At 52.8% G+C, this 57,671-nt stretch carries 59 protein-coding genes, 1 tRNA gene and 1 riboswitch (2 of these 61 running past the window's edge); of the genes, 21 read left to right on the forward strand and 39 right to left on the reverse strand.

The annotated features are described in order from the left end of the window. The 6 genes in view from ubiB to tatC are tightly spaced (at most 53 nt apart) and all read left to right on the forward strand, a layout consistent with a single transcriptional unit that may run on beyond the window. A protein-coding gene (gene ubiB, locus Q8A57_RS01455; RefSeq protein WP_305169146.1) for a ubiquinone biosynthesis regulatory protein kinase UbiB crosses the window boundary here: on the forward strand, positions 1-903 show its 3' portion. Its footprint begins 708 nt before the window's first position; 903 of the gene's 1,611 nt are visible here — the last part of the coding sequence; its start codon lies off the left edge, out of view; it ends in the stop codon at positions 901-903. 53 nt (positions 904-956) lie between these two features. Beyond that, the gene (hisI, locus tag Q8A57_RS01460) at positions 957-1,340 is read left to right on the forward strand and encodes a phosphoribosyl-AMP cyclohydrolase (RefSeq protein ID WP_305169147.1); all 384 of its coding nucleotides are present in this window, start codon (positions 957-959) and stop codon (positions 1,338-1,340) included. Next, positions 1,337-1,663, forward strand: coding sequence for a phosphoribosyl-ATP diphosphatase (locus tag Q8A57_RS01465; protein WP_305169148.1), 327 nt, complete (start codon positions 1,337-1,339; stop codon positions 1,661-1,663). Before hisI ends, Q8A57_RS01465 begins: the two co-directional genes overlap by 4 nt. 26 nt (positions 1,664-1,689) lie before the next feature. Then, entirely contained in the window at positions 1,690-1,905 is a 216-nt protein-coding gene (locus Q8A57_RS01470) for a Sec-independent protein translocase subunit TatA (protein WP_305169149.1), read from the forward strand. A 47-nt stretch (positions 1,906-1,952) separates the two neighbouring features. Continuing rightward, entirely contained in the window at positions 1,953-2,297 is a 345-nt protein-coding gene (gene tatB / locus Q8A57_RS01475; protein WP_305169150.1) for a Sec-independent protein translocase protein TatB, read from the forward strand. Next, on the forward strand, positions 2,294-3,091 hold the full coding sequence (tatC, locus tag Q8A57_RS01480; protein ID WP_305169151.1) for a twin-arginine translocase subunit TatC: 798 nt from the start codon (positions 2,294-2,296) through the stop codon (positions 3,089-3,091). Before tatB ends, tatC begins: the two co-directional genes overlap by 4 nt. 49 nt (positions 3,092-3,140) lie before the next feature. On the opposite strand, the gene Q8A57_RS01485 is transcribed toward tatC, so the two are convergent. The 5 genes from Q8A57_RS01485 to hemN all read right to left on the reverse strand — a co-directional run bounded on the left by Q8A57_RS01485 (position 3,141) and on the right by hemN (position 8,456). Then, complete coding sequence (locus tag Q8A57_RS01485) at positions 3,141-3,821, reverse strand: phosphotransferase (RefSeq protein WP_305169152.1); 681 nt, start codon at positions 3,819-3,821, stop codon at positions 3,141-3,143. Positions 3,822-3,843: 22 nt separating this feature from the next. Further along, entirely contained in the window at positions 3,844-4,443 is a 600-nt protein-coding gene (gene pnuC, locus Q8A57_RS01490) for a nicotinamide riboside transporter PnuC (RefSeq protein ID WP_305169153.1), read from the reverse strand. 1 nt (position 4,444) lies between these two features. Beyond that, entirely contained in the window at positions 4,445-4,693 is a 249-nt protein-coding gene (locus Q8A57_RS01495) for a hypothetical protein (RefSeq protein WP_305169154.1), read from the reverse strand. Positions 4,694-4,705: 12 nt separating this feature from the next. After that, the gene (locus Q8A57_RS01500) at positions 4,706-6,847 is read right to left on the reverse strand and encodes a TonB-dependent receptor (RefSeq protein ID WP_305169155.1); all 2,142 of its coding nucleotides are present in this window, start codon (positions 6,845-6,847) and stop codon (positions 4,706-4,708) included. A 57-nt stretch (positions 6,848-6,904) separates the two neighbouring features. After that, a riboswitch (TPP riboswitch) is annotated at positions 6,905-7,003 on the reverse strand. A gap of 64 nt (positions 7,004-7,067) precedes the next feature. Continuing rightward, positions 7,068-8,456 carry an oxygen-independent coproporphyrinogen III oxidase gene (gene hemN / locus Q8A57_RS01505; protein ID WP_305169156.1) on the reverse strand — a complete coding sequence of 463 codons (1,389 nt, stop codon included), beginning with the start codon at positions 8,454-8,456 and terminating at the stop codon, positions 7,068-7,070. 286 nt (positions 8,457-8,742) lie between these two features. On the opposite strand from hemN, the gene ppa reads away from it, so the two are divergent. Next, on the forward strand, positions 8,743-9,279 hold the full coding sequence (gene ppa, locus Q8A57_RS01510; RefSeq protein ID WP_305169157.1) for an inorganic diphosphatase: 537 nt from the start codon (positions 8,743-8,745) through the stop codon (positions 9,277-9,279). Between the two features lie 71 nt (positions 9,280-9,350). On the opposite strand, the gene Q8A57_RS11105 is transcribed toward ppa, so the two are convergent. Continuing rightward, on the reverse strand, positions 9,351-9,827 hold the full coding sequence (locus tag Q8A57_RS11105) for a methylated-DNA--[protein]-cysteine S-methyltransferase (RefSeq protein WP_369427754.1): 477 nt from the start codon (positions 9,825-9,827) through the stop codon (positions 9,351-9,353). Between the two features lie 459 nt (positions 9,828-10,286). Here Q8A57_RS11105 and Q8A57_RS01520 point away from each other — a divergent pair, with 459 nt between their 5' ends. Then, entirely contained in the window at positions 10,287-11,423 is a 1,137-nt protein-coding gene (locus Q8A57_RS01520) for a carbohydrate kinase family protein (RefSeq protein ID WP_305169158.1), read from the forward strand. An 80-nt stretch (positions 11,424-11,503) separates the two neighbouring features. Here the strand turns inward: Q8A57_RS01520 and acs are convergent, their stop codons facing one another. From acs to Q8A57_RS01535, 3 genes are all read right to left on the reverse strand, one after another. After that, complete coding sequence (acs, locus tag Q8A57_RS01525) at positions 11,504-13,441, reverse strand: acetate--CoA ligase (protein WP_305169159.1); 1,938 nt, start codon at positions 13,439-13,441, stop codon at positions 11,504-11,506. Positions 13,442-13,585: 144 nt separating this feature from the next. Next, positions 13,586-14,278, reverse strand: coding sequence for an exonuclease domain-containing protein (locus tag Q8A57_RS01530; RefSeq protein WP_305169160.1), 693 nt, complete (start codon positions 14,276-14,278; stop codon positions 13,586-13,588). Beyond that, complete coding sequence (locus Q8A57_RS01535; protein WP_305169161.1) at positions 14,278-16,134, reverse strand: DUF294 nucleotidyltransferase-like domain-containing protein; 1,857 nt, start codon at positions 16,132-16,134, stop codon at positions 14,278-14,280. The genes Q8A57_RS01530 and Q8A57_RS01535 overlap by 1 nt, the downstream gene beginning before the upstream one ends. 195 nt (positions 16,135-16,329) lie before the next feature. Between Q8A57_RS01535 and Q8A57_RS01540 the strand changes: the two genes are divergently transcribed. The 3 genes from Q8A57_RS01540 to Q8A57_RS01550 all read left to right on the forward strand — a co-directional run bounded on the left by Q8A57_RS01540 (position 16,330) and on the right by Q8A57_RS01550 (position 17,863). After that, the gene (locus Q8A57_RS01540) at positions 16,330-16,743 is read left to right on the forward strand and encodes a hypothetical protein (RefSeq protein WP_305169162.1); all 414 of its coding nucleotides are present in this window, start codon (positions 16,330-16,332) and stop codon (positions 16,741-16,743) included. Positions 16,744-16,827: 84 nt separating this feature from the next. Beyond that, positions 16,828-17,247: an alternative ribosome rescue aminoacyl-tRNA hydrolase ArfB gene (arfB, locus tag Q8A57_RS01545; RefSeq protein ID WP_439651636.1), complete on the forward strand. Its 420-nt coding sequence runs from the start codon at positions 16,828-16,830 to the stop codon at positions 17,245-17,247. A 157-nt stretch (positions 17,248-17,404) separates the two neighbouring features. Beyond that, positions 17,405-17,863, forward strand: a complete 459-nt coding sequence (locus Q8A57_RS01550; RefSeq protein ID WP_305169163.1) for a hypothetical protein — start codon at positions 17,405-17,407, stop codon at positions 17,861-17,863. Positions 17,864-18,041: 178 nt separating this feature from the next. Here Q8A57_RS01550 and Q8A57_RS01555 read toward each other — a convergent pair whose 3' ends face one another. The 3 genes from Q8A57_RS01555 to Q8A57_RS01565 form a co-directional block, all read right to left on the reverse strand. Then, a complete protein-coding gene (locus Q8A57_RS01555; protein ID WP_305169164.1) occupies positions 18,042-19,748 on the reverse strand; it encodes a sodium:solute symporter family protein in 1,707 nt (568 codons plus the stop codon). A gap of 12 nt (positions 19,749-19,760) precedes the next feature. Next, positions 19,761-20,033, reverse strand: a complete 273-nt coding sequence (locus Q8A57_RS01560) for a DUF4212 domain-containing protein (RefSeq protein WP_305169165.1) — start codon at positions 20,031-20,033, stop codon at positions 19,761-19,763. Between the two features lie 111 nt (positions 20,034-20,144). Then, the gene (locus tag Q8A57_RS01565) at positions 20,145-21,464 is read right to left on the reverse strand and encodes a DcaP family trimeric outer membrane transporter (RefSeq protein WP_305169166.1); all 1,320 of its coding nucleotides are present in this window, start codon (positions 21,462-21,464) and stop codon (positions 20,145-20,147) included. Positions 21,465-21,687: 223 nt separating this feature from the next. Between Q8A57_RS01565 and Q8A57_RS01570 the strand changes: the two genes are divergently transcribed. Continuing rightward, entirely contained in the window at positions 21,688-22,338 is a 651-nt protein-coding gene (locus tag Q8A57_RS01570) for a response regulator (protein WP_305169167.1), read from the forward strand. 20 nt (positions 22,339-22,358) lie between these two features. Here the strand turns inward: Q8A57_RS01570 and Q8A57_RS01575 are convergent, their stop codons facing one another. Together Q8A57_RS01575 and Q8A57_RS01580 are read right to left on the reverse strand one after the other, a co-directional pair. Further along, the gene (locus tag Q8A57_RS01575; RefSeq protein WP_305169168.1) at positions 22,359-22,844 is read right to left on the reverse strand and encodes a YajQ family cyclic di-GMP-binding protein; all 486 of its coding nucleotides are present in this window, start codon (positions 22,842-22,844) and stop codon (positions 22,359-22,361) included. Positions 22,845-23,012: 168 nt separating this feature from the next. After that, positions 23,013-26,528, reverse strand: coding sequence for a hybrid sensor histidine kinase/response regulator (locus tag Q8A57_RS01580; RefSeq protein WP_305169169.1), 3,516 nt, complete (start codon positions 26,526-26,528; stop codon positions 23,013-23,015). Between the two features lie 179 nt (positions 26,529-26,707). Here Q8A57_RS01580 and Q8A57_RS01585 point away from each other — a divergent pair, with 179 nt between their 5' ends. Continuing rightward, the gene (locus Q8A57_RS01585; protein WP_305169170.1) at positions 26,708-28,612 is read left to right on the forward strand and encodes a propionyl-CoA synthetase; all 1,905 of its coding nucleotides are present in this window, start codon (positions 26,708-26,710) and stop codon (positions 28,610-28,612) included. A 90-nt stretch (positions 28,613-28,702) separates the two neighbouring features. Here Q8A57_RS01585 and panD read toward each other — a convergent pair whose 3' ends face one another. The 7 genes from panD to rpsF form a co-directional block, all read right to left on the reverse strand. Further along, complete coding sequence (panD, locus tag Q8A57_RS01590) at positions 28,703-29,083, reverse strand: aspartate 1-decarboxylase (protein WP_305169171.1); 381 nt, start codon at positions 29,081-29,083, stop codon at positions 28,703-28,705. A gap of 12 nt (positions 29,084-29,095) precedes the next feature. Then, a complete protein-coding gene (gene panC, locus Q8A57_RS01595) occupies positions 29,096-29,941 on the reverse strand; it encodes a pantoate--beta-alanine ligase (RefSeq protein WP_305169172.1) in 846 nt (281 codons plus the stop codon). Between the two features lie 27 nt (positions 29,942-29,968). Continuing rightward, positions 29,969-31,327 (reverse strand): replicative DNA helicase, encoded by a 1,359-nt coding sequence (gene dnaB, locus Q8A57_RS01600; protein WP_305169173.1) that lies wholly within the window; start codon positions 31,325-31,327, stop codon positions 29,969-29,971. 93 nt (positions 31,328-31,420) lie between these two features. Continuing rightward, positions 31,421-31,870, reverse strand: a complete 450-nt coding sequence (gene rplI, locus Q8A57_RS01605; RefSeq protein ID WP_305169174.1) for a 50S ribosomal protein L9 — start codon at positions 31,868-31,870, stop codon at positions 31,421-31,423. Between the two features lie 47 nt (positions 31,871-31,917). Beyond that, positions 31,918-32,775, reverse strand: coding sequence for a hypothetical protein (locus Q8A57_RS01610; protein ID WP_305169175.1), 858 nt, complete (start codon positions 32,773-32,775; stop codon positions 31,918-31,920). 19 nt (positions 32,776-32,794) lie between these two features. Further along, a complete protein-coding gene (gene rpsR / locus Q8A57_RS01615; protein ID WP_305169176.1) occupies positions 32,795-33,022 on the reverse strand; it encodes a 30S ribosomal protein S18 in 228 nt (75 codons plus the stop codon). 3 nt (positions 33,023-33,025) lie between these two features. Continuing rightward, positions 33,026-33,481 carry a 30S ribosomal protein S6 gene (gene rpsF / locus Q8A57_RS01620; RefSeq protein WP_305169177.1) on the reverse strand — a complete coding sequence of 152 codons (456 nt, stop codon included), beginning with the start codon at positions 33,479-33,481 and terminating at the stop codon, positions 33,026-33,028. 200 nt (positions 33,482-33,681) lie between these two features. On the opposite strand from rpsF, the gene Q8A57_RS01625 reads away from it, so the two are divergent. Then, positions 33,682-33,843: a DUF3012 domain-containing protein gene (locus Q8A57_RS01625; RefSeq protein WP_305169178.1), complete on the forward strand. Its 162-nt coding sequence runs from the start codon at positions 33,682-33,684 to the stop codon at positions 33,841-33,843. Here the strand turns inward: Q8A57_RS01625 and Q8A57_RS01630 are convergent. The 3 genes from Q8A57_RS01630 to rnr form a co-directional block, all read right to left on the reverse strand. Next, entirely contained in the window at positions 33,840-34,466 is a 627-nt protein-coding gene (locus tag Q8A57_RS01630) for a CDP-alcohol phosphatidyltransferase family protein (protein WP_305169179.1), read from the reverse strand. The genes Q8A57_RS01625 and Q8A57_RS01630 overlap by 4 nt on opposite strands. Before the next feature lie 80 nt (positions 34,467-34,546). Next, on the reverse strand, positions 34,547-35,317 hold the full coding sequence (gene rlmB / locus Q8A57_RS01635; RefSeq protein WP_305169180.1) for a 23S rRNA (guanosine(2251)-2'-O)-methyltransferase RlmB: 771 nt from the start codon (positions 35,315-35,317) through the stop codon (positions 34,547-34,549). Between the two features lie 49 nt (positions 35,318-35,366). Further along, complete coding sequence (gene rnr / locus Q8A57_RS01640) at positions 35,367-37,820, reverse strand: ribonuclease R (protein WP_305169181.1); 2,454 nt, start codon at positions 37,818-37,820, stop codon at positions 35,367-35,369. 203 nt (positions 37,821-38,023) lie between these two features. On the opposite strand from rnr, the gene Q8A57_RS01645 reads away from it, so the two are divergent. Then, positions 38,024-38,110, forward strand: a tRNA-Leu gene (locus Q8A57_RS01645). A gap of 115 nt (positions 38,111-38,225) precedes the next feature. Here Q8A57_RS01645 and Q8A57_RS01650 read toward each other — a convergent pair. From Q8A57_RS01650 to Q8A57_RS01700, 11 genes are all read right to left on the reverse strand, one after another. Continuing rightward, positions 38,226-38,672, reverse strand: coding sequence for a hypothetical protein (locus Q8A57_RS01650; protein WP_305169182.1), 447 nt, complete (start codon positions 38,670-38,672; stop codon positions 38,226-38,228). Positions 38,673-39,179: 507 nt separating this feature from the next. Further along, positions 39,180-40,874, reverse strand: a complete 1,695-nt coding sequence (locus Q8A57_RS01655) for a Na(+)/H(+) antiporter subunit D (protein ID WP_305169183.1) — start codon at positions 40,872-40,874, stop codon at positions 39,180-39,182. Further along, the gene (locus Q8A57_RS01660; RefSeq protein WP_305169184.1) at positions 40,861-41,169 is read right to left on the reverse strand and encodes a hypothetical protein; all 309 of its coding nucleotides are present in this window, start codon (positions 41,167-41,169) and stop codon (positions 40,861-40,863) included. The genes Q8A57_RS01655 and Q8A57_RS01660 overlap by 14 nt, the downstream gene beginning before the upstream one ends. A gap of 9 nt (positions 41,170-41,178) precedes the next feature. Continuing rightward, positions 41,179-42,654, reverse strand: a complete 1,476-nt coding sequence (locus Q8A57_RS01665) for a monovalent cation/H+ antiporter subunit D family protein (RefSeq protein ID WP_305169185.1) — start codon at positions 42,652-42,654, stop codon at positions 41,179-41,181. Then, the gene (locus tag Q8A57_RS01670) at positions 42,651-44,147 is read right to left on the reverse strand and encodes a monovalent cation/H+ antiporter subunit D family protein (RefSeq protein ID WP_305169186.1); all 1,497 of its coding nucleotides are present in this window, start codon (positions 44,145-44,147) and stop codon (positions 42,651-42,653) included. The genes Q8A57_RS01665 and Q8A57_RS01670 overlap by 4 nt, the downstream gene beginning before the upstream one ends. Then, positions 44,141-44,491, reverse strand: coding sequence for a cation:proton antiporter subunit C (locus Q8A57_RS01675; protein WP_305169187.1), 351 nt, complete (start codon positions 44,489-44,491; stop codon positions 44,141-44,143). The genes Q8A57_RS01670 and Q8A57_RS01675 overlap by 7 nt, the downstream gene beginning before the upstream one ends. Further along, the gene (locus Q8A57_RS01680) at positions 44,485-45,471 is read right to left on the reverse strand and encodes a Na(+)/H(+) antiporter subunit B (RefSeq protein ID WP_305169710.1); all 987 of its coding nucleotides are present in this window, start codon (positions 45,469-45,471) and stop codon (positions 44,485-44,487) included. Before Q8A57_RS01680 ends, Q8A57_RS01675 begins: the two co-directional genes overlap by 7 nt. A 24-nt stretch (positions 45,472-45,495) precedes the next feature. Further along, entirely contained in the window at positions 45,496-45,816 is a 321-nt protein-coding gene (gene mnhG / locus Q8A57_RS01685) for a monovalent cation/H(+) antiporter subunit G (RefSeq protein ID WP_305169188.1), read from the reverse strand. Further along, positions 45,813-46,085: a monovalent cation/H+ antiporter complex subunit F gene (locus tag Q8A57_RS01690; RefSeq protein WP_305169189.1), complete on the reverse strand. Its 273-nt coding sequence runs from the start codon at positions 46,083-46,085 to the stop codon at positions 45,813-45,815. Before Q8A57_RS01690 ends, mnhG begins: the two co-directional genes overlap by 4 nt. Beyond that, positions 46,086-46,556 carry a Na+/H+ antiporter subunit E gene (locus Q8A57_RS01695; RefSeq protein WP_305169190.1) on the reverse strand — a complete coding sequence of 157 codons (471 nt, stop codon included), beginning with the start codon at positions 46,554-46,556 and terminating at the stop codon, positions 46,086-46,088. 67 nt (positions 46,557-46,623) lie between these two features. Beyond that, entirely contained in the window at positions 46,624-47,067 is a 444-nt protein-coding gene (locus tag Q8A57_RS01700) for a Rap1a/Tai family immunity protein (RefSeq protein ID WP_305169191.1), read from the reverse strand. Between the two features lie 183 nt (positions 47,068-47,250). On the opposite strand from Q8A57_RS01700, the gene Q8A57_RS01705 reads away from it, so the two are divergent. The 5 genes from Q8A57_RS01705 to Q8A57_RS01725 all read left to right on the forward strand — a co-directional run bounded on the left by Q8A57_RS01705 (position 47,251) and on the right by Q8A57_RS01725 (position 53,222). After that, positions 47,251-47,976, forward strand: a complete 726-nt coding sequence (locus Q8A57_RS01705) for a response regulator (protein WP_305169192.1) — start codon at positions 47,251-47,253, stop codon at positions 47,974-47,976. A 506-nt stretch (positions 47,977-48,482) separates the two neighbouring features. Beyond that, positions 48,483-49,331 carry an ATP-binding protein gene (locus Q8A57_RS01710; protein WP_439651640.1) on the forward strand — a complete coding sequence of 283 codons (849 nt, stop codon included), beginning with the start codon at positions 48,483-48,485 and terminating at the stop codon, positions 49,329-49,331. A gap of 96 nt (positions 49,332-49,427) precedes the next feature. Next, positions 49,428-50,222, forward strand: coding sequence for an HAD-IIB family hydrolase (locus Q8A57_RS01715; RefSeq protein ID WP_305169194.1), 795 nt, complete (start codon positions 49,428-49,430; stop codon positions 50,220-50,222). Between the two features lie 16 nt (positions 50,223-50,238). After that, positions 50,239-51,465 carry a glycosyltransferase family protein gene (locus Q8A57_RS01720; RefSeq protein ID WP_305169195.1) on the forward strand — a complete coding sequence of 409 codons (1,227 nt, stop codon included), beginning with the start codon at positions 50,239-50,241 and terminating at the stop codon, positions 51,463-51,465. Between the two features lie 8 nt (positions 51,466-51,473). Continuing rightward, positions 51,474-53,222 (forward strand): sugar phosphorylase, encoded by a 1,749-nt coding sequence (locus tag Q8A57_RS01725; RefSeq protein WP_305169196.1) that lies wholly within the window; start codon positions 51,474-51,476, stop codon positions 53,220-53,222. On the opposite strand, the gene dauA is transcribed toward Q8A57_RS01725, so the two are convergent. After that, positions 53,217-54,950, reverse strand: a complete 1,734-nt coding sequence (dauA, locus tag Q8A57_RS01730) for a C4-dicarboxylic acid transporter DauA (RefSeq protein ID WP_305169197.1) — start codon at positions 54,948-54,950, stop codon at positions 53,217-53,219. The two genes, Q8A57_RS01725 and dauA, sit on opposite strands and share 6 nt — an antisense overlap. Positions 54,951-55,076: 126 nt before the next feature. Here dauA and Q8A57_RS01735 point away from each other — a divergent pair, with 126 nt between their 5' ends. Continuing rightward, positions 55,077-55,283, forward strand: a complete 207-nt coding sequence (locus Q8A57_RS01735) for a CopG family transcriptional regulator (protein WP_305169198.1) — start codon at positions 55,077-55,079, stop codon at positions 55,281-55,283. Positions 55,284-55,297: 14 nt separating this feature from the next. Here Q8A57_RS01735 and Q8A57_RS01740 read toward each other — a convergent pair whose 3' ends face one another. The 3 genes in view from Q8A57_RS01740 to Q8A57_RS01750 are tightly spaced (at most 54 nt apart) and all read right to left on the reverse strand, a layout consistent with a single transcriptional unit that may run on beyond the window. Then, complete coding sequence (locus tag Q8A57_RS01740; protein WP_305169199.1) at positions 55,298-55,609, reverse strand: hypothetical protein; 312 nt, start codon at positions 55,607-55,609, stop codon at positions 55,298-55,300. 54 nt (positions 55,610-55,663) lie between these two features. Beyond that, positions 55,664-57,139, reverse strand: a complete 1,476-nt coding sequence (gene cls, locus Q8A57_RS01745; protein WP_305169200.1) for a cardiolipin synthase — start codon at positions 57,137-57,139, stop codon at positions 55,664-55,666. A 3-nt stretch (positions 57,140-57,142) separates the two neighbouring features. Beyond that, positions 57,143-57,671 carry the 3' portion of an ion transporter gene (locus tag Q8A57_RS01750; RefSeq protein WP_305169201.1) on the reverse strand. 317 nt of this gene lie beyond the right edge of the window, so the window shows 529 of its 846 coding nt (coding positions 318-846); its start codon lies beyond the right edge, outside the window — the gene reads right to left on this strand; it ends in the stop codon at positions 57,143-57,145.

The raw sequence follows: 57,671 nt of genomic DNA on the forward strand, positions 1-57,671 counted from the left end.
ATGGAGCGTATCTACGCCACCCCGGTAACCGACGTCAGCACTCTCCAACAGCAGCAGACCAATTTCAAAACCCTGGCGGAACGTGGGGTAGAAATTTTCTTCACCCAAGTGTTTGAACACAATTTCTTTCATGCTGATATGCATCCGGGCAATATCTTTGTCGATGCCAAAAATCCGCAACAGCCCCGCTACCTGGCAGTGGACTGCGCCATCATGGGCACCCTCACTGAAGCGGACCAGTACTACCTGGCCCGTAATCTGCTGGCCATTTTCCGGCGCGACTACCAGCAAGTAGCCGAACTGCACGTCCTCTCCGGCTGGGTGCCGGAAGGTACCAATACCGGGGAATTTACCGCGGCCATCCGCACAGTTTGCGAACCCATTTTTGAACGCCCGTTGCGGGAAATATCCTTCGGACAGCTGCTGGTCAGCCTGTTCCGCACCGCCCGCCGCTTTGACATGGAGGTGCAGCCCTCACTGGTGCTGTTACAAAAAACCCTGTTGAATATCGAAGGTCTGGGACGGCAGCTCTACCCCGATCTCGACCTATGGGCCACAGCCCACCCTTTCCTGGAGCGTTGGCTGAAAGAACGCTTCCAACCCAATGCACTAGTGGAGCAATTCAAGCGTCACGGTCCGGAATGGCTGGAACAATTTCCCCAGGTGCCACAATTGATCTTCCAGACATTAGAACGGTTGCAGGCCAAGGAAAATGCCCCATCAACACCCCCGATATCGCGCCCGGACAACTGCAAATCGCCCTGGCGACTGTGGGCTGGTGCTGCCCTGGTGGGCATCGGGCTTGGCAGCGCATTTCCTCAGTGGCTGGACCAACTGCAACAGATGCCAACCGGTAGTCTGCTAATCGCCAGCGTAGGCATAGTCCTTTTACTATTCAGGTAAACACCTGAAACTCTGTATTGCCGATGCGTATTGAACTGTCATAATGGCCCCCTATGACCGACTTTCTTGATGACATTGCCTGGAATGAAGATGGCCTGCTACCGGCAGTAGCCCAGGACGCCAAATCCGGTCGTATTTTGATGGTCGCCTGGATGAACCGTGAAGCATTGAGCCTGACGGCCAAAGAACAGCGCGCCGTGTACTGGTCTCGATCCCGGCAAAAATTGTGGCGCAAGGGTGAAGAGTCAGGCCATGTGCAGACCGTCAGTGAGATTCGCCTCGACTGCGATGGTGATGTCATTGTTCTGCAAATCGAGCAGTTGGGCGGCATAGCCTGCCACACTGGTCGAGAATCATGCTTTTATAGGGTGCTCAAAGATGGTCAGTGGCACACCGTTGACCCGGTACTGAAAGATCCCGGAGAAATCTACTCATGAACGATGTACTGGAGAAACTCACCCAGGTTCTGGAAGACCGCAAGCAGGCCTCACCCGATGAATCCTATGTGGCCAGCCTGCACGAAAAAGGGCTAAACAAGATTCTTGAAAAAGTCGGTGAGGAAGCGGTGGAAACCATTCTTGCCGCACGGGATGTCGCTCAGGGAGCAGACGCCTCCAAACTCATCTACGAAACTGCAGATTTGTGGTTTCACTCACTGGTGATGCTTTCGCACTTGGGCGAAAATGCCGATTCGGTACTCCGTGAGCTGGAGCGCCGTTTCAATTTGTCCGGTCTGGAAGAAAAAGCCAGCCGGGGTTGACCAATTCGACGTAGGGGTAAATCTATATGGGTTTTGGCTGGCAGGAACTGTTGATTATTCTGGTGATCGTTGCTCTCATCTTCGGCACCAAAAAACTGAAGAACTTCGGCTCTGACCTTGGGGGTGCCGTTAAAGGCTTCAAGGACTCCGTGTCCAGTGACGGTGCGGATGCTGCCGGGGACAAACCCGCGGAGAATGAAACTGACGAAGTAAAAGACGTCAAAAAAGGCTCTTCGGAATGACCCTCCCCCAGGCGCACGATGGCTCACTCCGAGCCGGTGACTGAGCCATGTTTGATATCGGTTTCTCCGAACTGTTACTGATTGCAGCAGTGGCCTTAGTGGTGATGGGACCACAGCGCCTGCCCCAGGCCATGCGTACCCTCGCTCTGTGGTGGGGACGTGCCCGCCAGATGTTTGGCAACCTGCGACGGGACCTTGAAAACGAAGTGGGCATGGATGACATTCGCCGCCAGCTTCACAACGAAAAAATTCTTCGAGAACTCAAAGAAAGTACCGAGGCGTTCGAACGCTCCAAGGCCACTACTTTGGAAGATGTCTCTTCCAGCCCAGAAGGCAATGAAAACTCGACATCACCCAACGACAGCGAGACACCCCAGCAGGATCAGAAATGAGTAACGAGGAATTGCTCAACCAGCCCTTTATCGACCATATCATCGAACTGCGAAATCGCCTGGTACGTTGCCTGGTAGTGATTCTGCTGATTTTCGTCGGCTTATTTGCCTTTAGCAATGATCTTTACCTCTACATTTCCGAGCCGCTACGTGTACATCTGCCGGAATCGTCCACCATGATCGCCACCGATGTGGCCTCCCCTTTCCTGACCCCCTTCAAGTTGACCATGGTGTTATCCCTATTCGCCGCCATGCCCTTTATCCTTTACCAGGTATGGGCTTTTGTCGCCCCGGGGCTATACCGAAAAGAAAAGATAATTGTGCTACCACTGTTCTTTTCCAGCGTAGCGCTCTTCTATGGCGGGATGGCATTTGCCTATTACGTAGTATTTCCACTGGTATTTATGTTCTTCACCAGTATCGGTCCCGAAGGTGTTGCGGTGATGACCGATATTCGCAGCTACCTGGATTTTGTCCTGAAACTGTTTTTTGCCTTCGGTATCAGTTTTGAAATCCCCATCGGAGTCGTCATTCTCTCCTGGGTAGGAGCGATTGAGCCCGACAAACTGGCCGGTAAACGCCCTTACGTATTTGTGGTCTGCTTCGTGTTCGGCATGCTGCTGACACCACCAGACGTGCTTTCCCAAACACTGCTGGCTGTGCCCATGTGGCTACTGTTTGAAATCGGTATTTTCTTTGGGCGGATGGTGTACAACCCGCCAGAGGAAACTGCAGACACCGAATTGGCAATGCCAAGATCTGGGGACCAAGGATCACCCAGGGTGAAGAAATAGCCCAGGCGGTTAACTACATGCTGAGCCAGTTACCGTCTGATTCGTGATCTCAAACGGTATTGATAAGCTGGTTCTGGACCGCCTGCCACAGGCGGTCCATGGCCTGCTGCAACTCATAGACCTTTTCGGTATCGGGGTGTGGAAAATCACGACCGTACAGGCGCACTCCATCCATGGCGGGGTGTCCCCAGCCGGCATACTCCCAATCCAATAACACCAGACCTCGTTCCGTCTCAACAATATTTTCCGGCACCAGGTCGTGATGGCTGATCACCGGTTGCCAGTCTCCCTCATCCAGGGTTGCTGCCAATGCCACAACTGCAGCCCCATCCGGGAATGTATCCTCCAATTGCTGAAGGTAATTCTCGCAGTGCACCCGATAGCTGAATCGGGGCATGTATGCAGTAAATGTAATACCCTGCAGACGTTCTATTAACCGTGCCAATCGGCGCCTCAGGCCGGGTTGTTGCAAGGAATCTCTATGCCACTGCCTGCCATCGACAAACTCCGTGACCAGCACCTCCTGTGAGGCAAACCAGATGCGGGGAACACATTCCAGGCTTTGCAATAACCGCAGCAGGCTCAGCTCTCGCTCCCGGTCAATGCCGAGGTTTGTACTATTGTGCGCATTGATACGCACCACTCCCAAGTGCGCACCACATTCCACCAGAAAGCTCTGATTGGTTCGCCCACCCTGAAGCGCTCTTATTAATCTAGGCTTGGCCGGCAAAGGTACCTGCCAGCGTTGCCAGTCAGACAGCGTCCGCTGGAGTTTCCTGTTGATATTGTCCGAAATAATGTTTTCTCCAGGTGAAGTAACCGATGACCACCAGCACCAGGTAAATGGCAAACAGCGCCGCTGTGAAAAACAGCGCCCGGTCCAGATAGAGGTAAATAGAAACCCCGTCAACGATGATCCAGTACAACCAGTTTTCGAGTATTTTTTTTGCCACCATATAGGTGGTCAGGACACTGCCCCAGGTCGTAAAAGAGTCCAGATACGGCCACTGGGCGTCGGTATTTATCTTCAACAGGTAGCCCGAAATGGCGGACAACAGCAGCACCCCCAGCAGCGCAAAGAGGTGATGGCGCATCCGCCAGCTGGAAATGGCCAGACCGCGGTGATTTTTTCCTCCCCGCTGCCACTGGTACCAGCCATAAACGGCCATGACCAGATAATAGACATTAAGCAGGGAGTCCATATAGAGCTTCACCCCGCCAAAAATCCAGATATAGATCGCCGTACCAAAAAAGGCACAATACCAGCAGAGGCTGTTCTCACGCATGGCCAACACCAGGTAGGCCAGTGACAAAAGTGCCGCGGCAAGCTCCAGATTCAGCCAGGGCGGCACCCTAGAGTGCCTCGTAACCGGGGATGACTTTCATCACGTAAACCGCCATGCCGTATTCTTCGCGACATGCCGCAATCGTATCCTGCACTGCCTGCATGGCCAGCTGGTACTCCCCCTGCACCACCGTGGAGGTTGGGAATGTCTCCACGGTCAACCCGGGGATGGTATTAATTTTCTCAATAAACCCGCGAATGGGAGGAATAAATTCCTCCCGGTTCGGGTACATGCTGACATCAATGGTGACTTGCATGTGCATTCCCTCCTAGAAACGGTATTTCGCTGTGGCTCCCACAATACGCGGCTCACCGAACTGATAGTAGGGTTCAGTGACGTAAAACTTGCGGGGATCGTTACCGAAACTGCCGAACCCACGTACTACCACATCACGATCTGCCAGATTTCTCCCCCACAGGGAAAAAGTCCACTGCGGCAAACTATAATCCAGCCGCGCATTGACCAGTTCATAACGGTTAGATTTGGCGTGGTGACGCGGTGACAGATAAAACGACTCCTTGCCCTCAACTTCAAGTCCGGCAGTTAGCCTGTCTGTCAGATCCACATCCACGCCGACAGCAAACTGATAGGACGGGGCATGAGCTTGCTCGTGACCACTCAAATCTTTGGGTACTGGATTTATTGAGTCTCGATCAACATCAACATGGGTATAACTTTCAAAGTCCTTGAAGGTGGCTCTGAGCAAACCCAGGCTACCGTGGAGCTGAACACGCTCGTCAGCCTGCCAGACAACTTCCAGTTCCGCGCCGTAGTTTTCCCCTCGGGCAGCATTGTCGTAGTAATCGGTGAAACTGCAGGGGCAGGATGAACCGGAAATCGGTATTACCAGTGATTGCTTGACCTGCATTTCACGACGTTTTTGAAAAAACAGTGCCAGTTGCAGCTGCAGGCGCCGTTCCAGCCAGTCACCCTTGATACCGGTTTCAAAGTTCCACAGGTATTCCGTATCAAAATCCCGGGCCGAGGGCTCCAGCGCGGGATCACTGTTCACACCACCGGCCTTGTAACCGCGGGACACCAGACCATAGAGCATGGTCTGCGGCGTCACATGGTATTCCAGGCCCAGGCGACCACCCCACAGGCGTTCGCTGTTGTCGTGATTGACCAGATCACTGTCCTCATATTCCGCATTGCGAAACTCCAGCCGCAATCCACTGGTGAGTTTCAGGTTATCCGTCAGCCAACTCCCCAGCTGACCATAGATCGCCCGGTTGCGGGTCTCGAAATCACTTTTGAAGTCCCCACTGGCATAGGTGTATTCCCGCAACAGGGATTCATCCTGAAACCGGTAATAAAACCCCAGCACCCAGTCCGTAGAATCGCGAAACAGGCGGCCATCGTCCTTGGAGACCAGGCGAATATCCACGGTACCGTTTTCGCGGTCACGGAGGTAACGGTCAAAGGAACTGTACGCCCAGCCATCACAGGGTTGGCCCGCACATATGTCGCTATAGGTCCAATCCTCGTCAAAACTGTATTCGAGATTGTTCTCGGCGTAGCTGACAAGGCCGATAACATCAAAACCCTGAAATCCGCGCCAGCTATTTTCAATCGCCAGTGCTGTGGACTCCTGACGATCCACACCCGGCTGATCTGACAACGTATGGCGGGTGTTATCCAATGAGAAATCGTCATAACCGTTGTCAGCATCCAGATAGAACGCCGTCAGATTGACCTGCCAGTCATCGCTGGCGCGCCAGTCTAGCTTGCCCCGGGCCGTCAGCTCGTCGAGGTTACTGGTATCGTGGCGGTTAAGATAATCGTTGTCGATATAGCCATCAGTGCGGTGACCCTGAACCGCCAGCCGGTAGCCCATTGACTCTGAAATCGGGCCACTCAATACCGCACTGGTGGTGCGGGTTTCGTATTCGGCGATGGTCGTCTCTACACTACCCTCAAAGATATCCGTGGGATCGTTGGAACGTATATTGATCAGGCCCGCCAGGGCGTTGGCACCGTACAGAGTGCCCTGCGGACCACGCAGAATCTCTATCTGCTGCAAATCGAGGGTGGTGGCGGCACCACCGACACCACTGAAATCTATGCCATCGATCAGCAAACCCACAGAAGGATTCATCGGCGCTACAAACTGACTGCGATCACCAATACCGCGAATCTGTACGTATTTTCCCCGTGACGAGCCGCTGGAAAAATTGACGTTGGGCGCCAGGTTCAGAATCTGTTCGATATGGGTGGCACCGCGACGTTCAATGGTCTTGTCGTCGATAACACTGATACTGCTTCCCGTTTCGAGCAACGACAGCCCCCGGAATTCAGCGGTGACCACCACCTCTTCCACGGCGGTTGCTGACAGGGCTTGTGTGGCGAATAGGCCACTGATAAAAAACAGCGCGCCGATGATGGCATCGGACTTTTTACAGAACTTCATGAAATTGAGCCTCTATAACAATGTTATGGAGACCCGGATATGGGAGGAGTGAACGTTTGAATTTTTGCGTCCTATCCCTACGCCGGTACTATCCGGATCAGGTTCAAAGGGTCCATCCGAAGATGTCTCAGGCTAATGCCACCCCTTAGGAAATGACGCATGCGATTGGCATGCGACGGTGCAATTTTACGCGAATGAACCGACCGCACAATGGTCGGAGCTAAATAATTTTTGAATAGCGGATTTCTGACCGGGACTGGTTGATGTAGGCATCAAAGGTCATGCAGATACGACGAATCAGCAGTCTCCCCGCCAGGGTCACACGGATGCCCGAGGCCGTTAACGCCACCAGGCCATCGGCCGCCATAGGCTGTAACTGTTCCAGCTCAGCAGCAAAATAGTCTTTAAAATCAATATCAAAACGGCATTCAATATCGACAAAATCCAGTTCAAACTGACAGATCAACTGTTTGATCACCTCTTGCCGCAACAGGTCGTCTGCACTTAATTCAAAGCCCCTCACCACCGGCAGGCGCCCGGCGTCGATGGCGCCCTGGTAGTCTTCAATCTGCTTGTGGTTCTGGGCAAAAACATTATCAATGGCGCTGATGGCCGACACCCCGAACGCCACTAGGTCACAACCCCCGTGGGTGGAATAACCCTGAAAATTTCTCTGCAACAATCCCTGCTGCTGGGCCACAGCCAGCTCATCATCGGGGCGGGCAAAATGATCCATACCGATGTACACATAACCGGCACCCAGCAAAACCTCGGTAATGCGTTCCATCATCAGAAGCTTTTCTTCAGCACTGGGCAGCGCCGATTCATCAATCTGTTTCTGCACTTTGAACAAGTGTGGCAGGTGGGCATAGTTGAACACTGAAAGTCGATCAGGGGCGAGATCAATAATACTCGCCAGAGTGCGTTCAAAGGTGTTCCAGGTCTGGTGCGGCAGCCCGTAGATCAGGTCCATACTGATGGAGTGGAATCCCTCATTTCTGCCCGCCTGTACCAGTTCCCTGACTTCCTCTACGGAGTTAAAGCGATTCACTGCCTGCTGTACGGTGGGGTCAAAATCCTGAATACCCATACTGAGGCGGTTGAAACCCAGCTCTCTCAGACAGCCGATAGTGGCAACATCCATATCTCCTGGATGAATTTCGATTGAATATTCCCCGCTGTCGTCTTCCAGCAGATTAAAGTGCTCACGGGTAGCCGCCATCAGCAGACGTTTTTCGTCATCGCTGATGTAGGTTGGCGTGCCACCACCCCAGTGCAATTGATGTACGGGTCGGGAACGGTCAAACAATGCACCCTGGCGGGCCACTTCTTCCATCAGGCGCTCCAGATAGGGCATGGCACGCTTGCGATTGGCGGTGATGATCTTATTGCAGGCACAGTAATAACAGACGGTGCTGCAGAACGGGATATGGAAATACAGAGACAGTGGTCTACCGGCGGCATTACTGCGCGTGATGGCCTGACGCAGATCGGCCTCGCCAAATTGATTATGGAATTGGGGGGCCGTCGGGTAAGAGGTATAACGGGGGCCGGACAGATCATAACGATCAATTAACTGTCGGTCCCACACCACGGAGCTGCTCGTCACTGAATAGGTTCCTGAATTGGGTTAAAAAACGCACAGTCTAACGTGCTTGAGCCGGGGGTAATTGATACCCATCAAGCAACCTGCCCACAGACCGGTTTGGCGCCCCGGCCGGCCAACCACTTTACTGCAGCTTTTACCGGGTCTTCTGCCACTACTTTAGCCGCAATCCCCATAGCTGAAAACCGTAGTAGACCAAGGTGTAACTGGCAAAGGCCCCATGTGGCCAGTATAATCCCGCCACTTCGTAAAGCAGCTTCACAAACCGCTAGAAAAGAGAACACGAAACATGAGCTACAACAAAATTCCCGCTGGCAACGACCTGCCAACTGATATCAATGTGGTTATCGAAATTCCCGCCAACCACGACCCGATCAAATACGAAATCGACAAAGACAGCGACGCTATTTTTGTTGACCGTTTTGTCGCTACGCCCATGTTCTACCCAGCCAACTATGGCTACATCCCGCAAACACTGTCTGAAGACGGTGATCCCCTGGATGTACTGGTCGTGACACCTTACCCGGTAATGCCAGGCTCCGTGATTCGCAGCCGCGCCATCGGTGTTCTCAACATGACCGATGAATCCGGTGTCGACGCCAAACTGCTGGCCGTACCGCACACCAAGCTGACCAAGCTTTATGATCATGTTCAGGAAATCGGTGACCTACCGGAACTGCTCATCAACCAGATCAAGCATTACTTTGAAAACTACAAAGCCCTGGAAGCAGGCAAATGGGTGAAAGTCGACGGCTGGGATAACGCTGAAGCAGCCCGCTCTGAAATCACGGCTTCCCGCGAGCGCTACCTGAAAGAAGAAGGCTGATAGGTTTACCCACAACCTTCTCCAAAAAACCCGGCAATTGCCGGGTTTTTTATGCCTTCACGGAGTGGGCTTTACGCGGCCCTGGAAACCCGATCCCGTTCCCAGTCCAATATCGCCCTTTTGCGCTCCACGCCCCAGCGGTAGCCCCCGAGGCCGCCATCACTGCGTACCACCCGGTGGCAGGGAATGAAATAAGCAATGGGGTTTGCGCCAATGGCATTGGCCACAGCACGCACAGCTTTAGGACGGTCGATGGCGTCTGCTATTACCTGGTACGTAGTTGTCATCCCAAGGGGAATCTCCAACAGCGCCTGCCAGACCTGACGCTGGAAAGCCGTACCCTGAACATCGAACTGTTCCACTGTCGTGGCCGGCTCACTCATCAATGAGGCGAACACAGCCTGCGCTCGCCCATCCGCACGTTGACACCCTGCCAGAGTTACACCCTGTGCCGTATCTTCAAACCAGAGACGTTGGATGCCCTGCCGACTACCGACCAATAACGCCCCACCCATTGGCGTGACCACACTACCCCAGTACAAATCCATTCTTTGCCTCCTAGCCGTCATGGTTGCTCGCTGCTAACCACATTGCTGTGAACGCCTGTCACACCATTGGCAATCAATCAGGGTTTCAGTTTAACGCGCTTCACCTTCACCTGCTCGCTTTCACAGAGCGTTTATTTCCCCAAAAACACCCGTCCATTGAGCCACGATCTAACCTCTCTATTCCCGCGCAAGATTGGATGATTGAGAAGACGAAGGCGAATACTCGGCACTCCTAGCCAGGGACCTGCCAGTGTTCTGGATATCTTCGACCGGAGAGGCAAACCCGACACTTGGGAAAAACGTACAGTTGGCTCATCAATCTGGATGGCATGCTGTGTCCAGATTCTCCCAAGGCCCCAAATGTCGGGGCTTTTTTTATTTTAATTTCACTCTCTCTCGCCAGGATTTTCAGGCCACACTATAGTGATAGAAACAGCTTTATTGACCGGGAGATAAACTGTGACAGAAATAACCGATCGTGTGCTGGTTATCGGTTCCGTCACTATCGACAACATCGTCTCCGTGGCCCAGGAAGCCATTGAGCGTATTTCCCTACACAATGGGGAAACGTCTTTCCTGCTGTTGGAACAGGGACGAAAAGTGGAAGCGGAAAGCATTTCCAGCCACGTGGGAGGGGGAGCAGCCAATGTTGCCGTGTCCATGGCCAGGCAGGGACTGGCCGTGGATGTACTGGCCCTGGCCGGCGATGACCTGAACGGCAGGAAAATATACCAGCGTCTTATCGACGAGGGCGTGGGTGTCGACTACTTTTTCACCCAACCAGACTGGCAGTCCGGCAATTCAATCCTGATCTATTCCCACGATAAAAACGCCGCCTTATTCACCAAGCGCGGTGAAAACAGTGGAATTGAAGGGCAACTACCGCATATCGATTTCAGTCGCTATCGGTTGGTCTATGTGGGTTGCCTTTCCAGTCTTTCCCGCCACGCCCTGCCCCGCATTGTGGAACTGGCTAAAAGCGCTGGCTGTCTGGTGGCACTGAATCCCTGCATGGGCAGAGACGAGGAATCCATCGAGCAGTTTCTGAGTGTGGCGGAAGATATTGACTACCTGTCACTCAACAAGCAGGAAACCATTGACCTGTTGTCCCTGACCCACAGGAGGCTGTATACCAAACTCCCCCTGTTGGCGACAGACATCGAAATAAAACCACCGCTGATGCGATCAGGCCTGCATGTCAATGATTACTGGTTGCCCCTCAACGATGTGATGTCGATGATCTGCAGCACCGGACCACGCTTCTTTTCCCTCACCGATGGCGGCGATGGCGCTTACCTGTTCGACAGCAAACAGTTACTTTACTGCCCTGCGGCTCTAATAGAACCCAAGGGTACCGCTGGGGCCGGAGATGCTTTTGCCTCGACCATCGTGGCGCAACTGCTCGAAGGCAACGACTCCGCAAAAGCGCTTTGGGTTGCCACGAAAAATGCTGCCAGTGTGGTGGCCCATATAGATACTCAAACTGGACTTTTAACGCTGAGAGACATTGAGCAACTCCTGGCAACTGAAAATACTGGGCAAACAGTCATCCGTATTGGCAAAACGGTAGTGCCAGATGAAAACAGGGCTTTTTAGAGATCACCTGACAAATAATAAATGCCATAAAAAAAGCCCGCTCTGCGGGCTTTTTTCGGTGAGAGCTGCTGAACCGGCAGTTAGCGGATCAGCCGATTCTCAATCAGGTCATCAACCACAGATGGATCAGCCAGGGTGGAAGTATCACCCAGGTTCTCCAATTCATTGGCGGCAATCTTGCGCAGGATACGGCGCATGATTTTACCGGAACGGGTTTTGGGCAAACCCGGCGCCCAGTGAATGTAATCCGGCTTGGCAATAGGGCCGATTTCCTTCACACAGATGCTGATGAGTTCCTTGCGGAGTTCATCAGAGGGTTCCTCACCACTCATCAGGGTGACATAGGCATAAATACCCTGACCCTTGATATCGTGTGGGCAACCCACCACGGCAGCCTCAGCCACTTTGGGGTGCAGTACCAGCGCACTTTCCACTTCGGCCGTTCCCATACGGTGACCGGAAACATTGAGCACATCATCGACACGACCGGTAATCCAGTAGTGACCATCCTCATCACGGCGGGCACCGTCACCGGTAAAGTAATAGCCCTTGAATGCCGAGAAATAGGTTTCCTGATAGCGGCCCATATCGCCATACACACCACGAATCTGTGAGGGCCAGGAGGCCTTGATGGCCAGGTTACCCTCACCGGGGCCTTCTATTTCCTTGCCGTCGGTATCCAGCAACACAGGCTGTACTCCAAAGAAAGGTACTGTGGCGCAACCGGGCTTCATGTCGATGGCTCCGGGCAAAGGCGTCAACATATGAGCTCCGGTTTCTGTCTGCCACCAGGTATCAACAATAGGGCAACGCTCCTCGCCAACCACCTTGTAATACCACTCCCAGGCTTCCGGGTTAATGGGTTCACCCACCGTGCCCAACAAACGCAGGGAGCTGCGATCGGTGTTTGTAACAAATTCGTCGCCCGCACCCATCAGGGAGCGGATGGCAGTGGGCGCGGTATAGAAAATATTAACCTTGTGTTTTTCTACCACCTGCCAGAAACGCGAAGCATCGGGATAGGTAGGGACCCCCTCGAAAATCAGGGTAATGGCTCCATTACATAGAGGGCCGTACACAATGTAGCTGTGGCCTGTGACCCAGCCGACATCAGCGGTACACCAGTAAACATCGCCTTCTTTGTAGTCGAAAACGTATTTATGGGTCATTGCCGCCTGTAACAGGTAACCGGCGGTAGTGTGCAACACGCCTTTCGGTTTGCCGGTTGAACCAGAGGTATAAAGGATAAACAACGGATCCTCGGCATCCATGTGTTCCGGCGGACAGTAATCCTTGGCCTCGGCGATGGCCTCGTGGTACCAGACATCGCGCTTTTCATTCCATTCCACCAGACCACGGGTTCTCTCCACAACAATACAGGTGTGAACATTCGGACAGTGACGTAATGCCGCATCGGCATTGGCTTTCAGGGGGACTTTTTTACCACCACGCAGGCCTTCATCGGAGGTGATGACCACCTGGCAGTCGGAGTCCAGAATACGATCTTTCAGGGCATCGGGAGAAAAGCCACCAAACACCACCGAGTGCACAGCACCAATGCGCGCGGTAGCCAACATGGCATACACCGCTTCCTGGATCATTGGCATGTAGATACAGACGCGATCACCGCGCTTTACACCCCGTGACTTGAGCACATTGGCCAGCTTGTTGACCTGTTCGCTCAGTTCGTTATAAGTGATATAGGCGCTCTCTTCAGGGTCATCACCCTCCCAGATAATCGCTGTTTGATCACCTTTCGTGGCCAGGTGTCGGTCGATACAGTTCACCGTGACATTCAGCTTGCCATCGGTAAACCAGCTCGCCTCTCCCGTCATGAAATCAAAGGTATTGATCTCACTCCAGGGACTCTCCCAATCAATGAATTTCTTCGCCTGTTCAGCCCAGAAAACCTCGGGCTCTTCAATCGAGCACCGATACATTTCATGGTAAGTCTCGTTATCAATGTGGGCTTCGCTGGCGAAATCGCCGGGGACGGGGCGAACATTAGTGTCAGACATGGAATCCTCCCTTACTTATATATGTTCTATAGGATTCAGAGTAATGGAGGTCAAGCCTAGCATCTATTCGACCTTTGCATAACAAGCGTCAGCAAAAGGGAGGATATAACAGCCATTCAGAGAAAAAAGTGGTTATAAAATAAGCTAACTGTAAAACATCGCAGGCAGTTGACTTAACTTGCCGGGTTGTCTGCCAAAACGGTGGCTCACCTGAGCGAGAAACAACTCTGCCGTGGACACGGCATCGACCAACGCATTATGGGCATGGTAATCCGGCAAATTGTAGCGGCGGCGAGATTCCGACAGACGCAGGCTCTGGCCGTGCTGGCCGTTGCTGTTTCGCTGCAAACGCTGGTCTTCCAGAGCCATGGTATCTACCACAGGGACCAGTAAGGGTATTCCGTAAACTGCCTTACAGGCCTGTTGCAGAAAGCCCATGTCCAGGGTGGCGCAATGCAACAGCATCACCCGTCCCTGCAGAGCAGATAAAAAGGAATCCATGGCCTCGCGCAGGGTGCCCGCCTGCAAGATATCCCGATCGTGGATGCCGTGAATCACAGCACTTTGCCCAACGCCCTGATCACTCCTTACCAGGCGATGGCAGGCACCGCTGAGTAAGACCCGAAAGCCGTCCACTGGTACATAACCAATGCTGAGAATATGGTCGGTGCCGGCATCCATTCCTGTCATTTCAAGATCCACCGCCAGAAAGCCTGTCTGGCGAATCTCACAACGAAGATCCGGCAACTCACCCCGCAGGTAATTGTGCATCGCCGACTCGGGGCATTTCGCCAGCAACTGTCGCTGTCGCCAGCGGGTAGTCCAACGACCCAGCATTACATTAACCCATGGGTGAATTTAACCCGAAGTGCTGACTGTGCATTGTTGACCACCGCAAAGGCATCCCTCAACTGGTGACGGGACAGGGAGGAGAACGTTGACGGGTTCAGGTGGTTGTCCGGTTTCACACCATCGCGAAGCTGTTCCCCCTGGTGCACCAGACGCAGACGTGAAATAAATTCATGGGCATCGGTGAGGTTGCGGGAATCCTTGAGCGTCAGCAACTTGCTGGAAACCGCTTCCTGTAGTCGCTCCAGGGTATGAACCTGACGGGAACCTATCGACAGGGCGTAAATCCGCGCAATATCGTTAATGGGCATGATCCCCCGCAGTTTCACATCCAGGGTGTTTTTATGTTCACCACTGTGTTCCACCACAAAGTTCTTAAAGAATCCCATGGGCGGGGTTAACTTCAAGGCATTGGCCGTCAGGTTGGCGAGAAAAATTTCATTGCCGCGAGCGGCATCGCAAACCGTGGCCTGCAGATCATCGAAAAGTGATTGATCGCCATACACACAGCGCATATCGAAAAAAATGCTGGCATGCATTAATGCTTTTGAAGAGGGCTGGTTTATCCACCGCAAAAACTGTTTTTTCCACCCCACCAGGGGCTGCCGCCAATCCGGGGTCGAAGCCATGATCTCGCCCGGACAGTACTTGTAACCACAGGCATCCAGGCCATCATTGACATAATTGGCAACAGCAAGGAAATACTCGTCATCGCCCTGGGTGACCGCATCTCCGACCAGCATGCCATTATCCTGATCTGAGATCGCTGTCTGATCCCTGCGCCCCAGGGAACCGAAAGCCAACCAGGCAAATGGCACCGGAGGCTCGCCGTATTTCTCAACTGCCTGCTTGATCAACTGTCGAGTCAGTGCATCGGTCACCGTGGTCAAAAGCCGACCTATCTGATCCGCACTTGCTTCAGCACGAATCAGGCTGCGCAACAACTCGGGAATATCCCGGGATACACCTTTCAGACCCTCCACACTATCCTGGTGCCCGATTTCACCGATAAGATAAACCGGATCTGCCTTCTGCGCTTTCACCAGATCAGTCGTGGTTAGCATGGCCACCGGTTGGCCATCGGCGGTGACCGGCAAGTGGTGAATATTGTGCTCGGTCATGAGCAGCAGGGCTTCAAAGACCAGGCTCTCTGCTGAAACACTGGTAAGCTCCCGGGTCATAATTTCCGACAGGGGTGTCTCTGGGCCGCGTTTCTCCGCCACCACCCTCGCCCGCAAATCCCGGTCGGTCACAAGGCCACACAGCTGCTGGCGCTCATCGATAACCATCACCGAACTTACCCGTTGGGCGGTCATTATTTCTGCCACCTCAGCTACCGTCAGGTCAGGCCGTGCAGTGACAGGTTCGCGGGACGACAGGTCACCAACGCGGCGGGTCAACTGATAATTCTGTTCACGAAAACGCACTGCATGCCGCAGGCGCTTGGCATGGGCCTGATTAAAAAATCGATCAAACGACCGGTTCACCGAACGCAACTGCTGAAAGGTGTCCGCGTCAATCTGGTACAGTAAACCGTCTTCAATAACCACTGCCTGGTTGGTAATGGCATCACCTGTCAGCAATGACGGATATCCAAAATAGCCACCTGGCTCTACCCGGTCCAGCAGCTCTCCTTCGCCGTTACGAACCTCAAAAGCCCCGCTGCGCACGATCAACAATTTCGGGTTGGAGTAATCGAGAATCCCCGTGGATTCCCCGGCGCGATAGTAGGCAATCTGCACGTGACCTGCAGCCAGTGTCAGGTGTTCTTCCGACAGTTCATTAAAGGGTGTGCACTCGGCCAGGAAATCCCGAACCGCCGCCACTTCGACACTCACAGTCATAACTGCATACCTTCATTTACACACGCCTACAATAACTCTAAAGGTAGACTTACAACTTGATACGGGGCAATTAGGCTAAGGTGGAAGACTGGTAATACTTCTGGTATCAGTAGATCATTAATTGAAGCCGATTGTACACTTGGACTCGAGACCAGAACGTACCATCGTCGGTCAATTCATGGAGGATGTCATGACATGGGGTATTTAGCAGCTATTTTCCTCACCATAAGTGCGTTAATTGTATTCTTCCCTGTATTCAGGAATATCAAAAAAGAGTTGGAACAGATACATAATGAAGCTTTGGATAAGATGGATCACTTTCTCCAAGAAATAGACAACCCTACTGCATTTACCTTCTACACTAACAAGCACCCCTATGTCTGGTGCAAAACAAACTTAAAAGACATACAAATGGAATTGCAGAAAACCAAGTATTCGCGGCAACTAGACCCAAGACGCTTTACCATCAAAATTGACCATGAAAAAAAACTGGCCTATTTCGTACAGCATCCTTTCGATGAAACTTTTGATTGGGATAACGTCAAACTTGTTCATTATGAAGAGTGGATAAAGAACAAAAAGCCCATCTCTGAGGAAAGAAAAAGCTAAGCTCTTTTTCTGAACATTCTAAAAGGAGCTGGTAAAACAACCTGTACGCGATTGTCCTGCATTGGTGTCAACCTAGGTTATAGAATGGCAATCTTATCTATATCTCCCACAATTTCGATCCCCGATGACGAAATCGAATGCTCGGCAATTCGGGCACAAGGTGCCGGCGGCCAGAACGTCAACAAGGTCTCGTCTGCCATTCATCTGCGTTTTGATATCCACGCTTCTTCCCTGCCCGAAGCCTACAAGCAGAGATTACTGGACTTCAAAGACAAACGTATCAGCAGCGACGGTATTGTGGTTATCAAGGCCCAGCAGTTTCGCACCCAGGAAAAAAACCGTACTGATGCCTTACAGCGGTTACAAGCTCTGATCGAAGAAGCCACCCGTGTACAGAAAACCCGGATTCCAACCAAGGCCAGCAAGGCTTCAAAACAAAAGCGCATGGACAGTAAAACTCGTCGGGGGCAAACCAAGGCTCTGCGTGGCAAAGTCCTTGACTGATGTTTTTTGCTCACTCTTGGGCCCCTCGAAGATATGGGGTTTGCTCTATATCAAATCCCTCCGTTTTTTGACAACAAACAAATAATTTTGGGACTAAACTGATAGCAATAAACGCTCGTAGAAATAAACAGACAACACCACAAACAAGGATAATTCGATGGATATCAAGACATTTGCCGATTTGATCGACTGGACCCGCCAACTCCACGACCACCTGGCCAAGTGCCTATCACACGGCGCGGAGAAACATCGGCAGGAAGGTGCCAAGTTGTTGCTCGAATATCTGTCAGACCACGAAGCCAAAATTGCCAAAATGGTGGAGAGCTTTGAAGAAAAAGCAGATACCAAAGCCATGCACACTTATGTTTACGACTACCTTTCCCACAAACCCATAGACATCAGTGAAAGCTGCAACATGGCATTTGAATCCCTGGATTACGACAGCATCTGTATGGAGGTGTTTAATTTCCACGAGCAGGTCATGGACCTGTACCGCACGTTGATGGGCAAAGCAGAAACCAATGCCGTCAGGGAATTACTTGAATCTCTGCTGGCCATGGAAAAACATGAGGCCATGCGCCTGGCCAGTCAAACAGGGCGTATGCACGACCTGTAATCTTGCCAAGACAATTGTCCAGTGAAGTTCTGAAGAGAGGCAGCACTTCACTGGACAGACCGTAGCCCGGCTAAGCCTTTTATTTGCCCACTTGGAAGCCGTCACCAATTAGTATCCGTCCAAAAAAAAGGCCGCCCTATGGGCGGCCATTTTGCAGTGGCGAGTTATCACCTGAACATTAATGTCCCTGGGCTTCTCCAGCGCCTTTCGGATAGCGCAGGCTTTCCACCATATCTTCGATATGTTGGGGAGCTTCACCGGTCATTTTCTGTACGGCGAAGGCAGCCAGGAAGTTAAAGATCATACCCAGTGTGCCAATGCCCTCTGGTGAGATACCGAACCACCAGTTATCCGGGGTGTTGGCCGCAGGATTGATGAACTTAAAGTAGACGATGTAGGCCGCCGTGAAGGTAATACCTGTGAGCATGCCGGCAATCGCACCTTCCTTGTTCATCCGCTTGTGGAATATGCCGAGGATGATGGCGGGGAAGAAGCTGGACGCTGCCAACCCGAAGGCAAATGCCACCACCTGTGCCACAAAGCCCGGCGGGTGAATACCCAAATAAGCTGCCACAGAGATACCACATGCTGCGGCAATACGGGCATACATCAACTCCTGCTTATCCGAAATATTGGGCATCAGATTTCGTTTCAACAGGTCATGGGATATTGAGGTGGAGATCACCAACAACAGACCCGCTGAAGTCGACAGCGCCGCTGCCACACCACCTGCCGCTACCAGGGCAATTACCCAAGCCGGGAGATTAGCGATTTCAGGATTAGCCAATACCATGATGTCGCGGTCGATTTTCATCTCATTGCGGTCATCACCGGAGTAGAACATACGACCATCGCCGTTTTTGTCTTCCCAGCCAATCAGGCCGGTTTGCTGCCAGTTGCTGATCCAGCTCGGCGCTTCCTCGTAGACCACACCCTGGCCATCGGAACCGTTGATGGTTTCGATCATATTCACGCGGGCAAAAGAAGCAACAGCGGGAGCAGTGGTGTACAAAATGGCAATGAACACCAGCGCCCAGCCGGCTGAACGACGAGCATCAGCCACTTTCGGCACAGTAAAGAAGCGAACGATCACATGGGGCAGACCTGCAGTACCCACCATCAGAGCGAAGGTGATGAAGAACACGTCGATCATACTCTTATTGCCCGAGGTATATTCTGTGAAGCCCAACTCCGTCGATAGCCCGTTGAGCTTGTCGAGCAAGTAAGTACCTGAGCCATCCGCCAGAGTGTCACCGAAGCCCAGCTGCGGAACAGGGTTACCTGTCATCAGCATGGAGATGAATACGGCAGGCACCAGGTAGGCAAAGATCAATACACAGTACTGAGCTACCTGGGTATAGGTAATGCCTTTCATACCGCCGAGTACCGCGTAGAAGAACACCACACACATACCCAGCAATACGCCGGTGACGATATCCACTTCCAGGAAGCGGGAGAACACCACACCCACACCGCGCATCTGTCCCGCCACATAAGTGAACGACACGAAGATGGCACAGATCACGGCCACAGTTCTAGCCGTTTGTGAATAGTAGCGGTCGCCGATAAAGTCCGGCACCGTAAACTTGCCGAATTTACGCAGGTAAGGTGCAAGGCAAAGTGCCAGCAGAACATAACCGCCGGTCCAGCCCATCAGGTAAACACCACCGTCATAACCCATGAAGGAGATCAGCCCCGCCATGGAGATAAACGATGCTGCCGACATCCAGTCAGCTGCCGTCGCCATACCATTTGCCACGGGCGGAACACCCCCACCGGCCACGTAGAACTCCTTGGTCGAACCGGCACGAGCCCAGATCGCGATCCCGATATAGAGAGCGAAACTGAGGCCTACCAGTAAAAAAGTCCAGCCTTGAATATCCATGATCACTCCCCTTTACTCTTCGTCTTCGTGGACGTTGTACTTGCGATCCAGCGCTTTCATCTTCTTCACGTAGACGAAGATCAGAATCACAAATACGTAGATGGAACCCTGTTGGGCAAACCAGAAGCCGAGCTTGAAGCCGAAAATCTTGATGGCGTTCAGTGGCTCAACCAGCAGGATGCCAAACCCGAATGAAACAGCGAACCAAATCACCAGTAGGGTCACCAGCAAACGCAGGTTTTCCTTCCAGTAAGCTTTGGCATGTTCGTCAGTTTGGAAACTCATTGTCTTTCCTCCCGTTGTTATACTTTTTTCGGATACCACCAAATTAACCGAGGTGACATAGTGTGTCTCTGCAACCTTGGTCTAACCCGACCCGAAACCCAGGCCAAATGCCTATTGGAAAACGTACTTACCGGTGAATTGCACCCGCTTCAGATCACCATCATCACCATTTTCCAGTTCACGTTCGGCATTCAGGTATTCCAGGCCGAATGAGAGGTTGGTGGTGGGTGAGTAAAACAGGTTAACCAGGTAGTTGCTGACTTCCTCGTTGTTGGTATCTGCCACTGAGCTGGGGTTGTCTGCCCGTGTCATGGCATAGGAAATGGTACTGCGCAGTTTTGGTGTCCACAGGTGGCGATAGGCAACAAACCCACCGGTGACATCGATCAGGTCCAGGTCACCATCAGACTCGATGGCTGCATCGCGGAATGCCTGCAACGCGGTGTAACGACCCAGGTGACCCTGGTTAAATTGCATTTTCAGGTCATCGCCGTTAGCAAAGGCATATTTACCGGAGAGGCTGACGCCATAACCCCATTTGTCTTCGTCCTGTGTACCCGTGTCATAGGTGATCTGACGGGCCAGACCGGCGATGTTATAGCTGAACTTACCCCAGTTACCATCGTAGCGAGCCACGAAATCCGGGACATTGTTGTCATCGTAATTGTTACTTGAAAAACCGGCGCCGCCATCAATGGTGCCTGTAGATGGGTTTTCCAGTGCCAGGTGAACTGTGCCGCCATTGGACAACTTGTGACTCCACCGAGCCTGGGTTTGACGGTTAAAGATCACGCCTGAGGTGGGCCCAATAAATTCTGCCGTTTCTGGCAGAACCATGGTGCTCATAAAGGTACTCCAGGACTGACCCAGCAGTAGTGATGAGCTGTCGTTATAGTCCCACTTCAGGTAGGCATGACGAATACGTGAATGGTCGGAGTTGGAAATCCGCTCATCGCCATCAAAGGTCAACAGGTCCATCTCGAAGTGGGTATTGATGTTACCCATGCTGGTGGGCGTCGCAGTTTTAAACCAGAAGCGTGAGGTTTTGGCATGCCCATCAAAACGGCGTGAACCGCTCTTGCCGGCAACCGGAATGGTACTGGGTACCAGAATGTCATCGCCAATAGCAGAGCTTGCGCGTTCACCATCGGAATAACTGCTGCTGATGGCATCGACTTTAACAAAGCCACCATAAGTCAATTTCATGCCGGAAACGGGGCTATCAACTTTTTTGCTGACTGTCGTTTCAATGGCTTTTTGTTTTTCCCCCTGCTGGGTCACCAGTTGCTGTAATTTCGCAAGCTGTGCTTCCAGCATCTCGATTTTCGCAGACAGGTCCTCGTTGCTCGCTGCTGCCAATGACTGTCCGGAGAATGTCATGGCAGGCAACATAACGGCTGTTGCGAGCGCCAGTTTTGTCTTGGTAAACATAAGTCCTCTCCCAATAGATTTATCAAGCAGTGACAGAGTTACTGCAACGCGTCTCTATGGGTATGCGACCAAGGTCGATTTCTGTGAAAAATTACGACTAATGTCTAACAACATTGGCGGCTTGAGAGGCAGAAAATGGCAAAAATTAAAAAGACCGGGAGGGTTGTCAGCGCCGACAGCGGGGTCTAACATCGAAAAGAACTGGCACGCTGAAAATAATTACATGTCAAAATATATCGTTGCCGACGACCATCCGCTGTTTCGCAATGCCATATCAGGGGTACTACATTGCCTGGATGCTGATGTGGAGGTTGTCGAGGCTCAGGATATGGCCAGCTTGCAAACCAAGCTTTGCGATCACCCCGATGCCGACCTGGTGTTACTGGACCTTCACATGCCCGGCGCCCACGGCTTCAGCGCCCTCGCCTACCTGAAAGGGCAAGCTCCACAGATTCCCGTTCTGGTGGTTTCCGCCAATGAACGCACCGATATCATGCAGAGAGCGGTGGAATTCGGGTCGAAGGGTTTTCTGCCAAAGTCTTCCGGTATTGATGTTATCCAGACTGCGATCCAGGCCGCATTGAATGGGGGAACCTGGCTACCGGCCCATGCAGGAATTAGCGCACCGGCGGGCGATGATGAACAAAAACTTATGGAAGGGATTGCCTCCCTTACCCCCCAGCAATACCTGGTGCTGACAATGCTGGCAGAAGGACTGCTGAATAAACAGATTGCCTATGAACTAGATGTCACCGAAGCGACCATCAAAGCGCATATGACAGCAATTTTCAGAAAGTTGAATGTACGTTCCCGAACCCAGGCGGTACTCGCTATCAGCAAACTGAACCTGGAATCACCCGACCAAAGCACCTGACGACTTCTCTCAGGTGAAAATCAATCCCTGAAATTTTCGTACTGAAAGGGTTGGCCAAGCTCCGCCCCTTTAACCAGCGCTATCGCCTGCTGAAGATCATCACGCTTTTTGCCACTGACTCGAATTTTGTCGCCCTGTATGGATGCCTGCACTTTCATCTTCGAATCTTTCAGTAACTTGATAATCTTTTTCGCCATGGGCTGGTCGATACCCTGTTTGAACCGCACCTTTAGGGAGAAGGTTTTGCCAATGTGCAGGGCCTCTTCGTCTACATCCACCACGTAGGGGTCCACGTTGCGTTTCACCAGGTTTTTGCTGAACATATCCATCAGTTGCTGGCATTGAAAGTCAGACTCTGCCGCGAGGGTAACGATTTCGTCTTTGAGCTCGACACTTGCCGCAACGCCACGAAAATCAAACCGCGTTGTCAGTTCACGCTGGGTGTTTTCGGTAGCATTGCGGATCTCCACCATATCTACTTCTGAAACGATATCGAACGTCGGCATTTTTCAGGCACCTTATGGGTAAAAATTTAAAGGCGTTAGTCTAGCCGTCCAGAACCTTCTGGAAAAGCACCACACATGGCATCCAAAAAATGGTTTGTTGCCTCTCGGTAACAGGCGATATTTAACCGGCTATGCGCCAGGAAAATGCGAACTCTAAAGACAGTGGCTTTAGCCCGTTTTAGTGGGCCGGACCAATTCGGTGATGTGCTTGGCGAGTTTCTCGGGGGAAACCGGCTTGGACATGTAGTGCAGCTCGGCCTGTTCGACCTGCTGGCGAACCTCATCGGAGTTATCTGCACTGATGATTATACAGGGGCGATGACGCCAGGTTTGTGGCATTTCGCGCACCAGCTCAATACCCGTAAGGTGTTCCTCCAAGTGAAAGTCCACCAGCATAATATCCGGTGGATAGCTGCTCACCAGCGCCTGCAAGTCTTTTGGTCCTTTTGCCAGCATCACCTGGCAACCCCATTGGCTAAGCAGGCTTTTCATTCCTTCAAGAATTTCCTCTTCGTTATCGATACAGAGAACCCGAAGCCCTCTTAATTCCGGTCTCACTTTGGGTGTTGACGACGGTGTTTCAGGAACCAACACCGGGTTCCCGAGGGGAACCAGAATGCTGAATACTGAACCTTCACCGGGTTCTGACTTGACTCCAATTTCATGGTGCATCAGATCCGCCATGCCCTTGGCAATGGTCAGCCCGAGCCCCAGTCCTTTATCAGTGCTGGTGGCGCCTGGACTGAGCCGTTCAAACTCCATAAAAATTCTGTCCATGGCATGGGGCGCAATACCCGGCCCGGTATCCCACACTTCAATGCGCAACCCGTTGTTGATACGGCGACAACCCAGCAACAGACGACCTCGTTTGGTGTAGTGAATGGCATTACTGAGGAAGTTCTGCAAAATACGACGCAATAGATGTGGGTCGCTGGCCACTACCTTACGGCTGGGCACAAAACGTAATTCAATTCCCTTCTCCAACGCCAGGGCACCAAACTCAGCAGCCAATTCTTCCAGCATGGAGTGAAGACAGAAACTTTTGATATCCGGTTGCATTTTGCCACCTTCGAGGCCGGAGATTTCCCTGAGGGCGGAGATCAGATTTTCAGACGTTTCAAGGGATTTCTGCACATGACCAATATGATGGGCCAGCGATGCCTGGTCAGTGCCGGCAATTTGATGCTGAATGGAAGTCAGAAACAGTTTGGCGGCGCTGATCGGTTGCAACAGGTCATGACTTGCCGCCTGCATGAAACGGCTTTTACTGGCATGCAGTTCACGCAGTTCTTCCTCGGCGCGGGCACGTAAACGGATTTCTTCCCCCATTTTAAAATTAAGATTGGAAAGATCTGCCGTGCGCTGGGCAACACGATCTTCCAGTGTGGCTTTCGCCTCTTCCAACGCCTTAACCACGGTTTTGTATTCACTAATATCTGTGAAGCTGGCAACAAAACCGCCATTGGGCATGGGATTTCCCACAACCTGAATGGTGGTGCCATTGGGCAATGTGCGCTCAAATCGGTGGGAACCCCCATTGCGCAGCAATTCCAGTCGGCGCTCTACTTGGCTCTCGGGGTTATCGGAATCCCGGTATAGCCCCTTTTTGGCATTGTATTCGTACACCGATTTGATTGGGCATCCCACATAGAGTAGCCGAGCCGGATAATCAAACATCTGCTCATAGCGGCGATTCCAGGCGACGATTCTGAGATCGGCATCGACCACGCAAATACCCTGGGAAATCGTTTCAACCGTGGTTTGCAGCAGGTCACGATTGAACTGGAGTTGCTCTGATGTTCCGCCAACAATAGCGGCCAAGTCACTGAACTGTAGAGGCTCGGTCCTCTGTAAAAGCGTGATCGCGCTTTGTGCCGACGCCGACCCCACGATTGCCGCCAGGTAACGCTCTACCCGGCGTACGACAAAGACGGGTGCCCGGTCATTGTCAAGTAGTCTCTGCTGATAACGTTCCTCACAACCACGCCACAGTTCTGCCTGCTGTTTGCGGTTAAGGAATGATTCCATCAATTGCCGCAACTGCACTACCCGTATGGAAGACAGTTCGTAATCGTCTTCGCCATAGAGGGTTGGACCTGGCGCATCCACAAATTCGGCAGCCTGGAAACAGTCCCGTTCATCCTGTCTGACCAGTAACGAAACAACGATGTAGATCAGCAGGTTACTCAGCAGACTCCAGATAACCCCATGGCTGAGCGGGTCAAGAAAATCCATTCCGAAAAGTGCCTGGGGGCGCAGCCATTGGAGCTGCCAGGGCCCCTGAACAAGAATCACATCGTCGGTGGGCAATAGCGTGGGCAGCAACAGACAATACCACCAGAAAAGAAATCCCACGGCCAGCCCGGCATAAACGCCTTTGGCATGACCGCGTCGCCAATAGGCTCCGCCGAGGAGCGCAGGAGCTAGTTGGGCAAAACAGGCAAAAGACACCAGACCAATGGATGCCAACGCCTCTTCCTCCCTCATCATCCGATACATGACCCAGGAGGCCATCAGTATGGCAAGAATGCATACCCGCCGAATCCAGCGAAGGTGCTGGCCCATGAAGTAGGCCGTCTGCCGAAACTGATCCTTCCGCCAACGTAACAGCAACGGCAAGATGATTTCGTTCGACACCATAATGGAAAGTGTCACAGAGGCCACAATCACCATGCCCGTCGCCGCAGAGAAACCACCAGCAAAGGCAAGAATGGCCAGCAATTCAGAACCACTGCTAATCGGTAGACTCAAAACATAGGTGTCTGGCGCCACCTCACTACCAGAGAACAGATGGGTGCCCACCACAGAGATCGGCAGCACCACCGCCATAATCACCAGTAAATAAAGAGGGAAAAACCAGTGGGCTACCTGAAGATCGCGCTCACTCTGATACTCCACCACCGTGACATGAAACTGTCTGGGCAGGCAGATGATCGCCAACATCGACAACAGGACCATGGTGATAAATGGCGGGTTAACGGGGTTTGATAACCATGAGTCCATGAGCACATCATCGGAAAGCAATGGCCCGAGTTCCACGGTACTCGCCATAACGAGCGCCAGGATAGCCAGCGCCACCATGGCCACCACTTTAATCACCGACTCTACAGCCAGTGCCGCCATCATGCCCCGATTCCGTTCGCGCCCCTCAATGTGCCGGGTACCGAAAACCATTGCGAACAGTGCCAGCATCAGAGCGGTTACCAATACGCTGTCAGGCAGGTATGCGGAACTTGTCTCCGTCGGTCCAGACAGGGTATCCCAAGCCAGTGAAATCGCCTTCAGTTGCAGCGAGATATAGGGCATGGAGCCGACCACGGCCACCACGGTGACCAGCGCAGCCAACAACTGACGTTTGCCATAACGGGAACCAATAAAGTCGGCGATGGAGGTGGTTTTCTGCCGGTTACCGATATTGACGAGTTTACGGAGAATCGGCCCACCGAATACAAACACCAGCATGGGGCCCAGATAGATGGGAATATAGGCCCAAGCATATTGGGGGGCCACACCTACGGCCCCGAAAAATGTCCAGGAAGAACAGTAGACGGCCAGAGTCAGGCTATAAATATAGGGGCGTAAACGGTTGTGCCAGTCAGGTTGACGCTCTGCCCATAGGGCGACAAGCACGAGAAGAAACACGCAACTCAAGGCAATCAGCAACAGCAAGGGTTGAGAAATCATGGCTTCTCGGAAACCTTTTATGGCAACGCATAACCTGTCATGGCTGAAGAGTCGATGATTTTCGTGAAGGTTGCAAGTGATGTGCTACTTAAGTTGTTGTACCTAGGTCGTATTGCGCTCACGGTGCCCATGGCAAACAATTCAGCAAAATAATTTAAGGTTGGGGGAAGGATCTCAATATGTCTGTAGTTAATGCCTATCAGAAACAATATCAACAGTTTTTGGAAAACCCTGAACAATTCTGGCAAGAACAGGCTAATCGTATTGCCTGGTATAAAAAGCCGACCAACATTCTCAGCGTGGATGAGAACGAATACTTTCGCTGGTATACCGACGGGGAGCTGAACACCAGTTATCTGTGTCTCGACTATCACGTGGAACAGGGTCGAGGTGAACAGGCCGCGCTGATCTACGATTCCCCGGTTACCGACACCAAAGCCACCTACACCTACCGTGAATTGCGTGATCAAGTAGCGCTGTTTGCCGGTGGACTGAAAAGCCTGGGTGTGGAAAAAGGTGATCGCGTAGTGATTTATATGCCAATGGTGCCCGAAGCGGCCATCGCCATGCTGGCCTGTGCCAGACTGGGCGCAATACACTCCGTGGTATTTGGCGGCTTTGCTCCCGACGAGCTGGCTGTGCGTATTGATGACGCTCACCCGAAAGTCATCGTGACAGCGTCATGTGGCATCGAAATCAACCGTGTCATCGATTACAAGCCCATGGTTGATGAGGCCTTCAAGATTGCCGAGCACAAACCCCGTCATGTGGTCTTACTCCAGCGTCCACAGTCACAGGCAGACATGCAACCCGGACGGGACGTCGACTGGCAGGATCTGGTCTCAGGCGCTACACCCGCGGAACCGGTTCCTGTCAAAGGTACTGATCCGCTGTATATCCTCTACACTTCCGGGACAACCGGTAAACCCAAAGGAGTGGTGCGGGACAACGGTGGGCATGCAGTCGCGATGTGCTACAGCATGGATGTTGTCTATAACGTCGAACCCGGTGATGTTTACTGGGCCGCGTCTGATGTGGGCTGGGTGGTAGGCCATTCCTACATTGTCTACGCTCCCCTCCTGACTGGCTGCACCACGATTCTGTATGAAGGCAAACCGGTCAGGACCCCTGACTCCGGTGCTTTCTGGCGGGTCTGTGCTGAACACGGCGTAAAGACCATGTTTACGGCACCCACTGCATTTCGTGCAGTTCGAAAGGAAGATCCTGAAGCTGAAAACCTGAAGCAATACGATCTGTCGAAACTGGAGCGTATTTACCTGGCTGGGGAACGACTGGACCCCCCCACTTACGAGTGGCTGAAAGAAAAAACCAAGCTGCCCGTGATTGACCACTGGTGGCAGACAGAAACTGCCTGGGCCATAGCCGGAAACCCTATAGGTCTTGAACCCATGCCCACCAAGCCTGGTTCAGCCACGGTGCCAATGCCTGGCTACCAGGTACAGATTCTCAACGAAGCCGGTGAACCGGTGAGTGGCGGTGAAAAAGGTAATATCGCCATTAAGCTGCCCCTGCCTCCGGGCACGCTGGCCACTATCTGGGGCAATCACCCACGATTTGAAGCAGGCTATCTAAACACCTATCCAGGCTATTACCTGACCGGTGACGAGGGTTACCTTGACGAAGAAAATTATCTCTTTGTCATGGGTCGCTGTGACGATGTCATTAACGTCGCTGGCCACCGCCTGTCCACCGGTCAAATGGAAGAAATTGTCGGATCTCACCCGGCGGTCGCTGAATGTGCCGTGATCGGTATTAGCGATAGCCTTAAAGGACAACTGCCCCTGGGCTTGGTGGTTCTCAAGGATGGCGCATCCCTTCGCAAGGACGATCTCGCCGCGGAGCTGAAACAAATGGTGCGTGCGAAAATTGGGGCCGTGGGTTGCTACGATCAGTCATTGATTGTGCAAAGACTTCCCAAGACCCGCTCTGGAAAAATTCTGCGTCGCACCATGCGCCAGATTGCCGATGGCGAGTCCTACAACGTGCCCTCGACCATCGATGATCCCGCAATACTGGATGAAATTTCTCAGGCGATGAAAACCGCGGGAAGACCTTCTGCCTAAACAACCTCTTTACGCTTTCTCCATTCCAGCAATCCTTCCCGGTGGCCACAACCACCGGTTTTTTTTGCCTGCGGATTGGGCCTCGAAACTTCAGGCCGCCTGGACGGGAATGGTATTGTCAGAACGCTCTACGGTATTGTCGGCATTCAGATAAACTAGGCGGGGTTTGTACTTAGCCAGCTCTTCCTCGGAATATTGGGCATAGGTAGCGATGATCACCCGGTCACCCACCTGGCATTTGCGTGCGGCTGCACCGTTCATGGAAATAATGCCTGAGCCAGGCTCGCCGCGAATAATATAAGTAGTAAAACGCTCACCATTATTGACGTTGTAGATGTCAATCTGCTCAAACTCCCGCAGACCTGCCAATTCCAGTAAGTTGGCATCAATGGCACAGGACCCGTCATACCAAAGTTCGGCATGGGTAACGCTGGCCATATGCAATTTGCCTTTCAGCATGGTGCTCAACATGATGGTATTCCTCTACGTTAGGGAAATATTGTCAATCAGTCGTGCATGGGAGGTGTACATTGCCCCCAGCACCGTAATCTGTTGGTCATCTTCCGCGGCAAGTTCCAGTGTTTTGCTGTTACACACTGTCACGTAGTCCACTTTGAAACCCGCCTGTTCAATCTGGCTTTTCGCCTCCGCCTCCAGTGCCGGAAAATCCCTGTTGCCTGCCTCTATCTGGGTAACAACCCAACTCAGGCTGCGGTTGAGTTGGTTGCAGCGGGGACGCTCTTCTGCCGTCAGGTAACCGTTGCGGGAACTCATGGCCAGTCCATCCGCCTCACGATGAATGGGAGCCGCGGTAATTTCGACCGGCATACAGAGGTCTTCAACCATGCGACGTATTACCGCCAGCTGCTGAAAGTCCTTGATACCGAAAACCGCTTCGTCCGGCTGCACGATATTGAAGAGCTTGGTGACCACAGTGGTGACCCCCTCGAAATGGCCGGGACGACTGGCGCCGCACAACACATCGGTCATCGTGGGGCAAATAACCCGGGTCTGGGTATCCAGGCCATTGGGGTACATCTCGTTATCATCCGGGTGAAAAAGGAAGTCACAGCCTACGGCACGTAACCTGGCGCAATCATCTTCAAAGGTTCGCGGATACTTGTCCCAGTCTTCGTTGAGACCGAATTGCAGGCCATTGACAAAAATTGAACAGACCACAATATCATTGGTCTGCTGCGCCCGCTTCACCAGTTCAATATGGGCATCGTGCAGGTTCCCCATGGTGGGAACAAAGCCGATGCGCTTACCCTGACGGCGTAACTGCAACAATGATTGACGGAGGCCTTGTATGGAATGAAATATTTGCATGGGGTTTCCGAACAGATAAGACGAGGATTACTCGGCGAAATAATCCCGGGCGAGATTTTCAAACCGTGTGTATTTGCCCAGGAAGGCCAATTTGCAGGTGCCGATCGGGCCATTACGCTGCTTGCCGATAATCACTTCTGCCACACCCTTGTCGGGGCTGTCCTCGTTGTACACCTCATCCCTGTAGATGAAGACAATGACGTCCGCATCCTGCTCAATAGCACCGGACTCCCTCAGGTCAGAATTGATCGGGCGTTTGTTGGGGCGATGTTCCAGATTACGACTCAACTGAGACAACGCAATTAAAGGGCAACTAAACTCCCGGGCAATGGTCTTCAACTCACGGGAGATCTGAGAAATTTCGTTGGTGCGATTATCCGTCGGCACACTACCGCTCATCAGCTGCAGGTAGTCCACCACGATCAGACCGGGATCACCCTGCTCACGGGCAATCTGGCGTATCCGATTGCGCAACTCCATGGGGGTAATGCCGGGGGTATCATCAATATACAGGGGGCGATCTTTCAGTCTCGATGCCGCACTGGACAGTCTGGGCCAGTCATCTTCAGACAGGTTGCCCGAGCGCATTTTGGTCTGATCAATTTTGCCCAGAGAGGACATCATCCGCATGATCAATTGGCTGGCGGGCATCTCCAGACTGAACACCAGTACCGGCTTATCCTGGTTCAATACAGCATGCTCAGCCATGTTCATGGCAAACGAGGTTTTCCCCATGGATGGACGACCGGCAACAATCACCAGATCCGCAGGCTGCCAACCGGACGTTCTCTCATCCAGGTCATCAAACCCTGTACTGATCCCAGTGATGTCTTCATCGTTATTAAATAATTGATCAATGCGTTCAACTGCCTGCTTGAGCAGGTCATTGACCGATAGGAAACCGCCCTGCTTGGGGCGATTCTGGATAATATCAGAGAGCTTGCGTTCCGCTTCGGCCAGCAATTTGCTGCTGTCCCACCCCAGGGGGTTGTAGCCTTTTTTGACGATATCACTAGCGGCAGAAATCAGCTGGCGGATGATTGAGCGTTCCAGCACGATCTGTGCGTAGGCGCTGATGTTGGCCGAGCTGGGTGTATTGTTGGCGAGCTCAGCCAGGTATACCGAACCACCTACATGGTCCAGTTGACTGTTGTTTTCAAGGGATTCAGAAAGCGTGATCAGATCCAGCGGCTTCTGCTCAGCAGAAAGCTGCCGCATGGTTTCAAAAATCAGCTGGTGATCGCTGGCAAAAAAATCTTTTTCGGAAATGACCGAGGCGACAGTATCAAAGGCACCATTACTCAGCATCAGGCCGCCGAGCACAGCCTGCTCCGCCTCTATGGAGTGAGGGAGCTGCTGCTCTGTGGTTCCCCTTTCATCAACCATCTACTGTCTCTCGCCAATGCAAAAACGGCACTGCGCTGATTACAGTGCAGTGCCGTATTGTTACCGATACTGAAACGGCAGGGAACTGCCGAATTACTCAGCGACGATAGTCAGCTTGATAGGCTGGGTCACTTCGGCGTGCAACTGGATGTCGATTTCGAATTCACCCGTTTCACGCAGTGCACCTTCAGGCAACTTCACTTCGCTCTTGGTCACTTCAACACCAGCCGCAGTAATGGCATCGGCAATATCGCGTGTGCCGATGGAGCCAAACAGCTTGCCTTCATCACCGGCATTGCTGGCAATGACAATGGCATCCAGCGCTGCCAGTTGCTGGCCACGTGCTTCAGCAGAGCTGCGTTGCTCGGCGGCAGCGGCTTCAAGCTCTGCACGACGGGCTTCAAATTCAGCCAGGTTCTCAGCTGTGGCGAACACCGCTTTACCCTGTGGAATCAGGAAATTGCGTCCATAGCCAGCCTTCACATTGACTTTGTCACCGATTGTGCCGAGCTTGCCGACTTTCTCCAGAAGAATAACTTCCATCTCGGATATCCTCTCTTTAATAACCTGTTATCACCGGGGTGGCAGAGCTACTTGGCCCGCGCTGCCAACCTGGCGCGTATATTCAAGACACTGTCGAGAAATCCCAAACCGACCAGTATCAAACTCAAGGGACCTATCATTAACAAGCCCACGTAAAAAATTGCCAACCAATGTGCACCTATCTGGTAGAAAGCCACCGTATGATGCACGAGTGCGATGCCGCTGAGCAGCAACGGCAAACCCAATAGGCCTGCCCAACTGGCGTATTCCTCCGGCGACAGGTAACAAACTGCCACCCCGGCCAGTAGTGCTATGCCCACATTGCGGTTGAAACGCAATGCGTGGAACTCTTCCCGAAAACCACCGGGATTATAGAGTTGTGCCTGCCACCAGCGACCCAGAATCAGACTGATCACGGTAGTTAGTGCAACCACATAGCCAATCACACCCAACAGGAATGTCCGGCCCGGCATGAATGCCGCTTCCGAATCTCCTGCCTGTTTTTGCAACTGGCTGAACATGTTTGCCACAGCCACTTCCAGGTTCGCTACCGAACTATCAAACAACAGATTCAGTAACAAAACCGACAGCGCACTGAGCGCCATCATCACCGTCAAGGTACTCGTCCACGACACGGTGAGACGGAGTACTTCTGATGACGTCACAACGACCAGCAGCCCTGCCATGGTCGCCAGCGTAATCATCGGGTTGATAGCGCTGCCGTAAAAGGCCATCAGTAGGGGCAACAAACCCCACAACATTACTAACAGGCCTTCTTTTACGCCCCGGCTCAAGGTCACCAAAGAGACCGTTGCCGGACTGAGCATCGGCACCAGACTGCCTACCAGGGCAACCAGTGCCGCCTGCAGGCGCCCGCGCATGATAAATTCAGCCAAGGCGCGCATAGGTTGGTTTTACCAATACTTACTTATGGCTGTCCGTGTAGGGCAGCAGAGCCAGAAAACGGGCACGTTTGATGGCGGTAGCCAGCTGACGCTGATACTTGGCCTTAGTGCCAGTGATACGGCTTGGTACGATTTTTCCGGTTTCGGAAACGTATTGTTTCAGGGTGTCCAGATCCTTGTAATCGATCTCCTGGGCACCTTCCGCGCTGAAGCGGCAAAACTTGCGACGACGGTTAAAACGAGCCATTGCTTATTCCTCCTCTTCCGTTGCTTCATCAGCAGACGCTTTAGTTTCTTCGTCTGTTTCTGACTTAGTATCTGCTTTCTCAGTGACGCCTTCGCTGTCAGACGGACGAGGCTCGCGGCGCTCGGAACGGCTTTCAGACTTTTCGGCTTTCATGATGGGCGATTCGGCAGTAATCGCTTCGTCGCAGCTAAACACTGCGCTGCGAATAACTGCATCGTTATAACGGAAGTTAGAATTCAGCTCGTCCAGAACGTCCTGACCACACTCAATGTTCATCAGAACATAGTGAGCCTTGTGAATTTTGTTGATGGGATAGGCCAGCTGGCGACGACCCCAGTCTTCAAGACGGTGGACTTTGCCATTGCCGGTATTAATTGTACCGGTATAGCGTTCAATCATCCCGGGGACCTGTTCGCTCTGATCCGGGTGAACCATAAAAACGATTTCGTAGTGACGCATTGTGCCTCCTTACGGGTAAGTAGCTGCCCGCCCCATGCGGTGCAGCAAGGAGTGTCTTGGCCCAAGTAGGCCAAGGGCGGGCATTCTACGGGGATGAAACTGTAATTTCAAGGAAAATTCAGGCACTTATAGACTAGGAGTGCGAAGTCTGAGCAGTTATGATTTCAGCCTTCACGCACGTTTATGGAAAGGAGTTATCGATGAAAAAGTTTACCCTGTTGCTGGCCGCCATTTTCTCACTGTCTTTGGCTGGTTGCGCCAAGGTTGGCAGTGAAGCCTGGTGCAATGACATGAAGGAAAAACCCAAGGGTGAGTGGACTGCCAACGAAGCCGCCGACTTCACCAAGCACTGTATTTTCTAAGGTGAACTTCCCTCGCTTTGACCTGCAGCCAGCTCTTCCAGGGGCTGGCTGCCGCGGGCCACGGCTGCAGCACGCCAGAATCCAGCCACGTTGCTCTGCCAGTGGGGCAGGATACAAGTAATCACCAGCTGCTCGAAAGCCACCCAAAGATAAAAAAGCAACACCCCGCGCAGGAACAGGGAGCTATCCCAAATCACCGCCACGAAATAAGCCGGTGCCAACAAAATGGCTACCAGCTTTGCACTCCAGGTATGGTAACTCGGCAGACACCGGAATCGGGCCAGGCACACCAGGAGAGGCACCAGCCAGGCGCTGAATGCGGCCACCAGATAACCGGCTTCTCGGACAAAAACCTCCGGCCACAATACTTTCAATCCCATCAACATGGCAGCATAGGTACTCAGATCTGCCCAGCTATCCAGGCGCGTCCCCAGCTCGGTAACCTGCCCTAAACGACGGGCCAGATAGCCATCGAGGCAATCGCTGAACAGTAAAAAAGCCAACACCCCCAGAAAGGGAATCACTTTCTGCTCCAGCGCCAGAAGGACCAAAACCGGCATCAACGCTACCCGGAGAGCGCTGATCACATTGGGTAAATTCAACACCAGGTTTCGGGTGGCCATCTGGTTGTTCTCCAGAACCCGCTGGGTAATTTGATGACGACGGCGGTTAATAGGGGTTTCTCCTCACTAAGGCACGGTCGTTAGTGTCGTTGGCGCACCGCTTCAAACAGGCAAATACCCGCAGCCACAGAGACATTCAGGCTACTGACCGCACCAGCCATCGGCAGTTTGACCAGCACATCACAGTGCTCCCGCGTCAGCCGCCGCAAGCCCTTTTCCTCAGCACCCATCACGATCGCCAGCGGCCCGTTCAGGTCCGCCTGATAAACCAGGCTGTCTGCCTCGCCAGCAGTGCCCACAATCCACAGACCCTTTTCCTGCAACTGCTTCAGGGTTCTCGACAGATTAGTGACGACAATCAGGGGGACTGTTTCAGCAGCACCGCTGGCCACTTTCTGCACGGTTGGCGTTAGGCTCACGGAATTGTCTTTAGGCACGATCACAGCTTGCACACCCGCTGCATCTGCAGATCTCAGGCAGGCCCCCAGGTTGTGGGGGTCGGTAACACCATCTAGCACAAGTAGGAAAGGCGGCACCTGAAGTTGCTCCAGCAACCCAAAAAGAAAGTGCTCGTCCTGAATGTCGCCACTTTCGCAGAATGCGGCAACGCCCTGGTGGCGGCCCTCGCCTTCAGTCAACTGATCCAGCTCTTTGCGACTCACACGTAGCACCTCAATGCTATGCATGTCCGCCAGATTTAACAGTTTCTGCAGACGCTGATCATCCCTCCCCTTCATGACTTTCAAGGCCCGCACCTTGTCTGCGGAGGTTTTCAATATTGCCTGCACCGCATGCATACCAAAAACCCACTGCCCCTGGGCCTGGGATTGCTCCTGTCCTGTTTTTGCCATTATTTAACTCGTCTTTAACCGGTGCCCCGGTTCTTTTTGCTTACCATCACTAGCGCTTTTTGGCGGTTGACTTGCGTCGCCTGGAACTGCTGGATTTCCCCGTTTTTTTAGGTCTCGGTTTACCTGGTTTGGATGCCGGTGTGCTCCCCGGGGGTTGACCGGAAGTGGCGCGTTTTTTTCCTCGGGGCTGACGGCGTGTTCTTTCCTGCTCATGTTCAACCGCCATCTCCAGAGCCTTGGGGGTCACCGTTACGCCTTTTCTGGATTTTCGGCGGTTCTCTTCCACTAGGTCAAAGTCGATCTTTCTTTCATCCAGGTCTACCCTGCTGACTCGCACCAGCAGTTTGTCACCCAGACCAAATACACGCTTGGTACGCTCGCCCACCAGTCGGTGGTGCGCTGCCTCATGATAGTAATAATCCTTCGGAAGGCCGGTGATATGTACCAGTCCCTCGATAAACAATTCCGTGAGCTGGACAAACAGGCCAAAACCGGTAACCGAAACCACGACGCCATTGTATTCCTCGCCAACCCGAGACAACAGATACTCACATTTCAACCAGTTGACCACGTCACGGGTAGCCTCATCGGCACGGCGCTCCGTCATGGAGCAATGTTCACCAGCACCTACCATCCAGGCTTCGTCATAGGGATAAATCTGAGCGGATTTGAGCAATGGGGCGCCGTCCACCTTTTTCACGTGGCTGGCTCGCCCTTTCTTGCGGATCAGGTAGCGGATTGCCCGGTGCACCAACAAGTCTGGGTAACGGCGTATCGGCGAGGTAAAGTGCGTGTAGGCCGGGTAGTTGAGGCCAAAGTGACCCTCGTTCTCCGGATCGTAAACCGCCTGATTCATGGTGCGCAGAATCACCGTCTGAATTACGCCCGCATCTGGGCGCCCCGCCACCTGTCGTAAAACCCTCTGAAAATCCTTGGGAGTTGGCTCATCGCCACCCGGCAAACCCAGCCCCAGCTCGCCCAGAAATTCTCTCAGGTCTGCCAGTTTTTCCTGGCGAGGCCCCTGGTGAACCCGGTATAACGCCGGCAGTTTGCTCTTTTGCAGAAGGCTGGCCGCGCACACATTGGCGCACAGCATACATTCCTCAATCAGGCGGTGAGCTTCTGTGCGTTCCGAGGGAATGATCTGCTGAATCTTGCGCTCAGCATCAAACAGAATGCGTGTTTCCCGGCTGTCAAAGTCGATGGCACCGCGAACCTCTCGGGATTGCAATAACATCAAATAAAGTTCATGCAGGTGGTCCACATGTGCCGTCAACGCGTGGAACTGTTTCCGAACACCGCTATCCCGATCGCCCCGCTGGGCGATCATGGCGGCAACCTGAGTATATGTCAGCCGCCCGTGGGAATGGATGATGGCCTCATAAAACTGGTACTTGGTGATATTGCCACCGTTATCCAGTGTCATATCACAGACCATGGTCAGACGGTCCACATTCGGGTTCAGCGAACACAGGCCATTGGACAGCTTTTCCGGCAACATCGGCACTACGTTCTGGGGGAAGTACACGGAATTACCCCGTTGATAACCCTCCCGATCAAGGGGACTACCCACCTGAACGTAATGGGACACATCAGCAATAGCCACCAGCAAACGCCACCCATTACGGCGCGGCTCACAGAAGACCGCATCATCAAAGTCCCGCGCATCTTCACCGTCAATGGTAACGAACGGCATCTGGCGCAAATCCACCCGGTACTGGCCATCTTCCGGCAACAGCGTCTCTGGAATGGCCTCAGCCTCGGCAATTACCTCGTCAGGCCATGCATTGGGTATACCGTAATTATGAATGGCAATATCAATTTCCATACCCGGCGCCAGGTGCTCTCCAAGCACCTGGACCACACGTCCTGCAGGCAGGTTGTTGCGGCTTGGGAAAGTGGTAATTTCAACCACCACAATCTGCCCGGGCTCAACCTCACTCCGCTGCTCCGTGGGGATCAGAATGTCCTGGGTCATGCGGGGGTTATCGGGGCGGACAAAATGAATGCCGCTTTCTACAAAATATCGACCAACCAGCGTGGTGGTGTGGTGCTCCACCACATCCACAATAGAACCTTCAGGGCGACCGCGACGGTCCCAGCCGGCAATTCTGACCAAGACCTCGTCGCCATCCATGACCCGTCGCATCTGGCGACTGGAGAGGAACAGATCATCGCCCCCGCTGGATGGAATCACAAAACCAAAACCCTCGGGGTGTCCAACGACCCGCCCCTTGATCAGGTTCATTTTGTCCAGAGAGCCATAAGCATGGCGGCGATTGCGCACTGTCTGGCCATCACGCTCCATGGCGATCAACCGGCGGCGCAGCGCCTCACGGGCATCCTCGTCCTGAATGCCGAATTCCGTGCATAGTTCTTCGTAAGTCAGAGGGCCGGTACTCTCATTGAGGAAGTCGAGAATATATTCACGGCTGGGGATGGGTCGGTCGTATTTGGCAGCCTCGCGCTCGGCATGAGGGTCATTACGAACATGTTTTTTCATTCAATCTCTCTAACAGGAGGAAACAGCTCAGGTTTATATATCATAACAGCAGATACCGGCACACAAGCCAATGATTTTCGTACCGACGAAGGCATGTAAGACAACGAAGATAACGGGATATTTTTACTGTCGATAATTGACAATCGCAGGAACGATCACTATAGTTCGCCACCTCTGAAAGAGCAGCAATTGCTCCTCGGAATGCCCAGGTGGTGAAATTGGTAGACACGCCAGCTTCAGGTGCTGGTCCTCGCAAGGGGGTGGAGGTTCAAGTCCTCTCCTGGGCACCATTCTCATATCTCATTGCTGACTCTCAGCAACACGAACTCCAACTACGGCCTATCATCGAACTTCAACCAAGCTGACCTCAAACTGTGACTTGAAGTTGTTTTGTTGCCTAACGCTTCAAGCAGGGGCGCGCGTATTTTGCGCGTCCTGCTGGCTTAACTTGTTAAGGGAGGCCAGCTCTAACTCTAACTCTAACTTTTGGTTTTGCAGTTTTATCGCCCGATCGTGCTCTGGTTGTATATATTTGTACCATCGTTCGAAGCCAACGATAGAAGCTAAAAAGCCAAGACCAAATAGACCTGAAAAGAACCACTTCGCGACATTTCGATTGGTTACTGTAATTTCAACTTCCCGGTTAAGGAGCTTCGCTCTTCTTTTCTTATCTTCGTCAGGTCTATTGCTAATATCCAAATCATATATTGCCGATGCATTTTTAAAAGCTACATCATTCGTTGCCTGATAGGTATAGATCAACAAAGTCAGTGAGCTAACCATTAGCACCAAGCCAAAAGTTGCTAGAAACTTATAGATGTTGTCTGTTGGAATAGGAATTTTGCTTTCCATAGGATTCCCTTAACAGTAAATTCAAAAGCCTAAGGCTTTATAACACTTTGGCCTTATAACACAGAAACATTCAAAGTCAGGACCAGGCTGAATGTCTTTAGTAGCAAGGAATTCAAGGGGTTTTACTAGGGAGTATACCGGGAACAAAACAAGCCACCTCCTGTGTTGAAAAACAAATCCTTTGACCCGCTGAATATATTTAATCCATTATAAAAATCAATGGATAAGCGTAATTTGGTCAATGTTATCGCGTAATATTTCCACTCACGATAAAAACCATCAAGAGGTTATAAACAAAGGCTTCAATTAATTTTTGTCTCCAGATATTAGCAATCTGATATTCCAACCAGCTGGCTATTATCGGTTCTTATTTCACACCTGTATTTGGGGTAGCAATGCCTTTCCATATTCAGCAAGGGCAGCAGGTTATCCCTTAACCTTTCTACAGATAAAAGGATGACATGGTGTGCACACTGCAAAAAAACACTTTATACAAACGGCCTTTTCTTAATACAAACTAAGAGACAGATAGAGAACCAACAACAACACGACCCAAATCACCACGCTACCTGTAGGCCAGGTTCGGGCAAGGATGCCTTGGGGACCATGATGCCGAGTGATGTAATCCACAACCCAGTCAAACAGGCTCTTTGCGGTGGCACGCACTGCTCCGTTAACGGCAATGACGGCACCAGTTACCCTCGCCAAGGCGGCGGGTGCCAGGCGGCGGTATGTCCACTCGGCATCCAGATTCACCGATGGCAGTTCCGGCGGGTACATATGTCTCATGTTAAGCCAGACAAAGGCCAGTGCCGAGAAACACAGCAACTGGGTCTGGGCCAGCACGTGAGTGGCGTCATAGGGGTTGTAGCCAGTGTCATAGGGCAGCAGCTGGTAGAGCACTTCCGGGAATACGCCAATGGTGATACACAGTGCCGCGGCAATGGTCATGGCCAGCAGCATGTTAGCCGGAGGCTCTGAGGTGCGAATACCGGAATCGTGGGCAAAAAATGCAAAATAGGGAATCTTGATACCGGCATGGTGGAACACCCCTGCGGAAGCAAACAGCAGCATCAACCAGATCCACGGGTAATCATTTTCCAGCGCTGCGCTCATCACCATAGATTTGCTGACAAAGCCGCTGAACAGCGGGAACGCGGAAATGGAGGCAGCACCGATAATACAGAGCACCGTGGTCTTCGGCATACTCTTGTAGAGCCCGCCCAGTTCCGACCCATTGATCCGCCCGGTCATGTGTAATACGGCCCCCATGGACATAAACAACAGTCCCTTAAAAATCACATCAGTAAAGGCGTGGGCCACCGCGCCGTTAATGGACAGCGCCGTGCCAATCCCCACACCCACCACCATGAAGCCGAGCTGGTTGATCAGGCTGTAGGCCAAAACCCGGCGAAGGTCGTTTTCAATCACTGCGTAGAAAATCGGGAAGCAGGTCATGGCCGCACCGATATAAACCAACAACTCGGTACCCGGATAACCCCTGGCCAGTGCATAAACGGCCACCTTGGTAGTGAAGGCACTGAGGAATACCGTCCCGGTGGGTGTTGACTCGGGGTAGGCATCCGTCAGCCAGTTATGGAAGAACGGGAATGCACATTTAATACCGAACGCCAAGAATATCAGCCAGCCATACACTCCCTGCAGGCCAATCTCGCCAAACGACAGGGATTCGGCCTGTCGGCTGTAGAGAATGATCCCCCCCAGCAACAACAGCCCGGACAGCACCTGGATAATCAGGTAGCGCATACCGGCACGATAGGAGCGCTCCGAACGGCGCGCCCAAACAAGGAATACCGAAGTTAATGCCAGCAGTTCCCAGAACACGAACAGGGTGAGTAGGTCACCGGCGAAAACTGCCCCCAGGGCACTGCCCGCATAAAACAGCGCCGCACCCTGCTGCATGCGGTCACGCACATGCAGAGAATAAATAATGGCAATCAGCGCGGCGATGTGAAACAGGTAACCAAACAGAATACTAAGCCGGTCCACCTGGTGAATGATAAGCTGAAAATCGAGGAAAGATATCTGCCAGTAACTCCCCGCCGGGGTCAGCCACAGGTTGACGGCACTGACCACCGGAATCAGCAGCATCAGTACGGCTCGCGGTGTGCCGTTCAGCAGTAGCGCCAGAGCCCCTGCAAGAAAGAAAAACAGAAAAGGAGGCAGCTCAATGGGCATCATCAGCCTGCCCTCCTCGCTTTAGTTCGCCCCGATCTGCGGCCTGTTCACGGCGTAGGTAGTAGTCCTCATCCCGCATCAGGAAGGTGCGCATCCACTTGGCTACCAGCACCAACAACACACAACCCACAAAGCCGTAAAGGGCGTAAAAGCCCCAAAGATTTTCCCAGGAATGGTAAATATGGCGGTGGATCACGAAGTCCAGCCCCAGCAGCAGAATACAGCAGGCAAACAGGGCGCGCAGGACAAGACGCACGTTACCGGGCTTGTCGAAAAAATGTTGTTTCTCGGACGTCACTGCTGCCCCCTATCCAATGCTTCGCGCCAGGTCATAAAGTGGCTGCGGGTAGAAAAACAACAGCAGGCACATCAGTGTGGTAATCATGATCGCCAGCAACGAAGTAAGCGGCGCCTCACGTATGCCTGCGGCCTCACCGGCACCAACACTGCCGGTACTATCGGTGGCAAAAAAGGCTTTCAGGGGAATCGGCAACAGGTAAGCGATATTCAATAGAGAACTGAGCATCAAGACGCCCATCAACAGCCATTGTCCCGCCTCAAGGGTTCCCAGAATCAGGTACCACTTACTCCAGGAACCTCCCGCCGGAGGTAAACCGATAATGCTCAGGCTGGCGATAAAAAAGGCCGCCATGGTCAGCGGCATGGCACGGCCAAGCCCACGCATGTCACTGATCTCAGATTTGTGACTGGCTACCAGGATGGCGCCAGCACAGAAAAACAGCGTAATTTTTCCAAAGGCGTGCATGGCGATATGCAGCGCACTACCCAGCAAACCCGCACTGGTGGCCAGCAGCACCCCAAGACTGATATAGCCGAGCTGACTGATGGTGGAATACGCCAGCCGCGCTTTGAGGTTGTTCTGTCTCATGGCCACGAGAGAGGCAGCCAACACCCCGAAGGCCACCAGGTACAGCAGCCATTCCGTCACAGCAAGCGTGCCTAGCGTATCGAGTCCAAAAATAAAAACGCCCACCTTCACCAGGGCAAAGACCCCGGCTTTGACCACAGCCACCGCATGCAACAAGGCGCTTACGGGGGTAGGTGCAACCATTGCTGCTGGCAACCAACGGTGGAATGGCATGACTGCGGCCTTGCCGATACCGAACACAAAGAGCACGAGCAACAGCGACAGCAATACGGGGGTGATATCGTCACCAAAAATGCCGCCCTCTTTAAATGTCAGTGTTCCGGCCACAACCCAGGTACCAATAATGGCGGGCAAAAAGCATACGATGGATGTCCCCAGCAATAGGCCGAGATACGTCCGCCCACCCCGCCGCGCCTTATCGGTACCCGCATGGGTAACCAATGGATAGGTGCTAAGGGTGAGGACTTCGTAAAAGATAAACAGCGTCAACAGATTGTCGGCCAAGGCAATCCCACCAACGGAAGCGATTGCAATGGCAAACAGTGCATAAAAACGTGTCTGATTCGACTCACCATGACCACGCATGTAGCCAATAGAATAGAGAACGGTCACCATCCAGAGGGAACTGGCAATCAGGCAAAATAATATGCCCAGAGGCTCCAGCCGGAAGGAGATAGTCAAACCCGGCAGCAGCTCCAGCAGAGTCCAGCCACTGCGATCACCCGCCATGACGGATTGGTATAGAGACCAAACAACCGCAAACAACAATGCCCCTGAAACCAGAGATATACCTTCCCGCAGGTTTGGGCGCAGACCGGTCAGGGCAACACCTGCTGCTGCCAGCAGCGGGATGACCAACACCGCCTGCATCAGACCAATCACCGAGAAGTTCACTGGCCAACCCCCAACAGGGCGCTTGCCACCGCACCGCTGGTACCTACGGTCAGGCGAGTATCAATACCCAGATAAATGTTCACAACCACCAGCAGCCAGGTTGGAATAAGCAATGCCAAGGGAGCCTCGCGACTGGCCACGGTGCCCTGCACCTCTGGCATGGGTTCATCGCCACTCGGGAAATAAGCGGTTTCAACCAGGCGCCAGACATACACGACAGCGAGAATAGAGCCAGCCAGAATCAGCAGCGCAATTGGCCACATGTCGGCTTCGATCGCCGCAAGCACCAGGTACCATTTGCTGACAAAGCCCACTGTCAGCGGCATGCCGATCAGACTCAGGCCGCCGATAACGATGGCGGCCATGGTCCAGGGCATCTGTCGCCCAAGCCCCCGGAAAGCAGAAATATCGGCGCTGCCCAGCCGGTAAACCACCGCCGCCAAGGCCATGAACAGGGCGCCTTTCATCAGTGCGTGGTTGAACAGGTGCAGCAGGGTGGCCTGTACGCCGACCGCCGTACCAAATCCGATGCCAACGATCATGTAGCCAATCTGCGCAATGCTCGAATAGGCAAACAGCCGTTTGATGTTGGTCTGGAATATCGCCACCAGTGATGCCACAAAAACACCGATCAGCCCCAAGGTGATAAGGATGTTGTGCAACGGCAGCACCGACGACACAAAGTGTTCGCCAAATACGGAGAAGTGCACCCGGATCAGCAGGTAAACAGCCACCTTGGTGGCCGTCGCTGCCAGGAATGCCGTCACCAGTGAAGGGGCATAGGCATAGGCATTGGGTAGCCACAGGTGCAGGGGGAACAACGCCAGCTTCAGACAGATCCCCACTACCAGGAAGGCAAACGCCGTGTATGCCGTGCGGACACTGTCCGTTTCAGGAATCCGTTGCGCCAGGTCCTGCATGTTCAGGGTGCCGGTCAGGCTATAGAGAAAACCGATACCGATCAGAATAAACGTCGCACCAATGGTACCGACGATCAGGTACTGGTACGACGCCCACAGGGCACGCCGATCCTGCCCGTGGGCAATCAATGCATAGGTTGCCAGTGAGGATATCTCCAGAAAGACAAACACATTAAAGATGTCTCCCGTGGCCACAATCCCCAACAGGCCTGCCAGACACAGTAGATAAATCACGTAGAAAACCGGCTGCCGCTCCTGGGGAATTTCCAGAGCAATGCCCTGCCCCATTGCCGCAATCACCAGCGTCGCTATACCACTAACAACCAGCAGCACGTAGGCTGCCAGCAGATCAATGCGGTATTCAATCCCCCAGGGAGCATCCCAGCCACCCAGGGCATACACCAAAGTGCCATGCTGGTTAACCTGATAGAGCAACAGGGCACTGATCACCAGGGAAATCGTGGTGGCCATCAGCGCGAAAAGCCAGGCGAGGCGCGCGCGGTCAAGCAATAGGCACGCGGGCGCCGCCAGCAACGGCACCACCACCTGTAGTACCGGCAAATGCGTCAGCACTGCAAGTCCCTCTTCTGTAGTTCTTCCTCTTCCACAGTGCCATAGGCATTGCGAATGCGGATCACCAACGCCAATGCCAGTGCCGTAGTGGAAATACCCACCACAATGGCCGTGAGGATCAACACATGGGGCAGTGGATTAGAGTAGACATCAATACCTGCGGACTGAATTGGTGCGGTTCCGCCCGCCACCTTGCCGACACTGATATAAAAAATGAATACCGACGTCTGAAAGAGATTGAGCCCGATCAGCTTCTTGATCAGGTTGCCCTGCACGATGACGATATAAAAACCGGTCATCATCAGCAGGATTACCACCCAGTAGTTATAGAGTTCCATCAACATGGGGGGGAATCCTCATCTGTCACGGTTATATTGGCAAAGGCGTAGAAAATCAGGATCATTGCCGCAGCTACGGTAATGCCCACGCCCAGCTCAATCACAATAATGCCCACATGACGTCCCGCCAGCGGGTCTGCCAGCAAATGGCTGTAATCGAGAAAATTGCCACCGCTCAGCAGGCTGACCACACCCACGCTGCCATAGAGCAACACGCCACAGGCCGCCAGTACCTGTAACAGCTCTGGCCGGATAATTTTCCGAGTGTTCGATAAGCCAAACAGCATGGCGTACAGAATGATGCCGGCAGCAAAGATCACACCGGCCTGGAAGCCACCTCCGGGCCCATACTCACCGTGGAATTGAACGTAGAGCGCAAATAGCAGAATAAGAGGAATCAGCATTTTACTGACCACCCTGAGTACCCGGTGTTCATGCATGGTCGCCTGCACAGTCTCGGTATTGCTGCTGGCAGCCGACAAAAGCCCCAGCACTCCCATGGCCGCTGTAAAGATCACCACCACCTCACCCAGCGTGTCATAGGCCCGGTAGTCTGCTAGAACAGACGTAACCATATTGGGAATACCAATCTCCGCAGGAGATGTTTCGATATAACGAACAGCCACATGCTGGTGAGCCGGAGCGTCGGCTGAACCAAATGCCGGCATATCGAGGGTGCCGAGTACCAGCATGGCTCCCGTGACAGAGACCAGAAGAAATGACAGAAGCGGCCTGCGACCGGCTGTCTGTTCATGGCGTCCAACCAGCGCCAGGGCCGTCAGCATCAGTAACGGGAAGACCCCTGCCCCGACTGCTGCCTCAGTAAAGGCCACGTCCACGGCATCCACTGCCACAAAAAAGCTGGCTGAGAGCAGCCCGTAGATGCCCGCCAGCATCACCACGGCAAACAGGTCACGCATCCGGGCAATCGCCAACGCAGTAATGGCCAGCAGGAACAGCAGCGCAATATCGAGTAACAGTTCTATGCCAACACTCCTCCTATTCTTGTATCAGAATGTTTCTTTTTTGTCGGGGTCCACTTTCATGCCCCCGTGGAGAGCCGCCTTGGCCAGCGCGTGACTGGCCGTGGGACTGGTAATCAGAAGAAACAGTAGAATCAGCAACAATTTGAAGGCTGCAATGCCCCAACCGGCCAGCAACATCAGCCCCAGCAGAATCAGTCCCGAGGCTAGGGTTTCAGTGACGCCCGCAGCATGCATACGGCAAAAAATATCGGGGAAACGCAGTAGGCCCACCCCGCCCGACACAACCAGGAAAATACCCACGGCCAGTAGGGGTACACTCAGCCACTCAGCCAATACCGCCATCATGGCTTGGCACCTTTCTGCCTGCTACCGCTGTATTCGAAATAGCGGAGAACACCGATCACACTAATAAAATTGATCAGGGCATAAACCAGGGCAATATCCAGGAAATCCGGCCTGCCAAACAGGAAGCCCACCACGGCAATCAATAACACTGTTTTAGTACCAAAGACATTGACTGCCAGTATCCGGTCATAAATGGTGGGGCCCAGCATGGCACGCACTAGCGCCATCACCATGACCACCAACAGGGCCACTGCAGCTGCGGCTAGCATCTACTCCTCCAGCCTCGCTACCCGACGGTTCATCTCTCCCTGTTCCAGTTCCTGAATCCCCGCCTCAGTCAGGGCATGTACCACCACACTGCCATCATCCATATCCATAGCCACAGTGCCCGGCGTTAATGTAATGGAATTGGCGTAAATCACTCTTCCCATATCCGTGGATTGACTTAATGGCAGACGGGCGACACTGGGGCTGATAGACCCGTTGCCCCGCCAGATATGGCCCACCACGGCCACGTTGCTGCTGACCACCTTGGCAGTCAACCAACCAAGATAGCCGAAGATCCCCCACCCCAGATTCAAGGGTTGTGACTCATGGTCGACCAAATTCATACGTTGGGCGACCCACATAACAAAAAGACAGGCAAGCACCCCGATTGCCAGCAGCAAAGGCGTGTAATGACCGGAATTTCCCAACCAGAGCAACGCCAGAAGAAAAAACAGACTTAAACTGTGTTTCATGACAGCCACCCTGAACCCAATACTGATGGCATGAGCAATGCACCCGCCCCCATTTGAAATACCGTCCTCAGGGACAGGTAAAGTGTTTCCTTAATGCGCTCGACAACAATTCTGCCGCCGGGGCATTGGCCCCGATTGAGGCCTTTTCCTGTTCAAGTTTTTTTACAACATCACTGACCGAGAGGCCTGCAGGCAAACAGTATGGACTGCGATACATCGCACCATCCTGCATCATTTGCCCCCTGGCACGGGTTTTAAGCGCCCGCTGCTGGAAGGATTCATCTGCCTGCTGTTCCAGTGTCAGATCGGCAATAGCGTCCAGATACCCTCGGATGTAGCCATGGCAGATCTGTTTCGCTTCTGCAGCCGTTTGATGAGCGGCATTTTTGCAGGACGACAGCAACATCTCGGCCGACACGGCTTCCGCCGCATGCCCCTTGTATATCAACAGGCCTGTCAGAATAAGAGCGACACAACCACGCGCAGTTATGGTTTTCAGTACAGTCAGCACAGGATCACCACTTGTTATAGTTTTAAAGTTACTTTCTCACCCTAGCCACAGAAAAGTATGACAAAAATGTAAAAAAGTGTTTCACCACATCCCTGTTGTGTACGGCCTGGTTTTCTGGTGTAAGGTATCAAAAGCCCCTGCTGTAATTGACAATAACGACAACGGATACAGTCAGCTCAAGCAATGAACACAAACAGTCTCTCGGCCTCACCCAACATCCTGATCGTCGACGATAACGAGGATATACGGGAACTGGTTTCCAAGTTATTGATGTCCGAAGGATACGGAGCAACCGTCGCAGCCGACGGGGATGACATGATGGCCCACCTGGCTGAACACAAGCCTGACCTGATATTGCTGGATGTGATGTTACCCAAGCGCGATGGCTTCGAATTGTGCCGACAGCTTCGTATGGATCCGGACATGCCGCCCATCATCATGCTGACCGCCAAGGATGGAGAAATTGATCGGGTGGTGGGTCTTGAGCTTGGCGCGGACGACTATATCGTCAAGCCATTCGGGGGGCGTGAATTGATCGCAAGAATCAAGGCTGTACTGCGCCGCACACGCAGTGAGCCTGCCCAGGCTGCCAATACCCTCCATTTTGCCAGCTGGCGCTTTGTACCAGCACATATGGAAATCTACGACGAACAATCCATCGCAACGCCACTATCGACCAGTGAAACAGCCCTACTGCTCGCATTTGTTCAGAATCCTGGCGTGCCGCTATCCCGTGATCGACTACTGGATCTGACAAAAGGGCGCAATAGCGCACCTTTTGACCGCAGCATCGACATCCATGTCAGCCGCCTGCGGCGCAAACTTGGAGATAATGGAAAAAACCCGGAAATCATCAAAACGGCCTGGGGCACTGGCTATATCTTTACCTGCACTGTTGAGAAGTCGTGATCCATTTTCTCTCGCTTTCACTCAAAGCCCGAGCCATGCTAATTCTGTGTGCTGTCTTTATGCTTTTTCAAGCTGCCACCCTCTGGTTGTATGAGCAGAACCGGGAACGCAACATTTTGCTAACCGAGGCTACAGATATGGCCGACCGCATCGTCGGTATTGTCAATCTGGCCAACAGTTTTCCCCAACCAGATCGGGAAGAGATTCTGGCCGCTGCTGAAACACAGTTTCTGGCAACGTTTCCCAGTGTGGTCTCTATCGATCAGGCCGCCTGCCAGGAAAACGAGTTTTCACAACTTATGTCCGAGCGTATCAACCTGTCCTTTCGGGACATTCCCGGACTCGATGCACAACTCTGCGTGCGCAGCCTTGAGCTGCCACAATTTGCCCTGAAAGAGCTCCACACCCGAGGCTTTGACGTACTGATCTTTGTGAACTTCCCAGACAGTGAAGAAATCATTTTTCATGCCGTTCTGCCCGAGGGAGGTTCGCTGCTGACCGACAGAATGCTGCCCTATTTTCTGCTGGTCGCACTGCTAGCCTTATTGCTGGCCTGGTTCCTCATCAACAAGGCCACTGCACCACTGGAACGCCTGGCCAAGGCCGCCGATACCATTGGCGTCAACCTTGACAGCCCACCCATGGATGAAAAAGGCCCCCCGGAAGTGGCCCGCGCCGCCCACGCTTTCAATCGTATGCAAAATCGTCTGTCACGGTTGGTGCACGGCCAAACTGAGATGCTGGCCGCCATTTCACACGACCTTCGTTCAGCGGCGACTCGCCTGCAACTGCGCGCAGAAATGCTCAGTAACGACCAGGAGCGCAATGGGTTGATGCGAGTAGTCAGCGACATGAAACAGATGATTGAATCTGTGCTGGCCTACGTCCGTGGTTATGAATCCAATGAGCCCGTCAGGATGATCAATATCACAGCCCTGATAGAAAGCCTCTGTGACGATCTCCGCGACGAGGGCTTTCAAATCAGCGACGAAAGTTGCTGCGGACCGGTCTCCATGCTTTGCCGGGCCAGTGTGTTGCGCAGGGGACTGCAAAATGTCATCGACAATTCCATTAAGTACACGGGGTCAGCGCATCTGGAATTGAAGTGCGAGGACGAGTACTTCGTGGTTTCCATCACCGATTCGGGCCCGGGTATTCCCGAGGATCAAATCCAGGCCGTGGTGCAGCCATTCTATCGTCTGGAACAATCCCGCAACCCGGGGACAGGGGGTGTCGGACTGGGGCTATCAATTACACAGAACATTATTACCAGCATGGGGGGCATGCTGACACTCTCCAATCGTAAAACCGGCGGATTACAAGTAGACATCCGCCTGCCATTACAGTCCGGTTAGGAAAAATAGCCCCGGTGCAGCCGGGTTACCTGTCTTCATGTCAACTCAGCCTGTTTCCGATTGGACCTGAGCGCCTGGCTATATAACAATGGAACCATGAACAGCGATAAGCAGTTGATCGTCATTTCCGACTTGGATGGCACCTTACTGGATCACCACAGCTACCAGTTTGATGCGGCACAACCCGCCCTTGCCCTGCTGGCAGACCACCAAATTCCCCTAATTCTCAACAGCAGCAAAACCGCCGCCGAGATCATTGCCATCAGGAAAACCCTACACAATCACCAGCCTTTTATTGCGGAAAATGGTGGAGGCGTCTATTTGCCGGAAGGTCCCGATTACCGGCTTATTCCCATGGGCAAACCGCGGCAAGACTTTCTGCCTCTGCTAGCCAAGCTCCGGCAAGAAATGAATCTGGCCTTTACCGGTTTCAGCGATATGGATATTGAACAACTTCAGGCCTGTACTGGGTTGTCCGAGCAGGCGTGTGTCCGGGCGCAGCAACGGGACTTTACAGAACCCCTGTTGTGGGAAGATACAGAAACCGCCCTGCAACAGTTTACCGAAGCGCTGGGACAGCATGAACTGCAGGTTGTTCGCGGCGGTCGCTTTGTGCATGTTTCGGGTCACACCGACAAGGGTAAGGCAATACAGTGGTTGCGGAATTACTTTCTGGAACAGCTGGGGCAACCCGTTGAAATCATTGCCCTTGGCGACAGCGACAATGACCTGCAAATGCTGGCCATGGCAGAACACCCTTTCATGATCCGCTCCCCGGTACATTCACCACCGGCCGCAGAAATAGATCAGTTGAAAATCAGTGAACGTTTCGGACCAGCGGGTTGGAACGAATGTATCTGTAACTTTTTTGAAGAACACCGAATGATATAAAAGGCGATAAACGATTATGGGCGATTTTTACCAGAACGGCGTAGTGACCACCCTCCACAACCTTTCCCACCGCAGTATTGATGACATTGAAGCAGAGCTCCTCAAATTTTCTCGAACCAGGCCCATGGCACTGGTGCTGCCCTGTCTTTATTCGGAGCTGGAGGGGCCTGCGCTTTCCAACATCGTCGATGAACTGGCCAAGGTGCCCTACCTGTCTGAAATTGTGATCGGGCTGGATCGCGCCGACGAAAGTCAGTACAGGCATGCACTGGAATTTTTCTCCCGCTTGCCACAGCCACATAAAGTGTTATGGAACGACGGCCCCAGGCTGCAGGCCATCGACGCCCAACTCCAGGGGGAAAACCTGGAGCCATCAGAACTGGGCAAAGGCCGCAATGTCTGGTTCTGCCTGGGTTACGTGATGGCATCTGGCAAGTTCAAATCGGTCGCACTTCACGACTGCGATATTCTTACCTACAACCGCGAACTGCTGGCACGACTGATCTACCCGGTTGCCAACCCCAATTTCAACTACCAGTTCTGCAAGGGCTATTACTCAAGAATCGCCAACGGCACCATTAATGGCCGGGTCTGTCGGCTACTGGTCACCCCCTTGTTGCGGGCACTGAAAAAAGTATTTGGTGGCGATGAATTTATCGAGTACCTGGACAGCTTCCGCTACCCGCTGGCCGGGGAGTTCTCGCTGCGGACCGATGTCATCAACGATATCCGCATACCCAGTGACTGGGGGCTGGAAGTGGGAATACTGTCGGAAATGAAACGCAACTATTCCACCAACCGCATCTGCCAGGTGGACATTGCCGACCACTACGATCACAAGCATCAGGATCTGTCTGCCGCAGATGCCAGCAGCGGCCTGTCAAAAATGTCCATCGACATCAGCAAGGCCATGTATCGCAAGCTGGCAACCAACGGCGTGGTGTTCTCGGTGGAAACTTTCCGCACTATCAAGGCCACCTATTACCGCATCGCCCTGGATCTGATCGAAACCTTCCACAATGACGCTGTTATGAATGGCCTGAGCCTTGATATTCATGCCGAGGAGTTGGCAGTAGAACTGTTTGCAGAGAACATCATGAAAGCAGGACTGCATTTCCTGGAAAACCCCATGGAAACACCGTTCATACCCAGCTGGACTCGTGTCTGCAGCGCCCTGCCAGATCTGCCCGAAGATTTCGTGCGCGAGGTATCCCTGGATATGGAAGAGTTCAGCAAGAGGTAAATGCGAGTATGAATCCACCGGGGAGTTACACCGAGCTGCATGGCCGGGTGGTTAACCATCTCGACCAGGTCTACGACCACCTGGACAATAACGATCTGGCCCATCAGTTACTTTCTGCCATGGGCCTGGATGAACACATTGAGATGCCGGAGCCCCACAAGAGCTACTGGGATGAAAGCGATATCGCCGTCATCACCTACGGCAACAGTCTGATCAGGGAAGGTGAAAAACCGTTGCAAACCCTGCACCGATTTCTCTCCGAACAACTGAGTGACTGCATCAGTATTGTTCATATCCTGCCGTTTTTTCCCTACAGTTCCGACGACGGTTTTGCCGTGATGGAATATACCCAGGTTGGGGATCTATTTGGCGAGTGGAGCGATATTCAGCGGATATCAAACGGCTTCAAACTGATGTCTGACCTGGTGATCAACCACTGTTCCGCCAGAAGTCGCTGGTTTGAACAACTGCGGCAAGGGGAAGCACCGGGCAAGGACTATTTTATCAGCGTGTCCCCTGAGCTGGATCTTTCCGAAGTGGTTCGCCCCCGTACCAGCCCGCTGTTGAGAGAGGTCCATACACCGGAGGGAACAGAACATATCTGGTGCACCTTCAGCCACGACCAGCCCGACCTGAATTTTGCCAACACTGAAGTGCTGCTGGAATTCACCCGTATTATCCGGCTTTACCTCGATTTCGGGGTGAAGATTTTCCGACTGGATGCCATCGCCTTTCTGTGGAAGGAGTTGGGCACCAGCTGCATCAACCTGCCGCAGACCCATGAAATTGTCCGCCTACTGAGAACACTGATCGAGCACCATTCACCGGATGCCATCATCATTACCGAGACCAATATTCCGGTGCGGGAGAACCTGACCTATTTCGGTAACGCCAACGAAGCCCACATGATCTACAACTTTTCGTTACCACCTCTGCTGCTGCATACCCTCGTCAGCGGTAACTGCCAGTACCTGAAAACCTGGATCATGAGCATGCCCCAGGCCATCCCCGGCACGGCGTACCTGAATTTTATTGCCTCCCACGATGGCATCGGCTTAAGGCCGGCCGAAGGTCTACTGGAAGACAGTGAAATCGATGAGCTGATCAGTGCCATGGAAGACTTTGGTGGATATATTTCCTGGCGGGCCCTGGCAAATAACGTCAACCGACCCTATGAAATCAACATCAGTCTGTTTGACGCCCTAAAGGGAACGCTCACCCACGGACCCGACCAGTGGCAGGAGCAACGTTTTATCTGTGCTCACGCCATTATGCTTGCTCTGGAAGGCATACCGGCTTTCTATATTCACAGCTTGCTGGCCACCGGTAACGACTACGAAAAACTAAAAAACACTAATAACAACCGGGCGATCAATCGCCACAACTGGGAAGCGGACGAATTGCTCGAACTGCTTTCTACAGACAGTCATCACACCCGGATTTACCAGTCATTGAAACGGCTGATCGCTATTCGCCGCAAACAACCTGCCTTCCACCCCAATGCTCAGCAGACTGTGTTGCACCTGGGTGATGGGATTTTTGCTTTCTGGCGGGAAAACCACGACGCACAACAGAGTATTTACTCAATCAGCAATATCACTGACCAACCCATGGACATTATCGTTACCGACATCAATCTCACTCCGAGCGGACACTGGCGTGACCTGATCAGTGGGCTGGAAATTGACAGCGGCGATACAGAGGCAAGATTTCTACTACAGCCCTATCAGACCATCTGGCTCGTTGCACTGTTATAGCGTTGTGCCATCCGGCATAGTAGCCAAGGCCTCTGCCAGCGTGGGGAAAACCCGACAGTGCACACCGTCCGGGCTAAAACCTGCCCTGGAAAGGGTTTTCATCGGCTGAAATTGCAGATCCGCCAAGTACACCACAGTGCCTTCTGCCCGACAGCTCTCCAGAAATTTATACAATTCTGCAACACCACCTGAATCGAGAATCGATACACCGTCGAGATATAACACCACGCCCTCGCGATCAGTACACTGCTGTGCCAATTCGGCAAACAGGCGCTCGGCCGCCGCAAAGAATAACGGGCCATTTATTTTCAAAACCGACCAGCTCTCAGGAATTGCTCGATCCACCACTTTGCTATTGCGGCTTATATCAGTCACTTTGGTCATCTCCGCGATCTCTTTCATGAACAGCAGAGATGCCAGCACGATCCCCGTGGATATCGCAATCACCATGTCGAACAACACTGTCAGGGAGAAACACACCAGAAACACGGCAATATCACTGCGCGGCGCCGTTTTCAGCAAGTGCACAATACGGGGCGCCTCACTCATCTTCCAAGCCACCACCACCAGCAAAGCCGCCATACTGGCCATGGGCAGATAGGCCAACAGCGGTGCCAGAAAGAGCAATGCCGATAATACGACCAGGGCATGGATCACTGCTGCAATCGGTGTTTTCGCCCCCGCACGCAAGTTGGCAGCAGAGCGTGCAATGGCTGCGGTTGCGGTAATACCGCCGAAAAAAGGCGCGACGATGTTGCCAAGACCTTGCCCCAGCAACTCGCTGTTCGCGCTGTGTTTTGTCCCGGTAGCGCGGTCCAGCACCACCGCACACAGTAGGGACTCAATTGCCCCCAACATGGCAATGGCAAATCCTGCTGTGAGCAGATCCTGAGCCACGCGCCAATCCCATTTCAAGACCGATTCACCGGGCTGATTGCGCAACCAGGGCCACTGGAAATCCGGCAATGCCGCTGGAATGCCCTGGCCGACAACACCATCCGCCAGCACATAATGAAACGTGGAGCCAATAGTGGCGATTTCTGCACCCTGAGCGCTGGGCAAATAAGCCGCCGTTCCCCCGACCACTACCGCCGGCAAATGCGGCGGCACCTGGGTTTTCAGGCGAGGCCAGAGCAACATGACTGCCAGCGTCAGCGATCCCACCACAACGGCCCAGGACGAGAATTCCGATGCAGCGCGAAACAACGCCACAACCTTGTCGGTAAAGTGAGAGGGCATAACAATGCCCTGCAGTCCTAACAAATCCTTTAACTGCAGGGTGGCAATGACTACCGCAATCCCCCCAGTAAAACCCAGAGTCACTGACTCGGGGATATATTCGATATAGCGTCCCAGGCGCAACAAGGCCATAATCACCATCATGCAGCCAGCAAGGACCGTGGCCACCAACAGCCCGGACAATCCATACCGCTGTGCGACAGGATAAAGAATGACCACAAATGCTGCCGTGGGGCCGGAAACACTGTAACGGGAACCGCCGGCCAAGGGGATAAGCAGGCCAGCTATAATGGCAGTGTAGAGACCGTACTGAGGGGCAACCCCACTGGCAATGGCCAATGCCATCGCCAAGGGAATCGCGATGATACCCACAGTGATGCCAGCCATGGCATCACTGAGCAAGCGGTTTTTTGTGTAAGTTTCAGTCGCCAGCGCAGTGCGCAAGCCATGACCAAGCTTAAGGGAAAACAGGTGTGCTCGATGAGCCATTTTGATTACGCTGCTTGGATGAAATTAAGGGTTGAGATTAACACGCAGACAAATTACGATCACACCCTGTCAGAAGAATGTTAACTTAATTAACATACAGAATAATGATACCGGTGGATCACACCTATGGAAAACCGTACAGCCCGATTGACGTTACTGATCGATCCGAAGAAGAAAGCAACCTTTGAAAGGCTTTGCTCGAAAGAGGATGTTACACCTTCCCAGAAGGTTCGTCAGCTCATCCGTGAATACATTGAGCATAATGTAGGCCCCAACTGGCGTGAAGAAGTGTTTGGGCCGGAGGACGAAGAGAACGAAGAAACCCCGGAATAACGACCTGCCGGGGATTACTCGATTTCTTCGGTAAACGGGGCTCCGGTCATATCAATCACAATTTCCTTTTTACACGTCAAGATCGTCACCTGGTTTTCATTGGTCCAGTCGATACTCACCAGGTCATCCATCAGTTCATCATCCATCGCATCTGCCTGATTACTCTCCGCGTACGCTGTCACCTCGGGAAACACGATACGCAGCGACGGTTCTTCATCAGATGGATCATCCAGGCACTCAATAAACAGCATCCGAACATCGATATCGTAAACCAGATTAAAGATGTACGGGGAGCAATCGCCTAACAGTTCCGAGAACAGTGACATAGGATTTTCCATCCAAATTTGCAGAGTCGCTATCGTACTCTATTTTTTGCACAACTACTGAATTGGTGAAAATAATTGTGCAAGCTTCACCGTCGCCCTGAACAGCAGGCTGCGCTGCTCCAGTTCAGAGGCACTCAATTCCTCGCAACAAAGAAAGTCGTTTTCCAGCATCTGTTCAACCTGCCCCGCAAAAACCTTGTCTCTGATCATGACGGTGATTTCAAAATTTAATTGGAAGGAGCGGTTGTCAAAATTGGCTGTACCCACATACGCACGATCATCATCTACCAACACAACCTTCTGGTGTAAAAAACCCTCACGATACTGGTAAGCCTTTACGCCAGAAAACCGCAGGCTCATAAGCACCGCATAGGACGATAACTGCACCACGCGGTTGTCCGTTATGCCGGGCAGCATCACTTTCACATCTACCCCCCGGAGCACAGCCAGTTTGAGGGCCTTGATGATAGATTCATCAGGCACGAAATAAGGGCTGACAATCCACAGGCGCTGATTGGCGCTGTTAATCGCATGCAGGAACATCAGTTGGCAGGACTCCTGGAGATCAGCAGGCCCGGTGGGTAACACTAATACCCGTTTGTCACCATCAACCCCGGCCGGGTGCCAGTTCATTGCCGGCACATCCCCGGTGGCCCAGTGCCAATCTTCCATAAAAGACAGTTGAACGCCCTGCACTGCAGGACCTTCCAGTTTCAGGTGTGTATCGCGCCAGGGAGATAGGTGGCGATGGGCATTGCAATACTCATCACCAATATTCGCGCCCCCCACATAGGCTTCATGTCCATCCACCACAACGATCTTGCGATGATTGCGAAAATTGACCTGAAAGCGGCGTCGCCGGAACCAACGCCAGGTGTGGAATGACTGAATATCAATGCCGGATTTGCGACATTGCCGCAAAAAACGGCGGGTAAGACTAAAACTGCCGATGGCATCGTACAGAAAATAAACCCTGACTCCCTGCTGTGCCTTTTTAGCTAGCCGCTCGAGAAGTTTTCTACCCAGCTGATCATCTCGAACAATATAAAATTGCACCAGAATGTAATTTTCCGCCCGGTCGATAGCAGCAAAAATTTCACTGAAAATGCGGTCTCCGTTAATCAGCAGACTCACTTGATTTCCCTGGGTAAATGGCATCAGGGCCAGCTTTTCCAGCAGTTGCATACCCGCGGGCAATTCACCTGGCAAACTGAAGTGCTGGGTCATTTCTGCCAAAAGTCGTTGGGCGATACGCTGGATCTCCAGATCTCCCTTGCGCCGCGCTTCAACGTAGCCATAAAAGCGCCGTTGCCCGAACAACAGATATATGGGCACCACCAGTGGAGGCAGGAAGACCAGGCCTAGTGCCCAGGCGATTGCCCCCTGGGAAGTTCGAGATTTAAAAATAGATTCAAGCGCAAAGATAATGCCGATGATCTCCATCAGCACATACAGCAACAACCAGAACTCCGATAACTGCTCCAGACCAGAGGAAAGTCTCTGCACTGCGTCCAGGTACCAGTGATTCACTGGCTAGAGTTCCTTTGTGGGCGGGTGGCGTTCTTCCAATGTACCTAGGCTCGCGCCACACCATTTGCAATGAATTGCATCGCGGTCATGGCCGGCCTTGACACAATTAGGACAGGGATAGAGGGACTTCTCGCGCTGTATTTCGTTGGCAAGTTCTGCGGTGATAATCCCGGTGGGAATGGCAATTATGGAGTAACCGGTCAGCATCGCCAGGGTTGAGATTAACTGGCCGATTACGGTATGCGGCGTAATATCTCCATAGCCCACGGTGGTAATCGTCACAATGGTCCAGTAAATACTGATGGGGATGCTGCTAAAACCGTTGTCAGGGCCCTCCACGACATACATCAGACAGCCGAACAACGTACTAAGTACCAGTACTGCACTGAAGAACACAAAAATCTTACGCCTTGCCTGGTGTAGAGAACGCATCAACACATCGGCTTCGGACAGGTAACGCACCAACTTCAGTACCCGGAAAATGCGCAACACCCTCACCAGACGAATAATCATCAGGTAATGGGCACCAGTA

Source organism: Porticoccus litoralis (assembly GCF_030676955.1).
Classification (GTDB): Bacteria; Pseudomonadota; Gammaproteobacteria; order Pseudomonadales; family Porticoccaceae; genus Porticoccus; species Porticoccus litoralis.

Coding starts and splice junctions, on each gene's coding strand:
- hisI (WP_305169147.1), top strand. CDS start 957: ATGACCGACTTTCTTGATGACATTGCCTGGAATGAAGATGGCCTGCTA.
- Q8A57_RS01465 (WP_305169148.1), top strand. CDS start 1,337: ATGAACGATGTACTGGAGAAACTCACCCAGGTTCTGGAAGACCGCAAG.
- Q8A57_RS01470 (WP_305169149.1), top strand. CDS start 1,690: ATGGGTTTTGGCTGGCAGGAACTGTTGATTATTCTGGTGATCGTTGCT.
- tatB (WP_305169150.1), top strand. CDS start 1,953: ATGTTTGATATCGGTTTCTCCGAACTGTTACTGATTGCAGCAGTGGCC.
- tatC (WP_305169151.1), top strand. CDS start 2,294: ATGAGTAACGAGGAATTGCTCAACCAGCCCTTTATCGACCATATCATC.
- Q8A57_RS01495 (WP_305169154.1), bottom strand. CDS start 4,693: ATGCAAGTCACCATTGATGTCAGCATGTACCCGAACCGGGAGGAATTT.
- Q8A57_RS01500 (WP_305169155.1), bottom strand. CDS start 6,847: ATGAAGTTCTGTAAAAAGTCCGATGCCATCATCGGCGCGCTGTTTTTT.
- ppa (WP_305169157.1), top strand. CDS start 8,743: ATGAGCTACAACAAAATTCCCGCTGGCAACGACCTGCCAACTGATATC.
- Q8A57_RS11105 (WP_369427754.1), bottom strand. CDS start 9,827: ATGGATTTGTACTGGGGTAGTGTGGTCACGCCAATGGGTGGGGCGTTA.
- acs (WP_305169159.1), bottom strand. CDS start 13,441: ATGTCTGACACTAATGTTCGCCCCGTCCCCGGCGATTTCGCCAGCGAA.
- Q8A57_RS01530 (WP_305169160.1), bottom strand. CDS start 14,278: ATGCTGGGTCGTTGGACTACCCGCTGGCGACAGCGACAGTTGCTGGCG.
- Q8A57_RS01535 (WP_305169161.1), bottom strand. CDS start 16,134: ATGACTGTGAGTGTCGAAGTGGCGGCGGTTCGGGATTTCCTGGCCGAG.
- Q8A57_RS01540 (WP_305169162.1), top strand. CDS start 16,330: ATGGGGTATTTAGCAGCTATTTTCCTCACCATAAGTGCGTTAATTGTA.
- arfB (WP_439651636.1), top strand. CDS start 16,828: ATGGCAATCTTATCTATATCTCCCACAATTTCGATCCCCGATGACGAA.
- Q8A57_RS01550 (WP_305169163.1), top strand. CDS start 17,405: ATGGATATCAAGACATTTGCCGATTTGATCGACTGGACCCGCCAACTC.
- Q8A57_RS01555 (WP_305169164.1), bottom strand. CDS start 19,748: ATGGATATTCAAGGCTGGACTTTTTTACTGGTAGGCCTCAGTTTCGCT.
- Q8A57_RS01560 (WP_305169165.1), bottom strand. CDS start 20,033: ATGAGTTTCCAAACTGACGAACATGCCAAAGCTTACTGGAAGGAAAAC.
- Q8A57_RS01565 (WP_305169166.1), bottom strand. CDS start 21,464: ATGTTTACCAAGACAAAACTGGCGCTCGCAACAGCCGTTATGTTGCCT.
- Q8A57_RS01570 (WP_305169167.1), top strand. CDS start 21,688: ATGTCAAAATATATCGTTGCCGACGACCATCCGCTGTTTCGCAATGCC.
- Q8A57_RS01575 (WP_305169168.1), bottom strand. CDS start 22,844: ATGCCGACGTTCGATATCGTTTCAGAAGTAGATATGGTGGAGATCCGC.
- Q8A57_RS01580 (WP_305169169.1), bottom strand. CDS start 26,528: ATGATTTCTCAACCCTTGCTGTTGCTGATTGCCTTGAGTTGCGTGTTT.
- Q8A57_RS01585 (WP_305169170.1), top strand. CDS start 26,708: ATGTCTGTAGTTAATGCCTATCAGAAACAATATCAACAGTTTTTGGAA.
- panD (WP_305169171.1), bottom strand. CDS start 29,083: ATGTTGAGCACCATGCTGAAAGGCAAATTGCATATGGCCAGCGTTACC.
- panC (WP_305169172.1), bottom strand. CDS start 29,941: ATGCAAATATTTCATTCCATACAAGGCCTCCGTCAATCATTGTTGCAG.
- dnaB (WP_305169173.1), bottom strand. CDS start 31,327: ATGGTTGATGAAAGGGGAACCACAGAGCAGCAGCTCCCTCACTCCATA.
- rplI (WP_305169174.1), bottom strand. CDS start 31,870: ATGGAAGTTATTCTTCTGGAGAAAGTCGGCAAGCTCGGCACAATCGGT.
- Q8A57_RS01610 (WP_305169175.1), bottom strand. CDS start 32,775: ATGCGCGCCTTGGCTGAATTTATCATGCGCGGGCGCCTGCAGGCGGCA.
- rpsR (WP_305169176.1), bottom strand. CDS start 33,022: ATGGCTCGTTTTAACCGTCGTCGCAAGTTTTGCCGCTTCAGCGCGGAA.
- rpsF (WP_305169177.1), bottom strand. CDS start 33,481: ATGCGTCACTACGAAATCGTTTTTATGGTTCACCCGGATCAGAGCGAA.
- Q8A57_RS01625 (WP_305169178.1), top strand. CDS start 33,682: ATGAAAAAGTTTACCCTGTTGCTGGCCGCCATTTTCTCACTGTCTTTG.
- Q8A57_RS01630 (WP_305169179.1), bottom strand. CDS start 34,466: ATGGCCACCCGAAACCTGGTGTTGAATTTACCCAATGTGATCAGCGCT.
- rlmB (WP_305169180.1), bottom strand. CDS start 35,317: ATGGCAAAAACAGGACAGGAGCAATCCCAGGCCCAGGGGCAGTGGGTT.
- rnr (WP_305169181.1), bottom strand. CDS start 37,820: ATGAAAAAACATGTTCGTAATGACCCTCATGCCGAGCGCGAGGCTGCC.
- Q8A57_RS01650 (WP_305169182.1), bottom strand. CDS start 38,672: ATGGAAAGCAAAATTCCTATTCCAACAGACAACATCTATAAGTTTCTA.
- Q8A57_RS01655 (WP_305169183.1), bottom strand. CDS start 40,874: ATGATGCCCATTGAGCTGCCTCCTTTTCTGTTTTTCTTTCTTGCAGGG.
- Q8A57_RS01675 (WP_305169187.1), bottom strand. CDS start 44,491: ATGTTGATGGAACTCTATAACTACTGGGTGGTAATCCTGCTGATGATG.
- mnhG (WP_305169188.1), bottom strand. CDS start 45,816: ATGATGGCGGTATTGGCTGAGTGGCTGAGTGTACCCCTACTGGCCGTG.
- Q8A57_RS01690 (WP_305169189.1), bottom strand. CDS start 46,085: ATGCTAGCCGCAGCTGCAGTGGCCCTGTTGGTGGTCATGGTGATGGCG.
- Q8A57_RS01695 (WP_305169190.1), bottom strand. CDS start 46,556: ATGAAACACAGTTTAAGTCTGTTTTTTCTTCTGGCGTTGCTCTGGTTG.
- Q8A57_RS01705 (WP_305169192.1), top strand. CDS start 47,251: ATGAACACAAACAGTCTCTCGGCCTCACCCAACATCCTGATCGTCGAC.
- Q8A57_RS01710 (WP_439651640.1), top strand. CDS start 48,483: ATGCTGCCCTATTTTCTGCTGGTCGCACTGCTAGCCTTATTGCTGGCC.
- Q8A57_RS01715 (WP_305169194.1), top strand. CDS start 49,428: ATGAACAGCGATAAGCAGTTGATCGTCATTTCCGACTTGGATGGCACC.
- Q8A57_RS01720 (WP_305169195.1), top strand. CDS start 50,239: ATGGGCGATTTTTACCAGAACGGCGTAGTGACCACCCTCCACAACCTT.
- Q8A57_RS01725 (WP_305169196.1), top strand. CDS start 51,474: ATGAATCCACCGGGGAGTTACACCGAGCTGCATGGCCGGGTGGTTAAC.
- dauA (WP_305169197.1), bottom strand. CDS start 54,950: ATGGCTCATCGAGCACACCTGTTTTCCCTTAAGCTTGGTCATGGCTTG.
- Q8A57_RS01735 (WP_305169198.1), top strand. CDS start 55,077: ATGGAAAACCGTACAGCCCGATTGACGTTACTGATCGATCCGAAGAAG.
- Q8A57_RS01740 (WP_305169199.1), bottom strand. CDS start 55,609: ATGTCACTGTTCTCGGAACTGTTAGGCGATTGCTCCCCGTACATCTTT.